46 protein-coding genes (2 of these 46 cut by a window edge) are annotated in these 57,671 nt (G+C 71.5%); 15 read left to right on the top strand and 31 right to left on the bottom strand.

The window, feature by feature from the left end; translation table 11 throughout:
• The 8 genes from J2Y69_RS09640 to J2Y69_RS09605 all read right to left on the bottom strand — a co-directional run.
• On the bottom strand, nucleotides 1–873 hold the 5' portion of the coding sequence (locus J2Y69_RS09640) for an ABC transporter permease (protein WP_310020023.1). Its footprint begins 594 nt before the window's first position; 873 of the gene's 1,467 nt are visible here — the first part of the coding sequence; its start codon is at nucleotides 871–873; its stop codon lies beyond the left edge, outside the window.
• Nucleotides 870–1,631: an ABC transporter ATP-binding protein gene (locus J2Y69_RS09635; protein ID WP_310020021.1), complete on the bottom strand. Its 762-nt coding sequence runs from the start codon at nucleotides 1,629–1,631 to the stop codon at nucleotides 870–872. Before J2Y69_RS09635 ends, J2Y69_RS09640 begins: the two co-directional genes overlap by 4 nt.
• Nucleotides 1,632–2,134: 503 nt before the next feature.
• On the bottom strand, nucleotides 2,135–2,773 hold the full coding sequence (locus J2Y69_RS09630) for a response regulator transcription factor (protein WP_310020019.1): 639 nt from the start codon (nucleotides 2,771–2,773) through the stop codon (nucleotides 2,135–2,137).
• Nucleotides 2,770–3,957 carry a sensor histidine kinase gene (locus J2Y69_RS09625; protein WP_310020018.1) on the bottom strand — a complete coding sequence of 396 codons (1,188 nt, stop codon included), beginning with the start codon at nucleotides 3,955–3,957 and terminating at the stop codon, nucleotides 2,770–2,772. Before J2Y69_RS09625 ends, J2Y69_RS09630 begins: the two co-directional genes overlap by 4 nt.
• Nucleotides 3,958–4,929: 972 nt before the next feature.
• A complete protein-coding gene (locus J2Y69_RS09620) occupies nucleotides 4,930–6,129 on the bottom strand; it encodes an AMP-binding protein (protein ID WP_396653073.1) in 1,200 nt (399 codons plus the stop codon).
• A 7-nt stretch (nucleotides 6,130–6,136) separates the two neighbouring features.
• Nucleotides 6,137–7,048 carry a 1,4-dihydroxy-2-naphthoyl-CoA synthase gene (locus tag J2Y69_RS09615; protein WP_310020014.1) on the bottom strand — a complete coding sequence of 304 codons (912 nt, stop codon included), beginning with the start codon at nucleotides 7,046–7,048 and terminating at the stop codon, nucleotides 6,137–6,139.
• Nucleotides 7,049–7,058: 10 nt separating this feature from the next.
• Entirely contained in the window at nucleotides 7,059–8,015 is a 957-nt protein-coding gene (locus J2Y69_RS09610; protein ID WP_310020012.1) for a hypothetical protein, read from the bottom strand.
• A 1-nt stretch (nucleotide 8,016) separates the two neighbouring features.
• Nucleotides 8,017–8,352 carry a PadR family transcriptional regulator gene (locus J2Y69_RS09605; RefSeq protein ID WP_310020010.1) on the bottom strand — a complete coding sequence of 112 codons (336 nt, stop codon included), beginning with the start codon at nucleotides 8,350–8,352 and terminating at the stop codon, nucleotides 8,017–8,019.
• Nucleotides 8,353–8,441: 89 nt separating this feature from the next.
• On the opposite strand from J2Y69_RS09605, the gene J2Y69_RS09600 reads away from it, so the two are divergent.
• On the top strand, nucleotides 8,442–9,428 hold the full coding sequence (locus J2Y69_RS09600) for an o-succinylbenzoate synthase (RefSeq protein WP_310020008.1): 987 nt from the start codon (nucleotides 8,442–8,444) through the stop codon (nucleotides 9,426–9,428).
• A gap of 62 nt (nucleotides 9,429–9,490) precedes the next feature.
• On the opposite strand, the gene J2Y69_RS09595 is transcribed toward J2Y69_RS09600, so the two are convergent.
• On the bottom strand, nucleotides 9,491–10,108 hold the full coding sequence (locus J2Y69_RS09595; protein ID WP_310020006.1) for a TetR/AcrR family transcriptional regulator: 618 nt from the start codon (nucleotides 10,106–10,108) through the stop codon (nucleotides 9,491–9,493).
• A gap of 170 nt (nucleotides 10,109–10,278) precedes the next feature.
• Between J2Y69_RS09595 and J2Y69_RS09590 the strand changes: the two genes are divergently transcribed.
• Nucleotides 10,279–13,302: an efflux RND transporter permease subunit gene (locus tag J2Y69_RS09590; RefSeq protein ID WP_310020004.1), complete on the top strand. Its 3,024-nt coding sequence runs from the start codon at nucleotides 10,279–10,281 to the stop codon at nucleotides 13,300–13,302.
• Nucleotides 13,299–15,275, top strand: coding sequence for a YhgE/Pip domain-containing protein (locus tag J2Y69_RS09585; RefSeq protein ID WP_310020002.1), 1,977 nt, complete (start codon nucleotides 13,299–13,301; stop codon nucleotides 15,273–15,275). The genes J2Y69_RS09590 and J2Y69_RS09585 overlap by 4 nt, the downstream gene beginning before the upstream one ends.
• A 462-nt stretch (nucleotides 15,276–15,737) precedes the next feature.
• On the opposite strand, the gene ccsB is transcribed toward J2Y69_RS09585, so the two are convergent.
• From ccsB to J2Y69_RS09560, 5 genes are all read right to left on the bottom strand, one after another.
• Nucleotides 15,738–16,757, bottom strand: a complete 1,020-nt coding sequence (gene ccsB, locus J2Y69_RS09580; RefSeq protein ID WP_310020000.1) for a c-type cytochrome biogenesis protein CcsB — start codon at nucleotides 16,755–16,757, stop codon at nucleotides 15,738–15,740.
• A 9-nt stretch (nucleotides 16,758–16,766) separates the two neighbouring features.
• Nucleotides 16,767–18,560, bottom strand: a complete 1,794-nt coding sequence (gene resB / locus J2Y69_RS09575) for a cytochrome c biogenesis protein ResB (RefSeq protein WP_396653072.1) — start codon at nucleotides 18,558–18,560, stop codon at nucleotides 16,767–16,769.
• Nucleotides 18,561–18,639: 79 nt separating this feature from the next.
• Nucleotides 18,640–19,413: a cytochrome c biogenesis CcdA family protein gene (locus J2Y69_RS09570; RefSeq protein WP_310019997.1), complete on the bottom strand. Its 774-nt coding sequence runs from the start codon at nucleotides 19,411–19,413 to the stop codon at nucleotides 18,640–18,642.
• Nucleotides 19,410–20,048 (bottom strand): TlpA family protein disulfide reductase, encoded by a 639-nt coding sequence (locus J2Y69_RS09565; protein ID WP_396653070.1) that lies wholly within the window; start codon nucleotides 20,046–20,048, stop codon nucleotides 19,410–19,412. Before J2Y69_RS09565 ends, J2Y69_RS09570 begins: the two co-directional genes overlap by 4 nt.
• 23 nt (nucleotides 20,049–20,071) lie before the next feature.
• Nucleotides 20,072–20,602, bottom strand: coding sequence for a MerR family transcriptional regulator (locus J2Y69_RS09560; protein ID WP_310019995.1), 531 nt, complete (start codon nucleotides 20,600–20,602; stop codon nucleotides 20,072–20,074).
• 62 nt (nucleotides 20,603–20,664) lie between these two features.
• On the opposite strand from J2Y69_RS09560, the gene J2Y69_RS09555 reads away from it, so the two are divergent.
• Nucleotides 20,665–21,573 carry an NAD(P)/FAD-dependent oxidoreductase gene (locus J2Y69_RS09555; protein ID WP_310019993.1) on the top strand — a complete coding sequence of 303 codons (909 nt, stop codon included), beginning with the start codon at nucleotides 20,665–20,667 and terminating at the stop codon, nucleotides 21,571–21,573.
• Nucleotides 21,574–21,742: 169 nt separating this feature from the next.
• Here the strand turns inward: J2Y69_RS09555 and J2Y69_RS09550 are convergent, their stop codons facing one another.
• Both J2Y69_RS09550 and J2Y69_RS09545 read right to left on the bottom strand, forming a co-directional pair.
• A complete protein-coding gene (locus J2Y69_RS09550) occupies nucleotides 21,743–22,366 on the bottom strand; it encodes a histidine phosphatase family protein (protein ID WP_310019991.1) in 624 nt (207 codons plus the stop codon).
• A 22-nt stretch (nucleotides 22,367–22,388) separates the two neighbouring features.
• A complete protein-coding gene (locus J2Y69_RS09545; RefSeq protein WP_310019988.1) occupies nucleotides 22,389–22,793 on the bottom strand; it encodes a DUF5684 domain-containing protein in 405 nt (134 codons plus the stop codon).
• Between the two features lie 191 nt (nucleotides 22,794–22,984).
• On the opposite strand from J2Y69_RS09545, the gene aspS reads away from it, so the two are divergent.
• On the top strand, nucleotides 22,985–24,775 hold the full coding sequence (gene aspS / locus J2Y69_RS09540; RefSeq protein ID WP_310019986.1) for an aspartate--tRNA ligase: 1,791 nt from the start codon (nucleotides 22,985–22,987) through the stop codon (nucleotides 24,773–24,775).
• Between the two features lie 118 nt (nucleotides 24,776–24,893).
• Here aspS and J2Y69_RS09535 read toward each other — a convergent pair whose 3' ends face one another.
• Nucleotides 24,894–25,409, bottom strand: coding sequence for a hypothetical protein (locus J2Y69_RS09535; protein WP_310019984.1), 516 nt, complete (start codon nucleotides 25,407–25,409; stop codon nucleotides 24,894–24,896).
• Between the two features lie 191 nt (nucleotides 25,410–25,600).
• On the opposite strand from J2Y69_RS09535, the gene J2Y69_RS09530 reads away from it, so the two are divergent.
• The 7 genes from J2Y69_RS09530 to J2Y69_RS09500 all read left to right on the top strand — a co-directional run bounded on the left by J2Y69_RS09530 (nucleotide 25,601) and on the right by J2Y69_RS09500 (nucleotide 32,805).
• Nucleotides 25,601–26,743 carry an ABC transporter substrate-binding protein gene (locus J2Y69_RS09530; RefSeq protein WP_310019982.1) on the top strand — a complete coding sequence of 381 codons (1,143 nt, stop codon included), beginning with the start codon at nucleotides 25,601–25,603 and terminating at the stop codon, nucleotides 26,741–26,743.
• A complete protein-coding gene (locus J2Y69_RS09525; protein ID WP_396653069.1) occupies nucleotides 26,740–27,660 on the top strand; it encodes an ABC transporter permease in 921 nt (306 codons plus the stop codon). Before J2Y69_RS09530 ends, J2Y69_RS09525 begins: the two co-directional genes overlap by 4 nt.
• Nucleotides 27,657–28,454 carry an ABC transporter permease gene (locus tag J2Y69_RS09520; protein WP_310019980.1) on the top strand — a complete coding sequence of 266 codons (798 nt, stop codon included), beginning with the start codon at nucleotides 27,657–27,659 and terminating at the stop codon, nucleotides 28,452–28,454. The genes J2Y69_RS09525 and J2Y69_RS09520 overlap by 4 nt, the downstream gene beginning before the upstream one ends.
• Complete coding sequence (locus tag J2Y69_RS09515) at nucleotides 28,451–29,545, top strand: ABC transporter ATP-binding protein (RefSeq protein WP_310019978.1); 1,095 nt, start codon at nucleotides 28,451–28,453, stop codon at nucleotides 29,543–29,545. Before J2Y69_RS09520 ends, J2Y69_RS09515 begins: the two co-directional genes overlap by 4 nt.
• A 193-nt stretch (nucleotides 29,546–29,738) precedes the next feature.
• Entirely contained in the window at nucleotides 29,739–30,419 is a 681-nt protein-coding gene (locus J2Y69_RS09510; RefSeq protein ID WP_310019976.1) for a YqaJ viral recombinase family protein, read from the top strand.
• A 249-nt stretch (nucleotides 30,420–30,668) separates the two neighbouring features.
• Nucleotides 30,669–32,348 (top strand): MDR family MFS transporter, encoded by a 1,680-nt coding sequence (locus J2Y69_RS09505; protein WP_310019975.1) that lies wholly within the window; start codon nucleotides 30,669–30,671, stop codon nucleotides 32,346–32,348.
• Nucleotides 32,341–32,805 (top strand): MarR family winged helix-turn-helix transcriptional regulator, encoded by a 465-nt coding sequence (locus J2Y69_RS09500; RefSeq protein ID WP_310019973.1) that lies wholly within the window; start codon nucleotides 32,341–32,343, stop codon nucleotides 32,803–32,805. Before J2Y69_RS09505 ends, J2Y69_RS09500 begins: the two co-directional genes overlap by 8 nt.
• 747 nt (nucleotides 32,806–33,552) lie before the next feature.
• On the opposite strand, the gene J2Y69_RS09495 is transcribed toward J2Y69_RS09500, so the two are convergent.
• From J2Y69_RS09495 to J2Y69_RS09480, 4 genes are all read right to left on the bottom strand, one after another.
• Nucleotides 33,553–34,728 (bottom strand): SseB family protein, encoded by a 1,176-nt coding sequence (locus J2Y69_RS09495; RefSeq protein ID WP_310019971.1) that lies wholly within the window; start codon nucleotides 34,726–34,728, stop codon nucleotides 33,553–33,555.
• A 74-nt stretch (nucleotides 34,729–34,802) separates the two neighbouring features.
• Nucleotides 34,803–37,241, bottom strand: a complete 2,439-nt coding sequence (locus J2Y69_RS09490) for an ATP-dependent helicase (RefSeq protein WP_310019969.1) — start codon at nucleotides 37,239–37,241, stop codon at nucleotides 34,803–34,805.
• Entirely contained in the window at nucleotides 37,238–40,315 is a 3,078-nt protein-coding gene (locus J2Y69_RS09485) for a hypothetical protein (RefSeq protein ID WP_310019967.1), read from the bottom strand. Before J2Y69_RS09485 ends, J2Y69_RS09490 begins: the two co-directional genes overlap by 4 nt.
• 270 nt (nucleotides 40,316–40,585) lie before the next feature.
• Complete coding sequence (locus tag J2Y69_RS09480) at nucleotides 40,586–41,608, bottom strand: glycerophosphodiester phosphodiesterase family protein (RefSeq protein ID WP_310019966.1); 1,023 nt, start codon at nucleotides 41,606–41,608, stop codon at nucleotides 40,586–40,588.
• Between the two features lie 87 nt (nucleotides 41,609–41,695).
• Here J2Y69_RS09480 and J2Y69_RS09475 point away from each other — a divergent pair, with 87 nt between their 5' ends.
• Both J2Y69_RS09475 and J2Y69_RS09470 read left to right on the top strand, forming a co-directional pair.
• The gene (locus tag J2Y69_RS09475; protein ID WP_310019964.1) at nucleotides 41,696–42,613 is read left to right on the top strand and encodes a Bax inhibitor-1/YccA family protein; all 918 of its coding nucleotides are present in this window, start codon (nucleotides 41,696–41,698) and stop codon (nucleotides 42,611–42,613) included.
• A 187-nt stretch (nucleotides 42,614–42,800) separates the two neighbouring features.
• Nucleotides 42,801–43,073 (top strand): GlsB/YeaQ/YmgE family stress response membrane protein, encoded by a 273-nt coding sequence (locus tag J2Y69_RS09470; RefSeq protein WP_310019962.1) that lies wholly within the window; start codon nucleotides 42,801–42,803, stop codon nucleotides 43,071–43,073.
• A gap of 47 nt (nucleotides 43,074–43,120) precedes the next feature.
• On the opposite strand, the gene J2Y69_RS09465 is transcribed toward J2Y69_RS09470, so the two are convergent.
• Together J2Y69_RS09465 and J2Y69_RS09460 are read right to left on the bottom strand one after the other, a co-directional pair.
• On the bottom strand, nucleotides 43,121–44,410 hold the full coding sequence (locus J2Y69_RS09465; RefSeq protein WP_310019959.1) for an RNA polymerase sigma factor: 1,290 nt from the start codon (nucleotides 44,408–44,410) through the stop codon (nucleotides 43,121–43,123).
• Nucleotide 44,411: 1 nt separating this feature from the next.
• Nucleotides 44,412–44,834, bottom strand: a complete 423-nt coding sequence (locus J2Y69_RS09460) for a YciI family protein (protein WP_310019957.1) — start codon at nucleotides 44,832–44,834, stop codon at nucleotides 44,412–44,414.
• Between the two features lie 243 nt (nucleotides 44,835–45,077).
• Here J2Y69_RS09460 and J2Y69_RS09455 point away from each other — a divergent pair, with 243 nt between their 5' ends.
• The gene (locus tag J2Y69_RS09455) at nucleotides 45,078–45,752 is read left to right on the top strand and encodes a DNA alkylation repair protein (RefSeq protein ID WP_310019956.1); all 675 of its coding nucleotides are present in this window, start codon (nucleotides 45,078–45,080) and stop codon (nucleotides 45,750–45,752) included.
• Between the two features lie 148 nt (nucleotides 45,753–45,900).
• Here J2Y69_RS09455 and guaA read toward each other — a convergent pair whose 3' ends face one another.
• From guaA to J2Y69_RS09415, 8 genes are all read right to left on the bottom strand, one after another.
• On the bottom strand, nucleotides 45,901–47,499 hold the full coding sequence (gene guaA / locus J2Y69_RS09450) for a glutamine-hydrolyzing GMP synthase (RefSeq protein WP_310019954.1): 1,599 nt from the start codon (nucleotides 47,497–47,499) through the stop codon (nucleotides 45,901–45,903).
• A complete protein-coding gene (locus tag J2Y69_RS09445) occupies nucleotides 47,496–48,005 on the bottom strand; it encodes a DUF3817 domain-containing protein (RefSeq protein WP_310019952.1) in 510 nt (169 codons plus the stop codon). The genes guaA and J2Y69_RS09445 overlap by 4 nt, the downstream gene beginning before the upstream one ends.
• Before the next feature lie 107 nt (nucleotides 48,006–48,112).
• Nucleotides 48,113–52,240 carry an ExeM/NucH family extracellular endonuclease gene (locus J2Y69_RS09440; RefSeq protein WP_310019950.1) on the bottom strand — a complete coding sequence of 1,376 codons (4,128 nt, stop codon included), beginning with the start codon at nucleotides 52,238–52,240 and terminating at the stop codon, nucleotides 48,113–48,115.
• Nucleotides 52,241–52,425: 185 nt separating this feature from the next.
• On the bottom strand, nucleotides 52,426–53,184 hold the full coding sequence (locus J2Y69_RS09435) for an SURF1 family protein (RefSeq protein ID WP_310020065.1): 759 nt from the start codon (nucleotides 53,182–53,184) through the stop codon (nucleotides 52,426–52,428).
• Nucleotides 53,185–53,248: 64 nt separating this feature from the next.
• The gene (locus J2Y69_RS09430) at nucleotides 53,249–54,364 is read right to left on the bottom strand and encodes a GuaB3 family IMP dehydrogenase-related protein (RefSeq protein WP_310020063.1); all 1,116 of its coding nucleotides are present in this window, start codon (nucleotides 54,362–54,364) and stop codon (nucleotides 53,249–53,251) included.
• 260 nt (nucleotides 54,365–54,624) lie between these two features.
• Nucleotides 54,625–56,313, bottom strand: coding sequence for an ABC-F family ATP-binding cassette domain-containing protein (locus tag J2Y69_RS09425; RefSeq protein ID WP_310019948.1), 1,689 nt, complete (start codon nucleotides 56,311–56,313; stop codon nucleotides 54,625–54,627).
• A gap of 434 nt (nucleotides 56,314–56,747) precedes the next feature.
• Complete coding sequence (locus J2Y69_RS09420; protein WP_310019946.1) at nucleotides 56,748–57,296, bottom strand: OsmC family protein; 549 nt, start codon at nucleotides 57,294–57,296, stop codon at nucleotides 56,748–56,750.
• A gap of 267 nt (nucleotides 57,297–57,563) precedes the next feature.
• On the bottom strand, nucleotides 57,564–57,671 hold the end of the coding sequence (locus J2Y69_RS09415; RefSeq protein WP_310019943.1) for a DUF2277 domain-containing protein. It continues 168 nt past the right edge of the window; only the last 108 of its 276 coding nucleotides appear in the window; the start codon falls outside the window, past its right edge — the gene reads right to left on this strand; the stop codon is at nucleotides 57,564–57,566.

Below are 57,671 nucleotides of genomic sequence, written 5' to 3'. Positions count from 1 at the left end.
CGCAGCGAGCCGGGCGGTGGGCCCGGAGCCGAACAGCCGCCCGACCAGGCGCAGCACCGGAGGCATCACGAGCGTCGCGCCGACGGAGAGGCCCGTGAAGGAGAGCACTCCGCCGAAGAACGCGATCACCACGCCGAGCGGCGTCACCAACCCGACACCGACGCCGGCGACCAGCAGCGCGACCCCGAGGATCAGCAGCACGAGCGCACCGACATTGCGGGCGGGACGGGTCGCGACCTCGTCATGGGTGCGGTCGGCCGACCCCCCGAGCGCCTGGAGGGGCGTCACGACGAGGACCCGACGCGACCCCGCCCAGGCGGCGATCCACGTGGTCAGCGCGACACCGAGCACCGGAAGGATGACCCCGGGCTGGAGCAGCGAGAAGTCCGTCGGCGGATGCGGCAGCACCTGCGCGCCGATGAGCGCGCCGATCGCCGACGCGCCGACGCCGACGCCGAGCCCGAGCACCGCGCCGAGCACGCCGACGATGAGGCCCTGTCCTGCGACCTCGGCCCGCTGCGAGCGCGCGGAGGCACCGATCAGACGCATCAGGGCGATGCGGCGAGTGCGCCCGGCGACAATGGTGGCGAAGGTGTTGGCGGTCACGATCGCGGCGACGTACATCGCGACAGCGGTGAGCAGGACCGAGAGGATCGAGACGACCACCGCGAGCGTCCCGCTGTTGCCGATGAGCGGGTCGGCCTGCAGCATGGCGCCGATGTAGACGGTCACCTCGACCAGGAACACGCCGAACGCGGCGGCGAGGGTCGCCACGAGGATGCTCGCACCCATGCCGCGATCGCGCAGCCAGCTCAGACGCGCAGGGGTCAGCGGCGTCTCCAGGAGCGTTCCCGAGACAGTCGCGGCGGTCATGCCGCCACCTCCGCGGCGAGCATGTACGCCGAGATCTCCTCGGCGCTCTGGCGCGGGTGGTCGGCGACGATCCTGCCGTCGCCGAGGAACAACACCCGGTCGGCGTGGCTCGCGGCAATCGCGTCATGCGTCACCATCGCGATCGACTGGCCGTGATCCCGGCTGGCGGCGGCGAGGAGCTGAAGCACCTCGCGACCGGTGGCCGAGTCCAGGTTGCCTGTCGGCTCGTCGGCGAAGACCAGGTCGGGGGCGGTGGCCAGCGCCCGCGCGATCGCGACGCGCTGCTGCTGTCCGCCCGAGAGCTGGTGCGGACGGTGGCGCAGGCGCTTGCCGAGCCCGAGCGTCTCGACCAGGCCATCGATCCGCGCGCGCTCGACCGCCGAGGGCCGGCGCCCGTCGAGCTCGAACGGGAGCAGGATGTTCCCGAGTGCATCGAGGGTGGGGACGAGGTTGAACGCCTGGAAGATGAAGCCGACGCGACGGCGGCGCAGGATCGTCAGATCGAGGTCGCTGAGCCCGGTGATCTCCGTGTCGCCGATCCACGCCAGCCCCTCGGAGGGTGTGTCGAGGCCGGCCATGATGTGCATGAGGGTGGACTTGCCGGACCCGGACGGGCCCATGATGGCGGTGAACTGTCCGCGGCGGATGCCGACGCTGACATCGTCGAGGGCACGGACCGCACCCTCACCCGCGCCGTAGTTCTTGGTCAGGTGCTGGACGCGGGCGGCGAGGCCCAGGTCGCTGGTCGTGATCTCCATGCCTTCGACGCTACGGAGCGGCTCGTCCCGCCGCGTCGGCCGTCGGATGCATCCCCGTACATCGCGAGGATGATCCGCGGTTGCCGTGCGGGGGCGGATCCTGGCGGGCGGGGTTGGGTGGGGCGAGGTTGGGGCGGGGCAGGTCGGGCCGGGCCGGGGTGTGCGGGCGCAGTTTGTGCCCCGGCGTGGCAGCTTCTGTGGGTTCAAGGGACGTCGAACCCGCACGAACTGCCACGGCGGGGCAGGACAGAGCGGGATGAGCCCTTCGACCCCTGACAGTCCTGTGGGCTCGGCTTACGCGCCACGGCGTGGCAGCTTCTGTGGGTTCAACGGGTGCCGAACCCACACGAACTGCCCCGGCGGGGCAGAAACGGCGGGGCAGAAACGGCGGGGCAGAAACGGCGGGGCAGAAACCGACGGACAGAACGGACCCACAGAAACCGACGGACAGAAACGGCCCGGAACAAGCCCCGGCCCCGGAACGACGCGGAGCCCGCCCGGGATCAGGTCAGGCCGTGCTCGAAGGCGAAGACGACCAGCTGCACGCGGTCGCGCAGACCCAGTTTGGTGAGGATCCGGCTGATGTGGGTCTTGACCGTCGCCTCGGAGAGGAACTCGCGAGCCGCGATCTCGGCGTTCGAGAGGCCCCTCGCCGCGAGCGCGAAGATCTCCCGCTCCCGTTCGGTCAGATCCTCGTAGGTCGGCGGCACGGGCGCCTTCTGCGGCGACGAGAAGTGGGCGAACAGCTCCCGGGTCGCGGAGGCCGCGATGACGCTGGACCCGGAATGGACGGTACGGATCGCGGCGAGGAGGAACTCCGGATCCGCGTCCTTGAGCAGGAACCCGCTCGCCCCCTGCCGGATGGCCTTCGCGGCCGCCTCATCGAGGTCGAAGGTGGTGAGCATCACGATGCGGGGCGGATCGGGCTCGCCGAGGATCTGCGCCGTGGCGGTGAGCCCGTCCATGACCGGCATGCGGATGTCCATCATCACCACGTCGGGCCGGGCGCTGCGCACCACCTCGATCGCCTCCGCGCCGTCGCCGGCCTCACCGACCACCTCGAGGTCGGGCTGGGAGGAGACGAGCATGCGGATGCCGGCACGGAACAGCGCCTGGTCGTCCACGAGCACCACCCGGATCATGCGGGACCTCCGATCGGGAGCGCGGCGTTCACGACGAACCGATCGCCCACCCGCTCGGCCGTCAGCGTACCGCCCACGAGCTGGGCGCGCTCGCGCATCCCCACGAGCCCATGCCCTCCGGGAGAGGAGACATGACCGGCGCCGATGTCGTTCGCAACGCCGATGTCCACACGATCGACCCACCAGGACAGGCGGACGTCGACGTCGCCTCCGCCATGCCTCAGGGCATTCGTGAGCGCCTCCTGCAGGATCCGGTAGACGGCGAGCTGGATGGCGGCGGGGGGCTCGCCCGGCGGCATCGGATCGACGGTCACGCGCGGCTCGACGCCCGCGGCCCGCACCTGCCCGTACAGGGTCTCCAGATCCGCCAGCGTGGGCTGCGGGCCCTGGCCCTGGCTGTGCCTGAGCTGCGTGAGCAGCAGCCGGACGTCCGACAGCGCGGCGCGGGCGGTCTGCCCGATCGTGGTGAGTGCGGCCGTCGCGGACGCGGGATCCGCCGCCGCCGCATACCTGGCGCCGTCGGACTGGGCGATCACGACCGCGAGGGAGTGCGCCACCACGTCGTGCATGTCGCGGGCGATCCGCACCCGCTCCTGCTCGGTCGTCGCCACGGCCTCGGCATGCACCTGCGCCTCCCTGGTGCGCCGGCCCTTCAGGATCGACCGCCAGAGGAGGCCTCCGCCCCAGCCGACCACGAGCGTCAGCCCCGCGAGCGAGGTAGTGATGACGAAGACCGTGGCGACGCGGATCCCGATCTGATCGTCCGCGATCAGCTGTCCATGGATGATCAGCGTGAAATACCCGCCGGCGACCACGCCGCCGAGCGCGGCCGACGCCCCGCCGAGCCACATCATGGTCCTCGTGCCCCAGGCCGCGGTCGCGAACAGCACGATCGGGATCGCGAGGTTGTAGCCCGACGGCCAGAACCCGACGGCCATCTGCATGGCTGCCGCCGTCCAGGCGACGATCAGCGCGAGCCGTGGAGAGATTCGACTGATCGCCGCAGCACCCCAGAACACCACGCCCACCACCACATAGAGGGCGACGGTCATGCTCGACGACGGGAGCCACCGGCTGATCTCCCCGGACGAGATGACGAGCGAGATCGGCGTGGTGACGAGAAGTCCGAGCGCCGCGCCGACGATGTCGAACACGAGCCAGACACGGGGAACGGAGCGGAACACCCCCTCACGCTACGCGAGCGCCCGGCGGCCGACATCCATCGCGCGATGTATCCGCGGGCGGGCCGGCGTGCGTGCCTCGTCCGGATCGGCCCCGGGGTCGGCGTCCGGTCGACATCACCGGACGCGTGGGGTCAGCAACGCGGGGCGCCTGGGGTCGGTACCGCGGGGCGCCTGGAGCCGGCACCGCGGGGGCCCGAGAGCCAGAGACCGCACCCACGCTGCGGATATCTGGGGGCGCTGCAGTTTCCTGCGCACGCTGCAGATCCCTGGGGGCACGCTGCAGCTTCCTGCGCACGCGCCGCAAATCTGCGCAGCGCACGCGGAAAACAGCAGCGCGGGGTCGAACTTGCCATCGCGGACGAGCGGGCCAGGTGGACGTGCAGGCCGGGCGGACCGGGCGGACCGGGCGGACCGGGCGGACGGGGCGGACGGGGCGGGGCGGGGCGGGTGGACCGAGCGGATAGACCGGCAAGCGTCGGACGACTCCGGCGGCATCACCTCACGCTGCCGTTTCCTGGGGCGCTGCCGTTTCCTGGGGCGCTGCCGATTCCTGGGGTGCGCTGCCGTTTCCTGGGGGCACGCTGCAGTTTCCTGCACACGCGCCGCAAACCTGCGCAGCGCACGCGGAAAACAGCAGCGCGGGCCAAACCTGCCACCTCAGGCGGGCCGGAGGAGCGGGCCGGAGGAGCAGGCCGGACGAGAGGGCCGGGCGGGCAGCGGACGACTCGGGAGATATCTCCTCGCGCTGCCGATTCCCGCTTGCGCTGCGAAAATCTGAGCCGCGCGAACAGGAAACAGCAGCGCGTCCGTCAGAACGAGAGCGCGGACCAGGAAATGACAGCGCGAGCAAGGAATGACAGCGCGAGCAAGAAACAACAGCGCGAGCAAGAAACAGCAGCGCGAGCGAGGAACGACAGCTCGAACGGGAAACGGCAGCGCGATCCCGGAAAGCGCGGGCGGGGACCGACCCGGTCAGCGGAGGAGGCGGCGGAGCGCCTCGCGGTCGGGCTTGGCCGAGGCCAGGAGCGGGAGGACGTCGACGAGGACCACCCGCGACGGACGGGCAGGGGCACCGACCTCGGCAGCCGCCGCCGCGCGGACCCGGGCGAGCAGGCCATCCACATCGGGAACGGGATCGCCCGACGCCTCCCCCACCGGCTCGCTCGCCGATCCGCCCACCGGCCCGCCCGACACGTCCGCCCGAGCGACGACGACGACCGGGGACTGCCCCCACCGCTCGTCGTCTCCGCCCAGGACGACGGCGTTCTCGAATCCGCGGACTCCGCGCACCGCACGCTCGACCCGGTCGAGCGACACGTTGACCCCGCCGGAGACGATCACATTGTCGGCGCGGCCGAGCACCCGTACGGTGCCTGCGCCCGCGGCGGCCTCGTCCACCGTGCCGAGGTCGCCCGTGCGGTACCAGAGCGCCCCGGCATCGTCCGGCACGAACCGGTCCGCCGTCTGCGCCGGATCGCCGAGGTAGCCCGCGGACAGGGTCGGCCCGCCGATCCAGAGCTCCCCCTCGACCGCACGCACCGCCACGCCGTCGAGCGGTACGCCGTCGTAGACGCAGCCGCCGCTGGTCTCGCTGGAGCCGTAGGTGCGCACGACACGCGCCCCCAGCGCGGTCGCCCGGTCCCGCAGGGGCGCCGGCAGCGCCTGGCCGCCGACGAGGATCGCGTCGAACCCGGCGAGCGCGGCACGGATCCGATCCTCCTTCTCGGCGGCGTCGACGAGCGTCGCCAGCTGCGCGGGGACGAGCGAGGTGAGCCGCACCCGGCCGTCGGGCATCCCGAGGGCGGCATCGGCGAAGGCTCCCGCGTCGAAGCGCCCGCCCAGCACGACCGGGTCGGTGCCGGCGAGGATCGAGCGCACCAGGACCTGGAGGCCGGCGACGTAGCCTGCGGGGAGCGCCAGCAGCCAGTTCCCCGCCCCGATCCGCGCGGCCGTCGCCGCGGCGCTCGCCCGCAGCGCATCGGCGCTCAGGACCACCCGCTTCGGCACGCCGGTGGAGCCCGACGTCGCGATGACGACGGCCGTCCCCTCCGGCACCCGGTCGGCCTCCCCCGGCGGGAAGCCCAGCGCGAGCGGCTCGAGGCCGTCGAGCGCGCCCTCGAGCGCCCGGCGCACCGCGCCGGGCTCCGAGGAGTCGACGGATCGCAGGCGGATCATCTGTTCAGAAGTGCCAGGGGTACGGCGACCAGTCCGGCTCGCGCTTCTCCAGGAACGCGTCGCGCCCCTCCACGGCCTCGTCCGTGCCGTAGGCGAGCCGCGTGGCCTCCCCCGCGAAGACCTGCTGCCCGACGAGCCCGTCGTCCACCGCGTTGAAGGCGAACTTCAGCATCCGGATCGCGGTGGGCGACTTGGTGAGGATCGTGCGGGCCATCGCGATCGCCTCCCGCTCCAGCTCCGCATGCGGCACGACCCGGTTCACGGCGCCTGCCTCGTAGGCGCGCTGCGCCGAGTACTCCTCGGCGAGGAAGAACACCTCCCGCGCGAACTTCTGCCCGGTCTGCCGCGCCATGTACGCCGAGCCGTAGCCGGCGTCGAAGGATCCGACGTCGGCATCGGTCTGCTTGAACCGGCCGTGCTCGGCCGAGGCGATCGTGAGGTCGCAGACGACGTGCAGCGAATGTCCGCCGCCGGCGGCCCAGCCGGGAACGACCGCGATCACCACCTTGGGCATGAAGCGGATGAGGCGCTGGACCTCCAGGATGTGCAGCCTGCCCGCACGGGCGGGGTCCCGGACCTCGCCCTCGGCCTCCGAGTACTTGTACCCGTCGCGGCCGCGGATGCGCTGATCCCCGCCGGAGCAGAACGCCCATCCGCCGTCCTTCGGGCTCGGTCCGTTGCCGGTGAGCAGGACGACGCCGATCCGGGGATCCTGCCGCGCGATGTCGAGCGCGCGGTGCAGCTCGTCCACGGTGTGCGGCCGGAAGGCGTTGCGCACCTCCGGCCGATCGAACGCGACCCGCGCGATCCGGCCGTCCGTGGAGACGTGCGCGGTGATGTCGGTGTAGGCGTCGGCACCCGGCGCGAGCGTCCACTCCTCGGGATCGAACAGGTCGGAGACAGCGGATTCGGTCACGTCGTCCAGCCTATTCCGTGCGCCCCCGGCGGAGCCTGCGGAACCCGTCCGACGCCGCGCCGAAGAGCACCCCCAGGAACATCACCGTGAGGACGACGTCGAGGATCGTCACCACCGTCCCCTCGGCCGCGCCGAACAGCGCCGTGAGGTCGGGATGCAGCAGACGGTGCTGCCAGATCAGGATCAGGGCGGCGACCGCCGTCACGGCGGCCAGCAGCACGTTGGCGACGACGAGGGGGACGGTCCACCGGCCCCGGACCAGCACGACGCCCGCAACGAGGACGGTGAGCGTGAGGACCGCCAGCAGACCGATGCCGTAGCCCGGCCACAGGTCGAAGGCGAACACGTGCACGGCCTGGGGTCCCCAGCCGAGGAAACGGTCCCAGAGCACGGTCCCGGCGAGGATCACGGCCATGACCGCGGTCGCCGCGAAGTCCGAGACGGCAGCGCCCCGGGACTCCAGCGTCGGAAGCTGATCCGGGCTCCACTCTGTGATGCCCTCCCCGCTGGACCCGGTGCGCTCCAGGATGACGAAGACGAGGGTCGTCCAGAACGCGATCTGCACCGCGCCCTGCAGGACGCCGGCGATGATCGCGCCGATCACGTCGCCCACGCCGCCGCCCTGGAGGAGCGTGGCGATCGAGACGCCGACCGCGATGCACGGGATGGCGACGATCAGGAGGAGACGCAGCAGCCGCAGCCATGGCGCGTAGTAGCGGGGGCCGATGAGCCACAGAGGGCGATCCGTGAGCGAGGCGGCATAGGCGATCGGGTCGCCCAGCGCGGCGACGACCGCACGCTCGGCGTCGTCCCTGCCCTCGCCCGCCTCCATGCGCGGCTCGACCTGGTCCGCGACGGCCGCCTCCACCTCGGCGCGGACGTCGTCCCTCGCGGACGCGGGGACGGATCGGGCGACGGCTGCGGCGTAACGGCTCGCGTAGCGGGCACCGGTCGTGGTGCGGGTCATGTCAATGCTCCGTTTCGGTGAGAGCGGCGGTCGCAGCAGCGATGGCGGCGACCTCGCGGATGAGGGTCTCGGCGAGCCGGAGGCCGGCCGGGGATGTGCGGTAGAACTTGCGCGGCCTCGCCTCGTCGGTGTTCCACTCGCTGTCCAGGAACCCCTGCTTCTCCAGCCTGCGGAGGAGGGGGTAGAGGGTGTTGGCGTCCGTCGGGAATCCGGCGGCCGCCAACTGCTCGAGCAGGCCGTACCCATAGCCCGGCTCCCGCAGGAGGCGGAGGCTTGCGAGCACGATCGTGCCGCGCCGGAGCTCCTGGAGATGGCCGTCGAACTCGTCCTGACTCATGTTCATCACTATATAGTGCGTCGCACAGTATCGTCAATGACACGGCGTTGTGCGATCAGTGGACAGGGGCGGGCGGGCATGATGGACGCATGATCCCGACGCTGGCAGAGCTGCTGGACACCGCACGCGTGGTCGCGCTCCCCCTGAACACCCGGTTCCGCGGCATCGACGTCCGCGAGGCGCTCCTCTTCGAGGGCCCGGCGGGATGGGCGGAGTTCTCGCCGTTCACCGAGTACCCGGATGCCGAGGCCGCGGTCTGGCTCGCCGCCGCGATCACGGACGCCTGGGAGGAGCGCCCCACGCCGCTGCGGGATCGCGTGCGCGTGAACGCGACCGTCCCGGCCGTCGCCGCCGATCGCGTGGCCGAGGTGCTCGCGCGCTTCGACGGCTGCCGGACGGCGAAGGTGAAGGTCGCAGAGTCCGGGCAGACGATCACGGAGGACGTGTCCAGGGTCCGCGCCGTGCGCGAGGCGCTGGGCCCGGAAGGGCGCATCAGGGTCGACGCGAACGGCGGATGGAGCGTCGACGAGGCCGAGCGGGCGATCCACGCACTCGCCGAGTTCGACCTGGAGTACGCCGAGCAGCCGTGCGCCACCGTCCCGGAGCTCGTCGAGCTCCGCGGGCGCATCCGCTACATGGGCATCCCGGTCGCCGCGGACGAGAGCGTGCGCAAGGCCGCGGACCCGCTCGCCGTGGCGCGTGCCGGCGCCGCGGACCTGCTGGTGGTCAAGGCGCAGCCGCTGGGCGGGATCCGACGGGCCCTGGCGATCGTCGCGGAGGCGGGGCTCCCCGCCGTCGTCTCCAGCGCCCTGGACACCGCGGTCGGGCTGTCCCAGGGCGCGGCGCTCGCCGCCGCCCTCCCCGAGCTGGACTACGACTGCGGGCTGGGCACCGCGTCCCTGTTCGCCGACGATGTCGCCGACGCCCGCCCGGACGGCGGGAGCGTCCCGATCGGACGCGTCGTCCCCGATCCCGACGCACTGGCGCGGCTCGAGGCCCCGTCCGACCGCAGGGCCTGGTGGCTGGATCGCCTGACGCGCTGCCACGCCGCCCTCACGGACGACCCCTCCGCCTGACGCGGGACGACTCACCCCACTCGGCCCCGGCGCGTAGGCGGGCCGACCAGCCGATCAGGCGGTCAGCCGATCAGCAGCTCGACCATCCGGCCGAGCTCCGTGCTCCCCGTCCGGCGGAGCTGTGCCGCATCCTGCCCGGCCATCGCACCGCGCACCGTCATGCCCTCCCAGACCATGAGGAGGGTGCGCGCGGCGAAGTCCGGCGTGACACGGAGCGTCATCGCCCCCGTCTCCACGACATCGGCGATGACGCGGGCGATCCCCTCGACCATCTGCTCCTCCTGGGCGAGATAGGCGCGACCGAACGCCTCGTCGCGGAGCGCCCTGATGCGGATCTCGCTGAGCAGCATCACCCCGAGCCGATCGTCGCTGCCCGCATCCATGACCTGCTGGACGAGGGCGGTGGCATCGCAGTGCTGCGCCAGGCCGCCGGACGCGGTCAGCTCGCCGATGCGGGCGCGGACGGCGTTCAGCCGCTCCGCGGTGACGGAGCCGGCCAGCATGAGGAAGAGCTCGTCCTTGGACTCGAAGTTCGAGTAGAACGCGCCCCGGGTGAAACCGGCCCGCTCGCACACCGCCTCCACCGTCGCGCCGTCCAGCCCCGCCTCGGCGAACACCTGGGTCGCCGCATCCAGCAGGCGCGCACGGGTGTTCTCCCTGCTCCGCGTCGCGGTCGTCATCTTCCACCTCCTGCCCGTGCGGCGTCCTCGCCGCCGGGCGAACCTCTGGAGCGAGCCGCCGATTCACACCCGGCGCACAGGCTCACACGATCTTCTCGTCCTACGATACACTCACGTATCGGATACATGACTGTATCGAACCCGCCTGCGAAACCTCTCGGAGGATCTCCGTGTCCACACTCCTGTCGTCGCTCGGACGCTGGTCGTTCCGTCACCCCTGGCGGGTCCTGTTCTCCTGGCTGCTCGTGCTCGGCATCGCCGGAGGCGGCGCGCTCGTGCTCGGCTCCGGCACCGACAACACCTTCTCGATCCCGGGGACCGAGTCCCAGGCGGGGCTCGAGCAGCTGGAGCGCACGTTCCCCCAGGTGAGCGGCACGAGCGCGCAGTTCATCGTCGTCGCGGCGAGCGGCGACAAGGTGACCGATCCGGACTACCGCACGGACATCGAGCACGCGGTCACGGAGCTGGGCGGCCTGAAGGGCGTCCTCGCCGCCACCTCCCCGTTCGACGAGAACATCACCGGGATGGTCAGCGACGACGACTCCGCCGCCATCGTACGGATGCAGTTCGACGGCCAGGCCTCCGACGTCTCCGAGGGCACCAAGGAGGATCTGCGCGGGATCGTGCAGGACCTCCAGGCCGAGCTCCCCGACGGCGCGCAGGCCGTCCTCGGGGGCGATCTGTTCGCGATGTCCATCCCTGCCGTCTCGCTGACCGAGGCGGTCGGGCTGATCATCGCGCTCCTCGTGCTGATCGTGACCTTCCGCTCCTTCGTCGTCGCCGGTCTCCCTCTCCTGACCGCGATCCTGGGCGTCGGCATCTCGATGGCCGCGATCTTCGCCGCCACCGCGTTCGCGACCGTGTCCTCCACGACGCCGCTGCTGGCCCTGATGCTGGGCCTGGCGGTGGGGATCGACTACGCCCTCTTCATCGTCGCCCGACATCAGGACCAGGTGCGCGAGGGGGTCGACCCCGAGGAGTCCGCGTCCCGTGCGACCGGAACGGCGGGCTCGGCGGTCGTCTTCGCCGGGATCACGGTGCTCATCGCCCTGATCGGCCTCGGCTTCGCCGGGATCCCGTTCCTCACCACGATGGGGATCGCCGCGTCCGTCGCCGTCCTCATCGCCGTGCTCATCGCCGTCACCCTGACCCCGGCGATGCTCGGATTCGTCAAGGGACGCGTGGCAGGACGGCCGCGCAAGGAGCGGAGGCCGCGCAAGGGGAAGACCGCGGCGAAGCCCCGGGTCGGCTTCGCCGCACGCTGGGTCGGCGGCGTGACCAGGCATCCGGTCCTGGTCGCCCTCGCGGTCGTGCTCGGCCTCGGCGTCGTCGCCGTCCCCGCGGGGAGCCTCGCCCTGGCCCTCCCCAACGCCGGCGTGCTGCCGAAGGGGTCCGAGGCCAGGGAGGGCTACGACCTCACGGCCGAACACTTCGGCCCCGGCTTCAACGGCCCCCTCATCCTGACCGGCACGATCGTGACCTCCACCGACCCGCTGGGCCTGATGAAGGACCTCGGCGACGCGGTCGAGAAGATCCCCGGCGTCGCCGAGGTCGCCCTCGCCACCCCGAACGAGACGGCGGACACCGGCATCGTCCAGGTGATCCCCGAGTCCGCCCCCGACGCGCCCGCCACCGCCGACCTCGTCCGCGAGCTCCGCGCGCACCATGACGAGTGGCTCGACGAGTTCGGCGTGGATGTGAAGGTGACCGGCTTCACCGCTGTCGCGATCGACATCTCCGACCAGCTCGGCGCCGCCCTCCTCCCCTTCGGCATCTTCGTGATCGGGCTGTCCCTGGTGCTGCTGACCATCGTCTTCCGCTCGATCTGGGTCCCCGTCACCGCCGCCCTCGGCTATCTGCTCTCGATCGTCGCCGCCTTCGGCGTGGTCTCCGCCGTCTTCGAGTGGGGATGGTTCGCCGATGCGCTGCACGTCGCCCGGACGGGACCGATCATCAGCTTCATGCCGATCGTGCTCATGGGCGTCCTCTTCGGCCTCGCCATGGACTACCAGGTGTTCCTCGTGTCCCGCATGCGCGAGGACTACGTGCACGACCCGGAGTCGAAGGACCCGAGGACGCGTCGCGCGGCGGCGGTCCGAGCCGTCCGCACCGGCTTCGTCGGCTCGTCCCGGGTGGTGACGGCGGCGGCGCTGATCATGTTCGCCGTGTTCGTCGCGTTCGTCCCCGAGGGGGACTCCTCGCTGAAGCCGATCGCGCTGGGCCTCGCCGCGGGCATCGTGATCGACGCGTTCCTCGTGCGGATGACGCTGATCCCCGCCCTCATGGCGATCCTGGGCGATCACGCCTGGCGGATCCCCGGCTGGCTGTCCCGGATCCTCCCGCACGTCGACATCGAGGGCGAGGCCGTCGAGCGGGAGCGCGCGCTGGAGTCCTGGCCCGGCGACGGCTCCGTCGTCGCCGCCGACGGTCTCGTCGTCGCGGCGGACGCCCCGATCCTGGAGGACGTCTCGCTGCGCGTCGCCCCGGGAGCCGCCCTCGTGCTGACCGGGTCCGACGCCGCGGTCCGGCGCGCCCTCGCGCTCACGCTCGCCGGGCGCATCCCCGCGGCCGCGGGCCGTGTCCGGATCGCCGGTCACCTCCTTCCGGGCCGCGCCGCCTGGGTGCGCGCGCACGTCGGCTGCATCTCGGTCGCTACGTCGTCCGATCCGCTCGGCGACCTGCGCGACGTCCTCCGCGGACGCACCTCGCTCGTGATCATCGACGGCCTCGACGCCCTCTCCCCCGCCGCCCGCGACCAGGCGGCGGCGATCCTCCGCGATGCCGCCGCGCGCATGGCCTCGGCCCGCGGCGGCAGGACCGCGAGCCCGCTCGCGGTCCTCGTGACCGCCGGATCCGCCGAGGACGCACGACGGACGCTCGCCGACGCCGGATGGGCCGCCGCACCCTCGCTCGACCTGTCCGGCCTGTCCGGTCTGTCTGGCCTGTCCGGCCTGTCCGGCCTGTCCGGCCACGCGCGCCCCGCGCAGGCGGGTGGCACCCTCGATCCCGATGGCTCCGCCGGTCCTGCCGGTCCCGCTGGCTCCGACGAGCCTGCTGGCGCCGGCTCCGGCTTCGCCGCGCTCGGGCTGCCCGATCCGGAGAGCGGCGGCGACCCCGGCCCGTCCGGTTCCTCCGACCCGACAGGTTCCTCCGACCCGTCCGACCCCTCCGACCGCGACGAGGTGACCGCATGACCACGCGCTTCTCCACCCTGATCGAGCGTGCGCGCTCGGGCCGGCCCGTGACGATCCTCACGATCCTCGGCGTCCTGCTGCTGCCCGCCGCCCTCGGCGGCGTCCTCGTGACGGCGCTGCAGAACCCCACCGAACGGCTCGACGAGATGACCGCGGCGATCGTCAACCTGGACGAGCCCGTGACGATCGACGGGCAGCTGGCCCCGCTCGGGCGTCAGCTCGCCGCTGGCCTCGTCGACGGGACCGGCGACGAGGACTCCAACCTGACCTGGGTGATCTCCAACGAGAAGGACGCCGCGGCGGGTCTCGCCGACGGCACCTATCAGACCGTCGTGACCATCCCGAAGGACTTCTCCTCCGCCGCGACGTCCAGCGGACGCGCGCTGCAAGACGACGGCGTCGCCGCGGAGAAGGCGGAGATCTCTGTGAGCACGGCCCCGGAGAGCCGGGTCGCCGATGGTCTGATCGCCAACCAGATCGCGTCGGTCGCCGCATCGACGATGGGCTCCACCCTGTCCGAGAAGACCATGGAGAACGTGCTGCTGGGCTTCACCACCATCGGGGACCAGATCGGCGAGGCCGCGACCGGTGCGGGCAAGCTGGCGACGGGCGCGAAGGACGCCGCGACCGGGGCCGCGAAGCTCCCCGACGGGGCGACGCAGATCGCCGACGGCGCGGGTCAGCTCTCGACCGGCGCCGGACAGCTCGCCGATGGCCTCGGCACCATCGCCGAGGGATCCCGCGGGGCGCAGTCCGGGGCGGACCAGCTCGCGGTCGGTCTGACCGGCGGCGCCGATGCGCTCCTCGCCCAGGGGATCGTGCCGGCGGAGCTCCTCGGGGCGGCGGACGGCGCAGCCGCCGCGACATCCGGCGTCGCGAGCGGGCTGGATCAGCTCGCCCCGGGGCTGAGCGCGCTCGCCGGCGCGTGCGCCGGCGAGGCGTCGGCGGAGTTCTGCGCGAAGCTCTCCGCGATGTCCGGACTCGCGAGCGGCCTCCCGGCCCCCGCCTCGGGCGCCGCACAGGCGGCGGCAGGGACCGCGGCGGGCGTCCACGGCGTCGCCTCCCAGGCGCCCGCCACGATCGCCGAGCAGATGCGCCAGGCCGGCGCCGCGGCCGGTCAGCTCGCCGCGGGCATCGGTCAGCTCACCGGCGGCATCGACCAGAGCGCCGAGGGCGCGCGCGGTCTGCAGACCGGTGCGAGCGGCCTCCAGACCGGAGCCGCGCAGCTCGCCGAAGGCGCGACCGCCCTCTCCACCGGGCTGACCTCGCTGTCCTCCGGCACAGCCGACCTCGCCTCGGGCCTCGACAAGGCCGCGACATCCCTGCCGACCTACTCCGACAGCAGGGCCTCCTCGCTCGCGTCCGTCGTGGCATCGCCGGTGAAGGCCGATGCGACGACCGACATGTTCGGCCCCACCGCGATCCCGCTGCTCTCGGCGGTGGTGCTGTGGTTCGGCGGCCTCGCCTCGTTCATCGTGATGCGCGCTGTGACGGCACGGACCCTGACCTCTCGCCGGGCGTCCGCCTCGCTGGCACTGCGGGCCTTCGCTCCGGCCGCCGCGATCGGCGCAGGGCAGGGCGTCCTCGTCGCGCTCATCGTGCAGATGGTCGCCGGATACGACGCCGCGCACTGGTGGGCCTTCGCCGGATTGTCCGTCCTCGCCGGCGTGGTCTTCGCGGCGGTGAACCAGGCGCTCGTCGCGGTCCTCGGCGGCACAGGACGCTGGATCGCGGCCATCGCCGGGGTCATGGCGGTCGCGGCCGGGATCATCTCGACCCTGCCCGGGTGGCTGGCGACAGTCGCCGGAGCGCTGCCGACCTCGCCCGCGGCCACCGCGCTGCTGGGCGAGGGAGGGACGGGCGCCGCCGTCGCCGGCCTCGTGACCTGGGGCGTCCTGTCGCTCGTCGCCACGACGCTCGCTGTGGCCCGCCGCCGCACCACGAGCGCCAAGACGGTCCTCGCCACGGCCTGACCCGGCAGCGCGCTGTCGTTTCTGCCCGCGCTGCTGTCTCCTGCCCACGCTGCCGTTTCCTGCTCACGCTGCTGTTTCTGCCCACGCTGCCGTTTCCGACATCGGCGCTGCACAATCCTGCTCCCGCTGCCGAAAACTGAGCAGCGCGAGCAGGATTCAACAGCGCCATGAGAGAACATGCCCCAGGCCCATTGGTCTTTGGGACCAGCCGGTCGGGGCCGGCAGACGCTCGCGCTGCTGTTTGTCGCTCGCGCTACTCAGATCTGAGGCGCGCAAGCAGGAAACAGCAGCGCGCGTGCAGAGTATTGCAGCGCGGGGAGGAAACAGCAGCGCGGGGAACCCGACGGTCCAGCCCACAGTGCCGGAACCCGACGGCCGGCCCGGAACCCGAAGGGTTCCCGCCTAAAGGGTCCCGACCCAAGGGCCCGGACCCGACGGCCGGCCCGAAGGGCCCGGCAGGGCCTAGCTCAAGCCGGAGTAGACGTGCAGGCCCTTGAAGAACATGTTCACGATGGTGAAGTTGAACAGGACCGCCGTGAAGCCCACGATCGACAGCCAGGCCGACCGGGACCCCCGCCAGCCGCGCGTCGCCCTGGCGTGGATGTATCCGGCGTAGAGCACCCAGATGATGAACGTCCAGGTCTCCTTGGTGTCGAAGCCCCAGTAGCGTCCCCACGCGTCCTGCGCCCAGATGGCACCCGCGATGAGGGTGAACGTCCAGAAGATGAAGCCGACCGTGGCGAACCGGTAGGCGAGTCCCTCCATGCGCTCGGCCGTGGGCAGCGTCGCGAGGAACCGCGGACCGGCCTTCGCGGACCCCGCGAGCACGAGCCGCTCCCGACGCATCTGCATGAGCTGAAGCACCGACAGGGCGAACGCGAGCGCGAGGAACGCCGTGCCGAGCGACGCCACGAACACGTGGATCACGAGCCACACGCTCTTGAGCGGGTCCGAGAGCGGGACGACCACCACGTAGAAGCCGATCGCCGCGCCGCCGAGCAGCATCACGATCAGGCCGAGGATGAAGGTGCCGAGGTACTTCAGGTCGAAGCGGATGTTGACCCCGAGGTACACCGCGACGATGAGGAGCGTGCCGGTCATCGCGAACTCGTACATGTTCGACCACGGCACCCGCTCGGCGGCGATCCCGCGCATCACGGTGCCGGCGAGGTGGAACAGGAAGCCGAGGGTCGCGAGGGCCGTTCCGATGCGCGCCATCACGAACTTCGGTGCGGCCGGCTGCGCATCGCCGGCAGCCGCGGATCCGACCCCGGCCCCGGCCCCGGCCCCAGCGCTCACGGAGCGCGCGGATCCGGCGACGGCGCCGACGAGCTCGCGCTCCTCGACACCCGTCCCGGCGAGCTTGCGATCGGACGCGATCTGGGAGCGCCGGGCGAGATCGAAGGCGTAGGCGATGAAGGCCGCGGCGTAGATCGCGACCGCGGTCCAGATCATCAGCACCGACAGGGAGTCGAGTTCCATGGGTCCAGCCTACTTTCGCGGTTTCGCGGTGTCATCGGGAGCCGCGGTGTCATCGGGAGCGTCAGAGGGTGCGGCATCCGTGGCGACGGTCCCGCGATCCGCGTCGAGCAGACGGGCGTGGGAGGCGACGAGGTCGTCCACGGCGGCGCCGAGCGTCGGGTCCTCGCCGCGGGCGAGGCCCGCGTACTCCAGCCGCACCGCATCGCCGTCGACCACGGCCTTGACCCACATGCGGCGACGCGGCACGAACAGCGCCAGTAGGAGCCCCAGCAGCGCCAGGACCGCGAAGACCAGCACCCACACGGCCGAGGCGTCATGATGCACCTGGAGCGAGACGTAGCGCTTGACGGACTGCTCGTAGCCCTTCGCGCCCTCCGGCGACTCGTTCTCGAACGTCACCGTGCCCATCCCGTTCGGGAGATCCGCCGTCTCGCCCGGCGCGAGCTGGATCGAGTCGACGCCGGTGTCGCCGCCGGTGAGCTGGGTCATGTCGGACGGGTCGAGCACGTAGACCGAACGCGGCGTGCCGTCGTCGATGCCGAGGTCGCCGCTGTAGACGTTGAGGGTGACGGTCGGGTTGATAAGCGCGGGATAGACCGAGGTGAGCGCCCCGCTCTCCAGCGGCGCGGCGGTCGGATAGAAGAACCCGACCATCCCGAGCTGCTCGGGAAGCCCGTCCGGGATCTTGACGACCCCGAGGGAGGTCATGGTGTTGTTGTTCTGCGGCAGGAACGGCACCGGATCGGTGAAGACGACGTCGCCCTCCGCGTTCCGCACCGTGATGGTGGGGGCGTAGCCGTTGCCGAGCAGGTAGATCTTGTCGCCCTCGACGTCGAGCGGGTGGTTGACCCGCACGGACTCCTCGCGCGGGTCGCCGCCGGGGGTGGAGACGGTCACGTTGGCCGAGAAGTCGCCCGCCTGCCCGGAGGCCGGCTCGCCATAGGGCTGGTAGGTGACGTCGAAGGAGTCGAGGGTCATCCGATACGGATCCAGCGCCCCGTCCGCCACGAAGCGTCCCCGGTTCATCGACGAGTAGTCCAGGAGCGTGTTGACGAACGTGGTCCCCTCGACCACCACGCGCTGGCCGGTGTAGGCGAAGCCCCCGCCCGCCCCCACCGTCACCAGGACGCCGAGCAGCGCCAGGTGGAACAGCAGGTTGCCGGTCTCGCGGGCGTAGCCGCGCTCCGCCGAGACGGAGAAGCCGCGCTTGTCGTCGTAGCGCTCGACCCGATAGCGCAGCGCGCGGAGCTGCTTCTCGGCGATGTCGATCGTGGTCTTCGCGGCAGCGGCCGCATCCGTCCCGGCGACGGTCCTGGTCGCCTCGCGGTGATCGTCGAGGCGCTGGAGCCGGATCGGCGTCCGCGGCGGACGAGAACGCAGCGCCTTGGCGTGGTGCTTGATGCGCGGGATGACGCATCCGATCAGCGACAGGAACAGCAGCAGGTAGACCGCCGAGAACCAGGCCGACAGATAGACGTCGAACAGCTGCATGGCGTCGAGGATCGGGAACAGGTCCGGGTTGTCGGACTTCCACTGCGTGACGCCGTTGGGGTCGGCCATCCGCTGCGGGAAGATCGAGCCGGGGATCGCGGCGATCGCGAGGATCAGCAGCAGCACCAGGGCCGTCCGCATCGAGGTCAGCTGCCGCCAGCCCCAGCGCAGCCACCCGACGACACCGAGCGCGGGAGAGGCGATGCCCTCGACGCCGTCGACGTGGTCGGACGGCCGCAGCGGATCGGAGGACGCCTCGCCCTTCGCTCGCGCGCTCTTCGCCCGCTCACGCTCCGCCTTCGACCCGTCCACCTTGGACGCGCCCGTCTTCGACGCGCCCGTCTTCGTCGTTCCCGCCGTGGATGCGTCCGGGTCGGACGTGCCCAGGGGGTCAGAGGGGGAGTTCGACACTGCTCATCACCGCCCCCAGTCGCGACATGACGTCGGTCCAGACTCCGGTGATCATGAGGACGCCGAGCACGATCAGCAGCACCCCTCCGATGATGTTGACCGTACGCACGTGGCGGCGCAGGAAGCCGATGGATCGCGTCGCCCAGCCGAAGCCCAGCGCCGCGAGGAGGAACGGGATGCCGAGACCCAGCGAGTAGGCGAGGCCAAGGAGCCCGGCGCGCCACGGATCGCCGAGGTTCCAGGAGACGGCGGTGATCGCCGTCAGCGTCGGGCCCATGCACGGGGTCCAGCCGAGGCCGAGGGCGACGCCGAGGAGCGGGGCCCCGATGATCCCTGCCCGGCCGGAGAGGTTCACGCGGACGGTGCGCTGGGCGAAGCCGAACAGCCCGACGAACACGAGGCCCATGACGACGATGAGCGCGCCGAGGATCCGCGTGATGAGGTCGCCCCAGCGGGCGAAGAACATGCCTGCGGCTCCGCCGATCACCGTGAGGGTGATGAAGACCGCGCTGAACCCCGCGATGAAGAGCAGCACGCCCAGGACGAGGCGACGGCGCGGCGGCGCGGCGACGGCGGTCCCTCCCGAGCCGGCGGAGCCACTGGAACCGCCGGAGACCGCTCCGCCGAGGAATCCGAGGTAGCCGGGGACGAGCGGCAGCACGCACGGCGAGAGGAAGGACAGCAGCCCCGCGAGCACCGCCACCGGAAGGGCGAGCCACAGGGCGCCGAAGCCGACGAGGGAGTCGACGTTCACGCCTTCTCCGCGAGGGCGTCCTTGATGAGCGTCGACAGGATCGACGCCTCTTCGAGCTGGCCGATGATCCGCGCGGCGACACGCCCCTGCTTGTCGAGGACGAGCGTGGTGGGCGTGGCCTGGATCGTCGTCGCCTCGGCGAAGGCGAGCTTCGCCTCACCGGTGTTGACGTCGATGAGGCTGGGGTAGGTCACCCCGTACTTCTCCGCGAAGGCGCGCGAGGTGTCGGCCTGGTCGTACGTGTTGACGCCGACGAACGAGACGCCCTTGCCCTCGTACTCCTGCCAGACGGACTCGAGGTCCTTGGCCTCGACCCGGCACGGCCCGCAGGCGGCGTACCAGAAGTTGACGACCACGACGTCGCCGGCCACATCGCCGTAGCGGAACGAGTCCCCGCTGTCCAGGACGCCGCCGAACGTGACGGGCTCTCCCCGATCGGCGGGAGCGATCTCCTCGACCCGGAGTCCCGCGGATCCGATGTAGCCCTTGTTGTCGCCGGAGAGGTACTGCTGGGCGACGGGGTCGGGCGCGCAGGCGGACAGACCCACGGCGAGCGCGACGCCGGCCACGGCCGCGGCGGCACGGTTGATGCGGGGTCGGCCGACGCTGCGATTCGGGCGCAGGGAGGGTGACACGCTGGGAATCCTACGTCTGATCCCTATGCATCCGGTGAGGAGAAGGGCGACGGGCGGACGGCGGGACCGGCGGCGCGGGCGGCGGGAGCGCTGACGCGGGCGGTGGAATCGGCGGCGGAATCGGCGGCGGAATCGGCGGGATCCCGGCCGGGGAAACGGGCCAGGACGTCGTCGACGCCCGCCCGGAACCGCGGGCAGGTGGCGATGTCGTGGGACCGGCAGCGGAGGGAGTGCTCGACCATCTCGCGCGAGCGGCGCATCTCGGCCATGCGGCGGTCGAGGTCTTCGAGGTGGGAATGCAGGACGACGTGCCGGCCGGCGTTCCCGCCGTCGAGCAGCAGCGAGATCTGCTCCAGGCTCATGCCCGCCGCCTTGCTCCGCAGGATCACGGCGATCCGGACCACCTCGTCCTCGCCGTAGCGACGCCTGCCCGCCGTGTCGCGCTCGGGCGCGAGCAGGCCCACCGTCTCCCAGTGCCTCAGCACGTTGGTGGGCAGCTCGAACCGCGCGGCGACCTCGCCGACGGACCAGGGTCGGGGATCACTTGACTTCATGTTGACATGAACTCACAGACTGGTCCCCGAAGCAAGGGAACACCCCGGGAAAGGACCTCGACATGTACGACGCGATCATCATCGGCGGCGGGCCGGCCGGGCTGCAGGCCGCACTGACCCTCGGCCGCATGCACCGCACCGCCCTCCTCCTCGACAGCGGCGAGTACCGCAACGGCACCGTGGAGCACATGCACCACGTCATCGCCAACGACGGCACACCCCCTGCGGTCTTCCGCGAGACGGCCAGGGCCCAGCTCGCGGAGTACGGCACGGTCGAGGTCCGCTCGGGCGCCGCGGAGGACGTGGTCCCCGTCGCGGACGGGTTCGAGGTGACCCTGGCCGACGGGGGCACCGTCTCCGCGCGACGGCTGATCCTCGCGACGGGCGTCGCCGACGACCTGCCGGACGTCCCCGGCCTCGACCGGCTCTGGGGCCTCCGGGCCTTCTCCTGCCCGTTCTGCGACGGTCACGAGTACCACGGCCGGACGGTCGGCATGCTGGGGGCGGGCCCCCGTGCCGAGCACCTCGCGAGCCTGCTCGGGCCGATCGTCGGCGAGCTCGTCGCGTTCCCCCTCGATGCGCCGCCGAGCGCGGAGGAGCGGGAGGCGCTCGAATCCCGCGGCGTGCGGGTGCATCCGGATCCGGTCCAGTCGGTCGCCGCTCGGGGGGACGGCGTCGCGGTGACCGCCGGCGGCACGCCGATCGCCGTCGACGGGCTCTTCGTGACGGCCGGGAGCTTCCGGCAGCGGGCGCCGTTCGCCGAGCGGCTGGGGCTCCGCATGCTCCCCTCGGGCGGGATCGAGATCGACGAGTTCGGCCGCACCTCGCTCCCCGGCGTGTCCGCCGCCGGGGACATCGCCCACCGCGCGACCCTGCCCGGGGTCATCGCCTCGGTCGTGATGGCCTCCGCCGCCGGCCAGATGGCCGCGGTCGGCATCGTGCAGGAGCTCTCCACGCTCGTCGACCCCTGAGCCGCCCCGCTCCGCCTCTCGGCTCCCGTCGCGAAAACGGCGCTACCCCTCGGCTCCCGTCGCGAAATCTGCCGCATCTCCGCCGTCTTCGCGGCCGATTTCGCGACGGGAACGAAGGATGAAGCCGCGCCGAGGCCGCGGGCCGGGCCAGGACGGGCGCGGACGGGGGCTACACCGCGCCGAGGTCGACGCCGGCCGCGGCGGGCTCGGCGTAGTCGACCTCCCGCCAGGATCCGCCGTCCCGCGCGAAGGAGGTCACGCTCGACAGCGCGCAGCGCCGGGTGCGCGGATCATGCTTCAGCGGGAGCCCCGCCACCGCCAGATGGGTGATCCAGATCGGCGCCTGATGCGAGACCAGGACGACGTCCCCGCCGTCCGCGCGTTCCCACGCCTCGTCCATCGCCGCCCGCATGCGCGCCGCGATCGACGCGTACGGCTCGCCCCAGCTCGGGACGGACGGACGGCGCAGGTGCCACCAGTTCACCGGGTTCAGCAGCGCCCGGCGCATGCGCCTGCCCTCGAACACGTTCGCCGGCTCGATGATGCGCGGCTCGATCACGGGCGTCAGCGCGAACGACGCGGCGAACGGCGCCGCGGACTCCCTGGTCCGCTCCAGCGGCGAGCACCGGATCTCCGAGATCGGCCGGCCGAGACCCACGACGTGGTCGGCCGCGGCCTGGGCCATCCGCCGGCCGGCCTCGCTCAGGTGATAGTCGGGGAGCCGCCCGTACAGCACGCGGCCGGGGTTGTGGACCTCGCCGTGTCGGACGAGGTGGAGACGGTCGGCAGGCATGCCGCCAGTCTATGAACCGCGATCAGCCCCTGCGGTACTGCGCCCGCCCGAGCCCGATGATGAAATATCCGATGAACGGGATCAGCCAGAGCAGGAAGAACGAGAACACGCCGCCCTTGCCGAACCTGCCGCCCAGCTTCACCGCCACCACGATCGCGAAGACGATGTTCACCAGGGGGATGAGGTAGAGGAGCGCGAGCCATCCGGACATGCCGGCGATCTTCACGAGGAAGATCGCGTTCACGATCGGGATCACCGCGAGGATCCCCGGGTAGCCCGCCTTCGTGAAGACCCGCCACATCGCGATGACGATGAGGACGTAGTACGCGAGCACCCACAGCGACACGGTCCCGGAGAAGAGGCCGGAGTAGACCTCGGAGATCAGGCCGTCGCCGCCGTCGGCGAAGGGAACGATCGTGGACAGCATGGGGGCCTCCCGAGGAGCCGTGACGGGCCGCGGCGGGGGTGCGCGGACTCTCCGATCCTAGCGAGACGCTCCCGAGACGCTTCCGAGCACGACGAGGCGCCGCCTGAGGCCGCAAGCGCGCCGGTGGGACCGCAGACGCGCGCCGGTAGGATGGCCGGGTTCACCTTTTCCCCGATCAGAAGGAATCCTCCGTGCTTCGCACCCACACGGCAGGCTCGCTGCGAGCCGAGCACATCGGTCAGACCGTCACCCTCACGGGCTGGGTCGATCGTCGTCGTGATCACGGAGGAGTCGCCTTCATCGATCTGCGTGACGCGTCCGGCATCGCCCAGGTCGTGATCCGCGACGAGGAGATCGCCCACCCGTTGCGCAGCGAGTTCGTCCTGAAGGTGACCGGCGAGGTCTCCCGCCGCCCCGCCGGGAACGAGAACGCCAACCTCCCCACCGGCGACGTCGAGGTCATCGCCGCCGAGGTGGAGGTGCTGAACGAGTCGGCTCCGCTGCCGTTCCAGGTCTCCTCCGGCCTCGCCGAGACCGACCCCGTGGGCGAGGACGTGCGGTTCCGCCACCGCTACCTCGACCTGCGTCGTCCCTCCTCCGCTGCGGCGCTCCAGCTGCGGTCGAAGGTCTACAAGGCGGTCCGCGACGTCCTGCACGAGCGGGAGTTCGTCGAGGTCGAGACGCCGACGCTGACCCGCTCGACCCCGGAGGGCGCCCGCGACTTCGTCGTCCCCGCGCGTCTGCATCCCGGCAGCTGGTACGCCCTGCCGCAGAGCCCGCAGCTGTTCAAGCAGCTGCTCATGGTCGGGGGCGTGGAGAAGTACTTCCAGATCGCGCGCTGCTACCGCGACGAGGACTTCCGCGCCGACCGGCAGCCGGAGTTCACGCAGCTCGACATCGAGATGAGCTTCGTGGACCAGGAGGACGTCATCGAGATGATGGAGCACGTCATCCGCGCGATGTGGTCGACCATCGGCGTCGACGTGCCGACACCGCTCCCGCGGATGACCTACGCGGACGCGATGGCCCGATACGGATCGGACAAGCCCGACCTCCGCTTCGGCCTCGAGCTCGTGGAGGCGACCGACTACTTCGCCGAGACCCCGTTCCGCGTCTTCCAGGCCGAGTACGTCGGCGCGGTCGTCATGCCCGGCGGCGCCGGTCAGCCCCGCAAGACCCTGGACGCGTGGCAGGACTGGGCCAAGCAGCGCGGCGCCCGGGGCCTCGCCTACGTCCTGTTCAACGAGGACGGGACGCTCGGCGGCCCCGTGGCGAAGAACCTGTCCGAGGCCGAGCAGGCGGGCCTCGCCGCGCTCGTCGGCGCCGCGCCCGGCGATTGCGCGTTCTTCGCCGCCGGATCCGCGAAGGACGCCCGCGCACTGCTCGGCGCCGCCCGCGTGGAGATCGGCCGCCGGCTCGACCTCCTCGACCCCGACGTGTTCGCCTTCACCTGGGTCCTGGACGCCCCGATGTTCGAGCCGGCCGCAGACGCCGTGGCCTCCGGGGACGTGGCGCTGGGCGCCGGGACCTGGACGGCGGTGCACCATGCGTTCACCGGCCCGAAGCCCGAGTTCCAGGACACCTTCGACACCGACCCTGGCTCTGCCCTGGCCTACGCGTACGACATCGTCTGCAACGGCTCCGAGCTCGGCGGCGGGTCGATCCGCATCCATCGCGAGGACGTCCAGAAGCGCGTGTTCAACGTCATGGGCATCACCGACGAGCAGGCGGACTCGCAGTTCGGCTTCCTCCTGGACGCGTTCAAGTTCGGCGCGCCCCCGCACGGCGGCATCGCGCTCGGCATGGACCGGGTCCTCCAGCACCTGACCAAGACCGACTCGATCCGCGAGGTGATCGCGTTCCCGAAGACCGGCAACGGCTTCGACCCGCTCACCTCGGCGCCGGCCCCGATCACCGCGGAGCAGCGCGCGGAGGCGGGCGTCGACGTCGATCCGGACGCCGAGGAGTCCGCGAAGGCCTGACCCGGCCGCCCGGCCCTCTCCCCTGACCGCAGCGGGCGACGAGCCCGCGAGACGGCAACTGCGTCTCGAGACAGCGTTATCTTCGCGCTGTCTCGGGACGCAGTTGCCGTTTCACGGCTCAGCGGTCCTCGACACCCTCCGGCTCAGACGGGTCCGCGTCCTCCGCGTCGGACGGGTCAACGTCCTCCGCGTCGGACAGGTCCTCCACCGAGACCGGGGTGGAGCCGGCGAACAGCACGCCGATGCCGAAGTCCTCGCCCATCGCGAGACCGCACTCGGCGAAGCGGATCATCCAGGTGCCGTCCTGCCACACGATCGCCTCCGGGGCGTCGAACGGCGGCTCGGGCGCGGAGAGCCGTGTCCGCTCCTCCGCGGAGAGGCCCCATCCTGGTGCCGCGAGCTCTGCGACGAGGAACCGGGCGGCGGACGCGGCGAGCGCGTCGAAGTCCGCCACGACCCCGCGGCCGGCGTCGAGGGCCTCCCGGGACGGGACAGCCGGGGGCTCCGCGATGATGCTCACGCTCCGCCCCTCGTCGCCGGAGACCTCCCCGGTCCAGCAGGCGATGTCGTCGGGCGCGTCCATCCGATGCAGCAGCACCCCGTCGAGCTCGATCGGATCCGGAAGATTCGTCATGCCCCGATTCAAGCAGGCGGACGCCGCCGGAGTCGTGCGACGCGGCTCGATGGGCGGATGCCCGCGGCGACGAGGGCGTCCACTCCCGCGTCACCGCCCGTTCATCCGTCCCCTCCGGTCCGGTAACCCCCGCCGCATAGGGTCCTCACGACCCGACACCGGCCTCAGCCGGATCACCGAGAGGAACCCCCATGGCACGCTTTCCCCGCCGCGCGCGTCTCATCGCCGGCCTCACCCTGGCGACGACCGCCGCGCTCGCGCTGAGCGCTTGCGCCGGCGGCACCGCCCCCGGCGCCTCGGGCGCCCCGACCAGCGGCAACGCGGCGACGGCCACGTCCGTCAGCGACTTCGGATCCTTCGCCGACCTCGAGGCGGCCGCCAAGGCCGAGGGCGCGCTCAACGTGATCGCCCTCCCCCGCGACTGGGCCAACTACGGCGAGATCCTCGACGCGTTCGCGAAGAAGTACCCCGAGATCACCATCGAGGAGCAGTCGCCCGACGTCTCCAGCGCCGAGGAGATCCAGGCCGCGAAGACCAACAAGGGCCTGGACACCGCCCCCGACGTGTTCGACCTCGGCCTCACCGTCGCCCTGCAGAACACCGACCAGTTCGCCCCCTACAAGGTCCAGACCTGGGACGACATCCCCGCCGAGCTGAAGGAGCCGGAGGGCAAGTTCACCGGCGACTACGGCGGGTACATGTCGATCGGGTACGACTCCTCGAAGTACCCGGCGCCGACATCCCTCGACGACCTGAAGAAGGCCGACTACAAGGGCGCGGTCGCGCTCAACGGCGACCCGACGCAGGCGGGCGCGGCGTTCGCGTCCGTCGGTCTCGCCACCGTGCAGTCCGGCGGCACCCTCGACGACTACCAGAAGGGCATCGACTTCTTCTCCGAGCTGCAGAAGGCGGGCAACCTGCTCAAGGTCGACGTCACCACCGCGACCGTCGCGAGCGGCGAGACCCCGGTCGTCTTCGACTGGGACTACCTGAACGCGGCCCACGTCAAGGACAACAAGAACTGGAAGGTCGTCGTCTTCGACGGCACCGGCTACGCCGCGTACTACAACCAGGCCGTCAATGTGAACGCCCCGCACCCGGCCGCAGCGCGCCTCTGGCAGGAGTTCCTCTACAGCGACGAGGTGCAGAACCTCTGGCTGAAGGGCGGGGCACGCCCCGCCCGCATGGAGGCGATGACCAAGGCGGGCACGATCGACAAGGCCGGAGCGTCCGCGCTCCCCGCGGCGCCGGCCGACACCGTCGTCCCCTCCGAGGCGCAGAGCAAGAAGGCGGGCACGCTCCTCGGCGAGAAGTGGGCCGCGGCCGTCCAGTGACCGCCCCCTCCTCCGCGGTCCCGACCGCAGCCCGCGCCGGATCGGGGCATCGTGCCCCGGCCCGGCGCGGGTCGTCCCTGATCGCGGCCGTGGGTCTCGTCCCGTTCGCCGCCTATCTGATCGTCTTCCTCGCGGTCCCCACGGTCCTCGCCGTCGGGACCGGGTTCTTCACCAAGGACGGCTCGTTCACTGGGAGCAACATCTCGGCGCTGCTGGACCCGGTCGTCATCACGACGTTCCTGAACTCGGCGGCGCTGTCGTTGCTGACCGCCGTGGTCGGGGCCGTCGTCGGCGCCCTCGTCTGCTACGCGATGCTCGGACTGCGCGCGGACGGCGCGGTCCGCACGATCGTGGACGCCGCATCCGGGGTCCTCGCCCAGTTCGGCGGGGTCATGCTCGCCTTCGTGTTCATCGCCACGATCGGGATCCAGGGGGTCGTGACCCAGCTGCTGAAAGGCACGTTCGGGATCGACATCTTCGCGAACGGCTCCTGGATCTACGAGCTGCCCGGGCTCATCCTGCCGTACCTCTACTTCCAGATCCCGCTCATGGTCATCACCTTCATGCCCGCGCTCTCCGCGCTGAGGCCGCAGTGGGCCGAGGCGAACCTGACCCTCGGCGGGACGCGCACGAGCTTCTGGCTGCGGATCGGCGTGCCCGTGCTCGCCCCCTCCTTCCTCGCGAGCCTGCTGCTCCTGTTCGCGAACGCGTTCTCCTCGTACGCCACGGCCGCCGCCCTCGCCAGCCAGGGCTCCCAGATCGTCCCGCTGCAGATCCGCACCGCGCTCACGAGCGAGACCGTGCTCGGGCGCGAGAACCTCGCCGGGGCCCTGGCGCTGGGCATGATCGTCGTGGTGGGGATCGTCATGTGGCTGTACTCCCTGATCCAGCGCCGCGCGGCGCGGTGGCAGTCGTGAACCGCCTCGCCCCGTCCGCCGCGACCCGGTGGATCATCGGGATCCTCGTCGGCGTCTTCTTCGCGATCCCGCTCCTCGCGACGCTCCTGTACACCTTCCGCGACGGGGACGGCGGTCTCACCCCCGTGCACTGGGCGGCCCTCGGCGACCCGGCGCAGGCGAGCGTGTTCCGCCCGATCTGGGCGGCCCTCGGCAACTCGCTGATCCTCGCCGCGGTCACGGTCGTGATCGTCCTGGTGCTGCTGGCGCCGACGATGATCCTGGTGAACCTGCGCTTCCCCCGGCTCCGCCCGCTCTTCGAGTTCCTCGCGCTCCTGCCGATCTCGATCCCCGCGATCGTGCTGGTCGTCGGCCTCGCGCCGATCTACCTCCAGATCGGGCGCGCTCTCGGGACCGGCGCCTGGACGCTGGCGTTCGCCTACGGGGTCACCGTGCTGCCGTTCGCGTACCGGTCGATCCAGGGGTCGATCGACGCCGTCGACATGCGCACCCTCGCCGAGGCCGCCCGGTCTCTCGGGGCGAGCTGGCCCTCCGTCGTCCTGCGCGTCCTCGCGCCGAACCTGCGCTCGGGGCTGCTGGCCGCCTCGCTCATCTCCATCGCGGTCGTCCTCGGCGAGTTCACGATCGCGTCCCTCCTCAACCGGCAGGTGCTGCAGACCGCCCTCGTCGTCGTGCAGAAGCAGGACGCGTACGCGCCGGCCATCTTCACGCTGATGGCCCTGACCTTCTGCTTCCTCCTGCTCCTGATCATCGGACGCGCCGCCCGCGGACGCTCCGGAAAGGCCGAATCATGAACGCCGACCGCGCCCTCCCCCGCACCTCGGACAACGCGCTCCTCGCGGAGGCGGGCACCGGCACCCGCGTGCAGTTCGAGGGGATCGTCAAGAGCTACGGCAGGACCCCGGTGCTGCACGGGATCGACCTGGACGTCGCCCCCGGCGAGTTCGTCTCGCTGCTCGGCCCGTCCGGCTGCGGCAAGACGACGCTGCTGCGGGTTCTGGCGGGGCTCGAGGACGCCGACTCCGGGGCGGTGCTGCTCGGAGGGCAGGACGTCTCGCGCACTCCGGTGAACAAGCGCGACATCGGGATGGTCTTCCAGTCCTACTCGTTGTTCCCGCACCTGCGGGTCGTGGAGAACACGGCGTTCGGCCTGCGCCGTCGCCGCGTCCCCTCCGCCGATGCGAAGCGGCGGGCGCTGGACGCTCTGGCCCTGGTCGGGCTCGATGCCCACGCCGAGAAGTATCCGCATCAGCTCTCCGGAGGCCAGCAGCAGCGGGTCGCCCTCGCCAGGGCCCTCGTGACCGAGCCGCGCGTCCTGCTCCTCGACGAGCCGCTCTCCGCGCTCGACGCGAAGGTCCGCGTGCAGCTCAGGGACGAGATCCGCCGGATCCAGCTGCGCCTGGGCATCACGACGGTCTTCGTGACGCACGACCAGGAGGAGGCGCTGAGCGTCTCGGACCGCATCGCGGTGATGGATGCCGGACGGATCGATCAGATCGGCACCCCGGAGGAGCTGTACCTGCGCCCCGCGACGCCCCACGTGGCGACGTTCGTCGGCCTGTCCAGCGTCGTCCGGGGGGTCGCGACGGGATCCGTCGTCCGGGTGTGGGACACGGATCTGCCGTTGCAGACGCCGGCCGACGGGATCGTGGACGTCCTCATCCGACCGGAGAACGTCCGGCTCCTCGCCGAGGGCGCGATCAGCGGGACGGTCGAGGAGAGCACGTTCCTCGGGAGCATGCGCCGGACGCTCGTGCGCACCGAGGGCGGCGAGCTCGTCCGGGTGCAGCATCCGGCGGGGATCCGGCCCTCGTTCGGGGACCGGGTCGGTCTCGGCCTCGACCCCGAGCCCGTGGCCGTCCGCCCGGCGCCCCCGACCTCCTGACCGCCGCCACTCCGTTTGCGACCGGCTCGCGCTGCTGTTTCCTGGCCCAGCCTCGCTTCGCGCTGCTCTTTCCTGCTCCCGCTCCTGAAGTTCCCGCAGCGCGGGCAGGAAAGAGCAGCGCGGAGCAAGGCATGACAGGGCGGGAGCGGCGTGGGACACGGGGGCTGTCCGCGGCCGGGGTTAGCCTCGAGGGGTGACCCCGGAACTCGAAGCGCGCATCGTGGCGGACTCCCGCGACCGCGTCGCCTGGCTCCGCGCGAGGGCACGGGGCATCACCGCGACCGATGTCGCCGGACTCACGAGCGAGAGGTCGATCGCCCGCGCCGCCGACGCCAAGCTCGGGGCGGGCCCCCGGTTCGCCGGCAACGCGTACACGGATCACGGACGCCGACGCGAGCCCGAGATCGCCGCGTGGGTCGCCGCCACCCATGGCATCCTGCCCTCCTCCGCCCTGTTCCGCGCGACCGCGGAGCCCCGCCACCTCGCGACCCCCGACGGCATCGCACAGAACGCCGAGGGGCGGATCACGCTCGCCGAGATCAAGACCACCAACAAGTCGTGGCGGGGCATCCCGCGGACCTACCTGCGTCAGGTCTGGTGGCAGCAGCACGTGCTCGGCGCCGAGCGGACCCTGTTCGTATGGGAGGAGCACGAGGACTTCTCCCCCGTGCACGACGAGCCGCACTGCGTGTGGATCGATCGGGACGAGCGAGAGATCGACCACCTCGTAGCACTCGCCACGAACCTCATCGACGAGCTCTACCGGCGAACGACCGGCCGGACCGTTCCCGAACGCTCGGCGCCTCCGGCCGAGAGCCGTCGCGACGCGCTCCGCGAGCGGGACATGTTCCGCGCGCTCGCGCTCGCCGACTGAGCGACGCCTCCGGCCGAACGACACGACGTCCCCGGGGCGGGCCGCCCGCCGGTGGTCAGCCGTTGACGACCGTGCAGGTCGCGGCGCCGATAGCCCGCCCCGCTCCTCCGCTCGATCCCTCGGATGAGCCTGCCCCGCGCCGACGGTGACCTTCCGGCCCACCGCGCGCGGTCGGCTCCACTTGGTTGATATTCATCAACCACTCGCATAAAGTGGACTTCTCTCAACCACTTTCTTCTCTGGAGTTCGATGACTGCGCCCGCGCCCGCCCCCTCCGCCATGTCGCACCGCCAGGTACTGGAGGCCCTCTCCGGCCTCCTGCTGGGGATGTTCGTGTCGATGATCGCCGCGACGGTGGTCTCGACCTCGCTCCCCGTGATCGTCCACGACCTCGGCGGCGACCAGACCGCGTTCACCTGGGTCGTCACCTCGACCCTCCTCACGACCGCGATCTCCACACCGATCTGGGGCAAGCTCGCCGACCTGTTCAACCGCAAGCTGCTCATCCAGCTCGCTCTGGTCATCTTCGTGGCCGCCACCGCCGCCGCCGGGTTCTCGCAGGACGCCGGAATGCTCATCACCTTCCGCGCCGTGCAGGGACTCGGCGCGGGCGGTCTCGCGGCCCTCAGCCAGATCATCATGGCCGACATCATCAGCCCGCGTGAGCGCGGCCGGTACATGGGCCTCTTCGGCGCCGTGATGGCCGTCGCGACCGTCGGCGGGCCGCTCCTCGGCGGGTTCCTCACCGATGTCGCCGGATGGCGCTGGAACTTCTACGTCTCGATCCCCTTCGCGATCGCGGCCCTCCTGATCATCCAGATGACCCTGAGGATCCCGCAGAAGACGCGGAAGGCCCGGATCGACTACCTCGGGATCGTGCTGCTGTCCACCGCCGTCTCGCTGCTGCTGGTCTGGGTCACCAGCGCCGGCAAGGACTACGACTGGTGGAGCATCCAGACGATCCTGATGGTCGGCGGGTCGCTGCTCGCCGCGGTCCTGTTCATCGTCGTCGAGCTCCGCGTGTCCGAGCCGCTGGTGCCGCTGCGCATGTTCCGCGACCGCACCTTCACGCTCTCCGTCGTCGCATCGATCTCGATCGGCGTCGCGATGTTCGGCACCTCGGTCTTCCTCAGCCAGTACATGCAGATGGCCCGCGGCGCGACGCCGACCCAGGCCGGCCTCATGACCCTGCCGATGATCGCCGGGCTCCTCGGCTCCTCGATCGTCGTCGGGCAGCTGATCACGCGCTACGGACGGTGGAAGTCGTACATCGTCACCGGTGCCGTGCTGATGATCGTCGGCTCGGCGCTGCTGTCCACGCTGCACTACGACACGAACTTCGTGCTGGTCTCGGTGTACATGTTCCTGCTCGGCGCCGGTGTCGGCATGTCGATGCAGAACCTCGTCCTAATCGTGCAGAACACCGCACGTCCGGAGGATCTCGGCGCCGCGAGCTCCGGGGTGACCTTCTTCCGGAGCCTCGGCGGAACGGTCGGCGTGTCCGTCATGGGCTCGGCGCTCGCCGCCACCGTGACCGGGCTCTTCACCGACCGCAAGACCGAGCTCGCCACCGCGATCGCGAGCCTCGGCGAGAAGGGCGCGGAGGTCGGGAAGCAGCTCTCCTCCGGAGCACTCCCCGAGGTCCACAACCTCCCTGAGGCCGTCCGGGTGATCGTGGAGGACATCTACGCCCAGGGCATCGCCTCCTCCTTCCTCATCGCCGTGCCGCTCGCCGTCATCAGCCTCGTCGCGGTGCTGTTCCTCCCGAACAAGCCGCTGACCCGGATGACCAGGAGCGAGCGGATGCAGGCGTCCGAGGCGGATCTTGCGACCGTGAGCGCCCCGCAGGGCATGGACGCGATCCCCGCGACCGGTCCCATCCCGACCTCGACCCGGCGCGCGGTGCGCGAGAATCGACAGGATGGCTGAGATCCCGGACGAGCGCACGACGGCGCTCCACGCGCTGGAGGCGGAGTTCGGCGAGCTCTTCTCGAGGGTCCGCCGACTCTACGTCTCCAGCGCGGAGCGCGTCGCTCCCGGCCTGTCCCCCGGTGCGTTCAAGCTCTTCTCCCTCATCGCCCGCCGCGGCCAGGCGACCGCCTCGGAGCTCGCCGAGCGGATGATGTCGGACAAGTCCCTCGTCAGCCGTCTCGTGCGGGAGCTGGAGGAGCACGGACTGATCCGGCGGACGCCCGACCCCCAGGACGGGCGCTCAAGCCTCCTGTCGGCGACCGAGAGCGGCCTGGAACGCCTGACCGAGGCTCGCCAGCACGACGACGAGCGCCTCATCCGAGCCCTCGATGCCTGGGACATCCGGGAGATCCAGGACCTCACTCGGCTGCTCCACGCCCTCTCGCAGGGCGCGGCCCCCGAGCGCAGCCCCTAGGGTAGGCCCGGTCCGTCCTGCCCGGCCCGCCCCGGCCCGGCTTCGGCCCCGGCCTGTCCTGCCCGGCCCGCCCCGTCCGTCGCGGCTTCAGCCCCGGCCCGGCTTCGGCCCCGGCCTGTCCGGTCCGTCGCGACTTCGGCCCCGGCCTGTCCTGCCCCGGTCGGTCCGTCCAGTCCCGGGCACGCCCGACTCCGTCCGTCCCAAAGACGGCGCTCAACTCCCGCTCCCGTCGCGAAATGTGCCGCATTCCCCGGCGCCGAGCGGCACAATTCGCGACCGGAGCGCAGAAGACCACCGCAACGGGGCAGCCCCGACAAGGCGGACGGTCTTGTCCGGGCCGCGCCGGGCCGCGCCAGGCGAACTAAGCGGCCTACCGCGCCGCACAGGCTCGCCCGATTCCATCCCATCCCAAAGACGGCGCTCAACTCCCGCTCCCGCCCCGAAGACGGTCCCCAACCCCCGCTCCGGTCGCAAAATGTGCCGCAATCCCCGGCGCCGAGCGGCACATTTCGCGACCGGAGCGCAGAAGAATCAACGTCGGCTGAGGGAGCAGAGCGACGAGCCGGACCAGGCCGAGCCTTGGCGGACCGGAGCCTGGTCGAACCGCGGCGCGGCGGACCGCGCACCCGGCGCGAAGTCGGGCGGACCGCGCCCGTGCCGTGTACCCGGCGCGAGGTCGGGCGGGGCGAGGCCGAGCGGTGGGCGGGTGGGCGGGCCCGGCGGAGCCGGGCGAGTCTCCCGGGCGGGCTACTCGGCGGCGAGGGCCAGCACGGGGGCGAGGGCCTCGCGGCGGACGGCGATCGTGGGACCGGCCGGATCGACGAGAACGCCCGCGAGCTCGGGATGCCCGGCGAGGACCTTGCCGATCTGCTCCCCGGAGAACGGCAGCGGCTGCTCGCCACGACCGAGGGCGATCACCTCGAGCGGGTGGGAGAACAGCTGGAGGAACCGCGTCCCATCAGCCATCTGCGCCTCGGCGACACCCATCTGGCCGTCCTCCCCCTCGGGGGCGCGGACGGCGACCCAGAGACGGGCGGTGACGAGCGCCTCGCCCACCTTCGCCTCGGAGTCGGCTGAACGTTCCGCGGCGAGCAGCGCCTTCACGGCGAAGGAGGGATCGGCCTGCTCGAGCGCCTGGACCAGCACCGCGGTCGGGAACACGACCCGATGCGGCGCGGAGGCGTTGTCGATGATGAGTCCGGCGAACGGTCCCTCCGCGACCTGCTGGAAGACCGCCTGCACGGGCTGCACGACCGCGGACGTGGGCGGGGCATCGGACTCCAGCTGCACCGAGTCCCGCACCGCCCCCGCAGAGCTGAAGGCGAGCATGTAGGAGTTCTCGCCGTCGTTGACCACACCGACCGCGAGAGGCTTGCCCTCCTTGAGCTGCTCCCCGGCGTCGCCCTGGACACGGAGGAACAGATGTCCCTGGAGCGCCTGGCGCAGCACGCCCAGCAGCTCCGTGTGCGACGCGCCCTCCTCGATCTGCGAGAGCGCCTCGCGAAGCAGCACGTTGTCGGTCATCCCCGGGATGCTCTCGGTCTGCGCCGGCGGATCCGCGGGGGCGAGCGGGAGGGTCGGCCGGGACGGAGCAGTCGGGACCGCGTTCGGCGACGGCTCGGAGGCTGGAGCCGTCGGAGACTCCTCCGCTCGCGCCTGCGCGTCCTCATCCGCACCCTGCCCGGGCGCCGCGACGTCGGGACCAGCCGGGGCGCCGAGCCCGCGGAACGCCTGCACCGAGATGTCGACGTTGACGGCCGGAACCTCCGCGACCGGAACCTCCGCGACCGCAGCGTCCACAGCCGCAGCGTCCACAGCCGAGGCGTCCGCGGAAGGAGCCTGCGCGTCGACCTCGTCTCCCGCTCCTCGCGAAGGCGTGCTGACGGCGTCGTCCTGCTTCTTACGGCGCGAGAAAAGACCCATTCCGCCAGCCTAGCCGCCGCATCCGACCGGGTCCGGTCCGACGGCGGAACGGCCGGGGAAGCCGTCCGCCCGGGCTACAGCTTCTCGATCGGCGCGATCTTGATGAGCAGCTTCTTGGCGCCGGCGGAGTCGAACCGTACGTGCGCGACCCGCTTGGCCCCGTCTCCCGTGACCTGCTCCACCCGCCCCTCGCCGAAGTCGTCGTGGCGGATCCGGTCGCCGGCCGCGAGCTCGAGCTCGCCGTTGTCGCGGACCCTGCCGGTGACCCGGTTGGGGAACTTGTCCATGGCCGTCGAGAGCGGCTTCAGCCCTTCCCGGCGAGGCAGCTCACGAGGACCGAAGCGGTCTCCGGTCCCCCCGGATCCGCCGGCCCCTCCGGGGCGTCGGGCGTTGAGGGCCCGTGACTGCATGCCGCCGCGGGAGTTGACGTCGCCGGGCGACTGTTTCCAATCGATCAGGTCTGCGGGGATCTCCTGGAGGAACCGGCTCGGCATCGCGACCGTGACCTCGCCGAACTGCGCACGGGTCATCGCGAGCGAGAGGTGGAGGCGCTTGCGGGCGCGGGTGATGCCGACGTAGAACAGCCGACGTTCCTCCTGCGGCCCGCCGGGCTCGCCTGCCGAGATCCGGTGCGGGATGAGGTCCTCCTCGACGCCGGTGACGAACACCGCGTCGAACTCCAGACCCTTGGCCGTGTGCATGGTCATCAGGGAGACGGAGCCGGAGGCGTCGTCGAGGTCATCCGCGTCCGACACCAGCGCCACCTCGGTGAGGAAGTCGGTGATCGTGCCGTCCGGGTTGTTCCGCGCGAACTCCCTGGTGACCGCGATGAGCTCGTCGAGGTTCTCCAGCCGCGCCTCGTCCTGCGGATCGCGGCTCGCCCGCAGCGCGTCCATGTAGCCGCTCTTGGAGAGGAGGACCGTCAGCCCCTCGGCGACCGAGGTGGGAGCCGGCACCTCGCCCGAGGCCGGGCTCATGATCGCCGCGGCCTCGGCGAGCACGGCGTCCAGATGCGCGATCGACGCCTGGAGCTTCGGGCCGAGGCCGAGCTGCGCGGAATGGGCGAGCGCATCGCGGAAGCTCATCCCCTGCTCCTCCGCGAAGCGGGCGATGGTCGTCTCGGTGACGTCGCCGATCCCGCGGCGGGGCTTGTTGAGGATGCGGCGCACGGACATGTCGTCCGCAGGGTTGGCCACCGAGACGAGGTAGGCCAGGGCGTCCTTGATCTCGGCGCGCTCGTAGAACTTGGTGCCGCCCATGATCTTGTAGGGCAGCGCCGAGCGGATGAAGATCTCCTCCAGCGCGCGCGACTGCGAGTTGGTGCGGTAGAAGACGGCCATCTCGGAGTACGGCATCCCCGCGCGGTGCAGGGCATCGATCTCGTCCGCGACGAACTGCGCCTCATCGTGCTGCGAGTAGCCGGTGAAGCCCGTGATCAGGTCGCCTGCGCCGCGATCGCTCCAGAGCTTCTTGTCCTTGCGGTCGAAGTTGTTGCCGATCACGGCGTTCGCGGCCGAGAGGATGTTCTGCGTCGACCGGTAGTTCTGCTCCAGGAGCACGACCTTGGCCCCGGGGAAGTCGCGCTCGAACTCGCTGATGTTGCGGATGTCGGCGCCGCGGAAGGCGTAGATCGACTGATCGGAGTCGCCGACGACCGTAAGCGACGCACCGGGTTCTGTCGGGGCCTCCTCCGGCTCGAAGATCATCATGCCGTTCGCGGCATACGGGTCCGGCGCCTCGCCCTGGACCGGGCGGGTGAGCTCGTGGATCAGCGCGTACTGGGCGTGGTTCGTGTCCTGGTACTCGTCGACGAGGACGTGCCGGAAACGGCGACGGTAGACGTCGGCGACCTGCGGGAACGCCCGGAAGAGGAACACCGTCTGCCCGATGAGATCGTCGAAGTCGAAGGCGTTGGCCTTCTGGAGGGAGCGCTGGTAGTCGGCGAACACCTCGGTGAAGACGCGCTCGGCGGGGTCTGCCATGTTCGCCTGCCGCGCGTAGGACTCCGCGTCCTGCAGCTCGTTCTTGAGCTTGGATATCCGCGACTGCACCGCCGCCGGGGTGAACCCGAAGGCGTCGGCCTCGTGATCCTTGACCAGTCTCTTGATGAGCGCCCTGGAGTCGCCGGAGTCGTAGATCGTGAAGTTCTTCGTGAAGCCGAACTGCTCGGCCTCGCGACGGAGGATCCGCACGCAGGCCGAGTGGAACGTGGAGATCCACATGCCGCGCGCGGCATCCCCCACGAGGCCGGCGACACGTTCGCGCATCTCGCCCGCGGCCTTGTTCGTGAAGGTGATCGCCAGGATCTGGCTCGGCCACGCCTCGCGCTGCCGCAGGAGCAAGGCGATGCGCCGGGTGAGCACGCTGGTCTTGCCGGATCCTGCACCGGCCACGATCAGCAGCGCGCTGCCGCGGTAGGTGACGGCTTCGAGCTGCGGGGGGTTCAGGCCTGCGAGCAGGTCGTCGGAGGGCGCGGGAGTGCCGGCGGGGACGATGAGAGGGGCTTCGGTCATTGCCTTCCGAGTCTAGGCCGGACCGCCGACATGACGATCCCGGCGACGGCGATCACGACCCCGGCGGCGGCCACGACCACGGCGGTCTCCGCGGGGATGTCGAGGTACACCGTGATCCCGAGGATGCGCGAGAGCCCCCACGGGAGCAGCCCCATCTCGTCGTTCCAGGCGGTGAGCGCGGACTCCAGCCCGACGACGGCGACCACGGCGGCCGGCAGCGCGAGCCCGATGCCCACCCCCGTGAGCACCAGCCCCGCCGCGCGACGCCTCCCCCAGGTCGCCACCAGCGCCCATGCCGCGGCGACGAACGCCCAGAGGAACAGCGCGACGGCCACGGCGATGTACAGGCCGCGCCGCGCCGGATCGGTCCAGAACGCGAACCAATAGCCTCCTGGGCCCGTGGCCGACAGGGCGGCGAGCGCGAGGACGCAGCGCAGCACGACCACCCCGCCGATCGCGGCGAGGAACGCCCACGATCCCCGCCCGCGCAGGAGGAGCAGGACCACCGCGCAGAACACGGCCCAGGCGCCGAGGGTCGCCAACGGGTGGATGAGCGAGAGCCCGGAGGTCTGCACGATGCGGGTGAGCACGAGCAGCAGGCCGGGGACGAGGACCAGCAGGACCCGTGCCGCGCGGCCGAGACCCCGCGCGGACTCCTCGGCGCGCCACGGACGCGTCGATGCGCGCCAGCCGGCCACCGCGGCGTCGACGAGCGCACGACCACGCCCGCCCGACCCCCTCCCGCCAGACCTGCCGAACCTGCCGAACATTCCGAACCTGCCGAACATGCCGAACGTCCCGAGCAGCAGCCAGACGATCGCGACGATGAGGAGCCCCCTGGCGATCGAGGCCATCGCCGCATCCCGGTCTCCGCGCTGCACGCCGAGCTCCGCCGCCGTGAGGTTCAGCGCGGGATGGGCCACGTCCCCCTCGTAGGCAGCGACATGCGCCCGCGCCTTCTCCATGAACGCCTCACGGGCGAACCGCCACCGGTCGAAGGCCTCGACGGACCCGGTGTCGTGCCATTCCGCCTGACGGAGCACCATCGCACGGTAGTCCGCGAGGAGCGCGAGGACGTCGGCCTCGTAGTCGAGCGCGGAGAGGAACGCCTCCCGCTGGCCCTGGTCCCGCCAGGTCGCGGCGTCCGTGTCGCGGATCTCCGTGCGCATGCGCTCGACCGCCTCCACGGCCGTCCTGCCTCCCGCGATCGCCTCGTCCAAGCGGTCGCGGGACACGGCATAGATGACGTCGAGCACGGCCGAGTCGCCGGTGAGGATGTCCCACTCGAAGATCCACATCATCGGCGGCGGCTCGAGACCGATCGCGGCCACCCGCCTCTCGGCGAAGGGCGCGATGTACAGCCCCTCCTCGATGGCCGTCCGCGCCTGACCCATCGCCTCGACGATCGCACGCACGGTGCCGGGATCGTCGCTGAACCACTCCCTCACCCAGCCCTCGGTGATCCGTGCGGGATCGGCCTCCGGATCGCGGGCGAGGCCGACGGCCTGTCGTGAGTTCAGATCCGCGAAGGCCCAGAACCCCGCCTTCCCGTAGAGGATCATCGGCCCCGCGCGCCAGGGCCCGCCGTCCTGCGTCCAGCCCCAGATGCCCTCGATCCGCGGGTTGCCGGCCAGCAGCCGCTGCAGCGCCCACTGGTACTGGGCGCCGAGGTCGTCGGGGAAGGCCCCGCTGCCCTCGAACTCGCGACGGCTCTGGAACTCCACGATCCGGCGCTGCTCGCCCTGCAGCAGGGTGTCGTTCAGCGGCAGCCAGCTGTAGAAGTCGCCGAGCGTGTACTTGGTCGAGACGATGAGCGACGGCGAGTCGATCCCGTCGAGCACCGCGCGGTACGAGTCCGGCTCGGTGTGCATGTCCCCGACCTCGCCGACGCCGACGCTCCAGCTCCGGAAGATCACCTCCCGCCCGCTCCGCTCGGCCTGTCCGGTGAACGCCTCCAGCATCGTGCGGACGGCGGTCGGCGTCGTGACCGCCAGCGCGGAGTAGTAGTCCCAGCCCTCGACGTCGTAGACCCGGCCGGCCTCCCCGATCCGGATGAGCACCCCGTCCAACGAGGGCGCTGCGGCGTAGAGCTCGTCGAGCCCCGCGGCGTAGACGCTCCAGAGATCGGGGCTCTCGGTGTCCAGCCCGCCGAAGCGATCCCGGAGGAACGACTCCAACGGCGTGGTGAGGGTGAGCATGTCGGTGCGGAGGAACACCCTCACGCCCAGCTCGTCGGCGCGCTCCCAGAAGGGGGTGAAGGCCGCTCGCAGCGCGAGGGCCTTGTCCACGTGCACGTCCTCGTCGGGATAGACCGGCCCTCCTGGGACGTCCGCCAGGGTGAGGAACTCCACGAGACCGGGGAACGCGAGGGCGTTGTACCCGTCGGCGACGATCCGGCGGAGGTAGACGTCGTAGTCCTCGTATGCCGCGGCGAGCGCGGTCTCGTCGATGTACGGCGCCTCGGGGAGGAAGACGCCGGCGAAGGCCTTCGACGCGTGCGAGTAGTCGGTGCCGGGCAGCCACTCGGCGGGGTCCGGGGCGACCCCAACCGCGCCCAGGTCCGCCATCCGCAGGGCGAGCCGTGGCGCGACCCTCTCGCCGATCCTCGCGGCGACATCGCGTCCCTGCCGGATCGCGGAGGCGAGATCGTAGACGCCGAGCGCGGCCCCCGCCGGCCCCCCGGCGACGATCCGCAGCTGCTCCCGGCTTCCCGCCAGCGTGTACGACTGATCATCCGGGTCGTCGCCCGCCTCGATGCGGAGAACCGAGGACCCCACCGTGGCACGGCCCGCGACGGCGGCGCCGAGCGCGTCCGCGGCCGCCTGGAGACGCGCCCCCTCGGCCCCCTCGACTGTGATCTGCGGCGGAGCGACGGCCGGGGCGACGTCGGCGACCCCGGCACCCTTCTCGGTCTCTGCCGCCGCGCCGCCCATGGGCGACGAAGGCTCGCTCCGGATCCCCAGCGCATCCCCCACCCCGACGGCGGTGACGGCCCCCAGCGCGAGCAGGATCGCGACGACGACGATCGCGAGGATCCCCCGTCCGTTGCGCTCCCGGCGCGCCGTCGCTGCCATGCCCGCACTCTAGCGGTCTCCCCCGCCCTCTCCCCGCCCTCTCCCGGCCCGGCTTCTCCGTCCCCGTCCTCGCGCCTCCCGCCACCCCGTTCCCGTCGCGAAATCTGCCGTTCCGGAGCGCCGAACGCGGCAGATTTCGCGACGGGAACGGAAGTGGCGACGGCGTGGCCGGGCGGGACGGCGGGGCACGCCGGGCCGGGACGGGCGGGACGGGACGGGATGGTCGGGACGGGACGGGATGGTCGGGACGGCCGGTCGGGACCGGGCCGGTCAAGGGCGGACGGTCGCGCCGGCCGGACGGGAGCGGAACGCCGCGACGCCGAGATCCGGATGGTCCACGAAGACCCCGTCCACGCCGGTCGCCGCGATCCGCGCCCATTCCTCGGCGAAGTCGCCGAACGCACCGTCGCCTCCCGCCCGTCGATGGGGGCCATCGAGGAACGCGTTCTCCGGGCGGCAGGTCCAGGTCAGGACGCTCAGCCCCTCCGCGTGCGCCTCGGCGGGCAGGCCCGGCCGATCGAGGAGGATCCGCTTGTCCACGCTGATCCCGTCCACGCGACCTGCGAGCCGGGCAAGGCCGCCGGGCGAGATCTGCTCCGCATAGGTCTCCACGGGCGCATCCTCGTCCGCACCCTTAAGGGACACCAGGTCGAACGGCGCGCCCGCCGCCTCGATCAGATAGATCAGCTCGGCGGCAAGACCCCGGTCCCGGATCCGGTCCAGGACCCCGGCCTCGAACGACTCGATCCAGAGCGGCAGCACACCATCCGCCCATCCGGACGCCCGCAGCTCGCGCTCGACGAGGTCGCCGACGTCGAACCCGAGGGCGGCGAAGGAGGTGGCGTGCTTGATCTCCACCACCACCCCGATCGCCCGCGACCGCTCCGCCGAGGCTCGCCGCACGAGGTCCAGCACGTCGGACAGCCGCAGGATCGGCTCGACACCGTCGAAGGCCGCACTTCCCGGCCGCAGCAGGGGAAGGCGCTCCCGGCACCGCAGGTCCGACAGCTCCGCCCAGGTGAAGTCCTCCGCGAACCAGCCGGTCAGCTCCTCGCCGTCCACGCTCCCACGGCGTCGGCGGTCGGCGAACTCGGGATGGTCGGCGACGTCGGTGGTGCCGGAGATCTCGTTCTCATGGCGGACGACGAGCACGCCGTCCCTGGTGGGGACCACGTCCGGCTCGACCGCGTCGACGCCCATCCCGATGGCGAGCTCATAGGACGCGCGCGTATGCTCCGGACGATAGCCGGGCGCACCCCGATGGCCGATGACGAGCGGGATCTGGCGGGTCACGCTCTCAGCGTAGAACACCCACCGGGCGTGCCGTCCCGGTATCGTAGAAGGAAGCGTCGACCTAACCCCCGGGAGTGAGGCCACTCAATGAGCAACTTCGCGTTCAACAACCCTGCCTTCAAGGAACAGGATCCGCGCAATGTCGCGACCTATCCAGGCAACCCGCAGGCGGGTGCCCAGGCGGCGTCCGCCACGCACGCCGGCATGAACGCCGCGGTCAACGCGCAGCTCGAGGGCATGTACGCATCCCCCTCGGCCGGCGCGATCGAGACCGACCGGATGACGACCGAGGACACGGTCTGGAAGACCGCCGGCCTCTTCGCCATCCTCCTCGTCACCGCCGTCGTCGGCTGGGTCTGGACGCTGGGCGGCGTGGCCGTCCCGGTGGCCGACCCCTACAACCGCCCCGCGGTCAACATGTTGCCGTGGATCATCGGCGCGCTCGTCGGCTTCGTCCTGGTGCTGGTCATCTCCTTCACCTCGCGCAAGAAGGTACGCCCCGCGCTGATCTGGGCCTACGCCGCGTTCGAGGGCCTCTTCATCGGCGGCATCTCGGCGTTCTTCGAGGTCCAGTGGCCCGGCATCGTCATGCAGGCGACGCTCGCCACCCTCGCGGTCGTCGGCGTGACGCTGGCCCTCTTCGCGAGCGGCAAGGTGCGCGCCTCCAAGAAGGCCACCAAGGTCTTCATGATCGCGATGCTCGGCTACGCCGCCTTCTCGCTCCTGAACGTCATCCTGATGCTGACCGGTGTGGTCCAGGACGGCTTCGGCCTGCACAGCCAGATCAAGATCATGGGCATCCCGCTGGGTCTGATCATCGGCGTGCTCGTGGTCATCATGGCCGCCTACTCGCTCGTGCTGGACTTCGACCAGGTGCAGCAGGGCGTCCGCAACGGCGCACCGCGCGTCTACGGCTGGCTGGGCGCCTTCGGCATCATGGTCACGGTCGTGTGGCTGTACGTCGAGATCCTGCGCATCATCGCCATCGCCCGCGGCAACAACTGACGCACGCTCCTCGAAGGGCCGCTCTCCACGGAGGGCGGCCCTTCGTCGTGCACGGCTCCTACGAGCTCTCGCGGCCCCCTGCATGCCCGAGGCGGGCGCACACCCCCTTGTCCCCGCCGCGTGAACGGCGCACCCTGGAGAGAGAGGCGACGCCCCATCGTCGCCCGTGACGGGAACGGAGCCACCCATGGGATTTCTCGCATTCCTCGTGCTCGGCCTGATCGCCGGCGCGATCGCCAAACTCATCCTCCCCGGCAAGCAGGGCGGCGGCTGGTTCGTCACACTGCTGCTGGGCGTCGTCGGCGCGATGCTCGGCGGCTGGATCGGTGGCCTCCTCTTCAACGTCGGCCTCAACGAGTTCTGGAGTCTGTCGACCTGGCTCCTCGCGATCGGCGGTGCGATCATCGTGCTGCTGATCTACGGGCTGATCGCCGGACGCTCCCGCTCCCGGGCCGAGTGACCCGAGGCCGATGACCGTCCGCCGTCCGCGGCGGACGGTCATCGTGCTCAGCCGCGCGCCTTCTCCTCGAGCACCGCCCGCTCCCGGTCGTTCCCGGCGAGCGCGGCGGCCATGGCGAACTCCGACCGCGCCTCCTCCTCACGTCCGAGCCGACGCAGCAGCTCGCCTCGGGTCGCCGGGAGGAGGTGATAGCCGCGCAGGGCGCCGGAGGCGGCGAGCCCGTCCACGATCCGCAGCGCGGAGGCGGGCCCCGTCGCCATCGCGACGGCGGCGGCACGGTTGAGCTCGACGACCGGTGACGGTGCGATCCGCCCCAGCGCCTCATAGAGCAGGACGATCCGCTCCCAGTCCGTCTCCTCGACCGACGGCGCCACCGCGTGGCATTCGGCGATGGCGGCCTGCAGGGCATAGGAGCCCCTGCCGCGGCCGAAGGCATCGGCACGGGCCAGCGCCGCCCGCCCCCGTCGGATGCGATCCCGGTCCCAGCGGCTCCGGTCCTGATCCGCGAGGAGCACCGGGTCTCCGGCGGCATCGACCCTGGCCGGGAAACGAGCGGCGGTCAGCTCCATCAGCGCGATGAGCGCGAACGCGTCGGGCTCCCTCGGGACCAGCTCCGCCAGCACCCTGGCGAGCCGGATGGCCTCGCGGCCGAGGTCGGGGCGCAGCCAGTCCGCCCCTCCGCTCGCGGTGTGGGCCTCGTTGAAGATCAGATAGAGGACGCCCAGGACGGCCCCCAGGCGCTTGGGGAACTCCTCCCTCCCCGGCACCTCGAAGGGCGCCTTGGCCGCTGCGAGCGTCTTCTTCGCCCGGACGATCCGCTGCTGCACGGTTGCCACGGGGACGAGGAAGGCCCTCGCCACCTCCTCGCTCGAAAGCCCGCCGACGACCCGCAGCGTGAGGGCCACCCGCGCCTCGCGGGAGAGCACGGGGTGGCAGGCGATGAACACGAGCCGGAGCACGTCGTCATCGATCGCATCGGGGTCCCAGGGCATCGCGTCCGCGGACTCCGCCTGCTCCTGCTCCCGGTCGTGCGCGATCGTCGCGATCCGCTCGTCGTAGCGTTCACGCCGGCGCCAGTCGTCGATGGCCCGTCTCTTCGCGACCGCCGTGAGCCAGGCCGCGGGATTGCGGGGAACCCCGTCGCTCGGCCACCGCTCCAGCGCCTCGGCGAGCGCCTCCTGCGCGAGATCCTCGGCATGGCCGAAGTCTCCGGTGTACCGGGTCAGGGTCGCGACGATCCGTGCGGACTCGATGCGCCAGACGGCGGCGACGGACCGCTCCACCCCGGACCTCTCGGCCCCGGAGCGGTCCGTCGCCGACTCGTCCCCGGAGGTCATCTCAACGGCCGGCGCGCTCGGCGTCCTCGCGCCACCCGGCCTCCTTCTGGATCCACTCGTTGTCGGCCGGGAAGTCCTCCATCTCGGTCACACGGCGCACCTCCAGGAAGGCGCCGGGTCCGAGCGGTGCGCGCGAGGCCCACTCCGCCGCCTCTTCACGGGAGGACGTCTCGATGATCCAGAAGCCGTTGAAGAGCTCCTTCGTCTCGCCGTACGGGCCGTCCGTGATCAGCGGCTGCTCGGCGGAGAAGTCCACGACGAAACCCTCGGCGGCGTCGGTCAGTCCTTCCCCGGCCAGCAGGACTCCGGCCTTGATCATGGACTCGTTGTACTTCCCCATCGCCTCGATGACCTGCTCGAACGGGATGTCCTTGAACGCCTCGACGCCCTGGTCGTTCGCACGCATGATGAGCATGTACTTCATGATGATCTCTCCTTGATCTCGGGATCGCCTTTCGACCCTCTCACTGAAGACGTCGAACGGGAAGCAGCCGGATCGACACATCCGCCGAAATTTCTTCTGAGGCCCCTCCCGGCGACTCGGCGCCCGGCGACTCGATGTCCGGTAACTCGACGTCCGGTAACTCGACGTCCGGCAACTCAGGGTCGACGCCGCCGGGCGCGGGCGACGGCGCTGCCGCGGGCGCGTCGGCTCTATACTCCCGCTGTGACATCCTCCGACGCGCTCGTGATCGAGATCCGCGCCGCGCTCCGCCAGGCGGCGGACCCGGCGCTCGCCCCCGGTCAGCAGGCCTACATGAAGTCCACGATGCCGTTCCTGGGCGTCCGGGTGCCCGCCGCCCGGGCGACGACGCGTCGCCTCGCGCGCGGAGTGAAGGATGCCGGGGTCCTCCGCGCGGCCGCGCTGACCCTGTGGCGCGAGGCCGGCTTCCGCGAAGAGCGATACGCCGCGACCGAGCTGATGGGCCTCCGGCCGGTGCGCGGACGGCTGGACGCCATCGAGGTGCACGAGGAGATGATCAGGACGGGCGCCTGGTGGGATCACTCGGACGAGGTCGCGCATCGGCTCGCCGAGACCCTGGACGCGCATCCGATCGAGACGACCGCGCTCCTTCGCCGATGGCTGGCCGATGAGGACTTCTGGATCCGGCGCGTCGCGATCATCGCCCAGCTCGGACGGAAGGACAGGACCGACCTTGCCCTGCTCGTCGAGGCGATCGAGACGAACATCGACGACCGCGAGTTCTTCATCCGCAAGGCGATCGGCTGGGCGTTGCGCGAGGTCGCCAAGACCGACCCGGACTGGGTCCGCGCGTTCGTGGAGGCCCATCCCGCGCTCTCCCCGCTCTCCCGCCGCGAGGCCCTCAAGCATCTGTCCTGAGCCCCGCCCGCCCGGCCCCGCTCCCGAGGCCCGCCCGCGAGCCCCCTTCTCCCCGCGAAACTGCAACTGCGCCCCGAGACTGCGGAAAAATCGCGCTGTCTCGAGACGCAGTTGCAGTCTCGCGGCTAAGGGAGGAGCGACGCGGGGGTCACTCCCACTCGATGGTCCCCGGCGGCTTGGAGGTCACGTCGAGCACGACGCGGTTGACGTCGCGCACCTCGTTCGTGATGCGGTTGGAGATCTTCGACAGGACGTCGTAGGGCAGGCGGGTCCAGTCCGCGGTCATCGCGTCCTCGCTGGAGACCGGGCGCAGCACGATCGGATGGCCGTAGGTGCGACCGTCGCCCTGGACGCCCACCGAGCGGACGTCGGCGAGGAGGACCACCGGGCACTGCCAGATCTCCTGGTCCAGGCCCGCCTTGGTCAGCTCCTCCCGCGCGATGGCGTCGGCCTCGCGGAGGATCTCCAGGCGGTCCCGATTCACCTCGCCGATGATGCGGATGCCGAGACCGGGGCCGGGGAAGGGCTGGCGTCCGACGATCGCCTCGGGGAGCCCGAGCTCCCGGCCGATCGCGCGAACCTCGTCCTTGAACAGGGTGCGCAGCGGCTCGATGAGGGCGAAGTCGAGGTCGTCGGGGAGCCCGCCGACGTTGTGGTGCGACTTGATGTTGGCCGTGCCCGTCCCTCCGCCGGACTCCACCACGTCGGGGTACAGGGTGCCCTGCACGAGGAACTTGATCGGAGCGCCCTCGGCCTTGGCCTCGTCGACGAGCTCGCGCTGGACCTTCTCGAACGCGCGGATGAACTCGCGTCCGATGATCTTGCGCTTCTCCTCGGGATCGGTCACGCCGGAGAGATGGCCGAGGAAGGTGTCCGCCGCATCGACCGTGATCAGACGAACGCCGGTCGATGCCACGTAGTCCTGCTCGACCTGCTCGCGCTCCCCCTTGCGGAGAAGGCCGTGATCGACGAACACAGCGGTGAGCTGGTCGCCGATCGCCCGGTGGACGAGGGCGGTGGAGACCGCGGAGTCGACACCCCCGGAGAGCGCGGAGATCACCCGGGCATCCCCCACCTGCTCGCGGATGCGCTCGACCTGCTCGGCGATCACGTTGTCGCTGTTCCAGTCGGCGGGCAGGCCCGCCCCCTTGTGCAGGAAGTTCTCGATCACCTGCTGCCCGTGATCGGAGTGCTTGACCTCCGGATGCCACTGGACACCGTAGAGATGACGCTCCTCGTTCGCGAAGGCGGCGACCGGCGTGGCCGAGGTCGAGGCGAGCACCGCGAACCCCTCGGGGGCACGGGAGACCTGGTCCCCATGGCTCATCCAGACGTTCTGCGCGATCGGCTGGCCGCCAAGGAGCGTTCCGCCCTCGCCCTCCAGGGTGGCGTCGGTCGCGCCGTACTCGCGCAGGCCGGTGTTGGCGACCTCGCCGCCGAGCGCACGCGCCATCACCTGGAATCCGTAGCAGATGCCGAGCGTCGGGACGTCCAGGTCGAAGACCCCGGCGTCGAGCTGCGGCGCGCCCTCCTCGTACACCGACGACGGTCCGCCGGAGAGGATCAGCGCCACCGGGTTCTTCGCGGCGATCTCCGCCGCGGTCGCCGTGTGCGGCACGATCTCGCTGTAGACGCCGGCCTCGCGGACTCGGCGGGCGATCAGCTGCGCGTACTGCGCGCCGAAGTCGACGACGAGGGCGGGACGCTGGGCCGTCGTGTTCGCGTCGGCGGGAGTGTTCTCGGTCACCGGGAGCCTTCCGTGGCGGGAGTGGAGTCGGAATCGGCGTCCGACGGGTACGGGTTCGCGGAGGCGGCCTCAGCCTCTTCGCGCCGGGCGAGGGAGGCCTTCACCTCACGGGCGACGATCGCCTCCATGAAGAAGGAGAGCAGCGGCACGACACCGCCGAGGGCGAGCAGGAGGAAGCGCAGGAACGGCCAGCGCATCAGGCTCCACACGCGGAAGCAGGCGAAGAGGTACACCACGTAGAACCAGCCGTGGGCGATGAGGATCAGCAGCGAGAGGTTCGCTCCGTCGCCGGTGGACTCCAACCCCTTCGGCCCTTCCACCACCGGGGCGAGCCACAACGGCCCGCCGGATCCTCCCGCGAAGAGCTCGAGGTGGATCGGCGTGTACTTGAGCACCATCTCGGCGACCAGCAGGAGCAGCATGACCCCGGTGATGATCGACGCGACCTGGTAGAGCTTCAGTGCACCGCGGATCGCCGGAAAGCTGGCGACTTTCGGTTCGGGCATGTCCCCTAGTCTAGCCGCGCCGCAGCAGGGCTCCCACGGCGCGGACGGCGACGCCCGCCGCCACCCCGAAGGGCGACGGCGGGCGTCTGCAGGGTGTGCTCCGCGTCCTACTCGACCCGCGCGCGCCGGCGGGCGGCGACGAGGCCGAGGCCGACGATCAGCAGGAGCGCGGCGAGCAGGGCGTACGGCCCCGCCTCCGCGCCGGTGACGGCCAGGCCGCCCCCGCCGTGGCCGTTGCCACCCCCGTTTCCGTTCCCGTTCCCATTGCCATTCCCGTTCCCATTGCCATTGCCATTGCCGTTGTCCGCGCCCTTGGCGACGGTGATCGGGATCTCGACCGTGGTCCCCGAGCCGTCGACCGATGCGGTCAGCACCTGGGGGCCGGTGAGGCCGGCCGGGACCGTGAACACGAGCGTGGCGCGTCCCGCCTCGTCGACGGCGTCGATGACGGTCGGGTCGACCGCCCCGGTGGCGACGGACTTGCCGTCGAGCGACAGCGTCACATCGCCCGGCGCCGGCTCACCCGCGCTGAACGCCAGCGAGGAGAGCGAGACGGTGACCTGCTCGCCGGCCTTGTACCCCTCGGGACCGGCGGCGGCGCTGAGCGTGACGCCCACCGCGCGCTGCGCGAGATCGGGGGTCGCGACCTTGTTCTGCGCGAACCAGTCCACCGTCGACTGCAGATCCGACCGCCCGGTGTCCTTCTTATCGGTGCCCTCGGCGAAGGTGAAGAAGCTGTCGCCGCCGGCCGCGAGGAAGGAGTTCGCCGCGACCGTGTACGAGGCCGCGGGGTCGAGCGGCGCACCGTTGAGCGTGATGCTCGTGATGTGCGCCCCGGCCTCCGCCGTCGGGTCGTACGTGTAGGACAGCCCCTCGGAGAGGCCGAGCTTCAGGAACGGACGCGCCGACCCTGCCGGCTGCCACTGCTCCTCGAGCACGCTCTTGAGCTGCGCGCCGGTGAGCTTCAGCGTGACCAGCGTGTTGGCGAACGGCTGGACGGTCGCCGCCTCCCGATAGGTCACGTTGCCGTCCGGGTCGCCCTCGCCGCCGGAGGCGTACGAGAGGTTGGCCCTGATGCCGCCGGGGTTCATCAGCGCGAGATCGGCACCGGTCGCCCACTGGTGGACGTCGGCGACGAAGTTCCCGATCGTGGACTCGCCACCGCGGTTCTCGGTCTTCCCGTCGCTCTGGCGGGCGCGGTTGAAGTCGGCCGTGATGGAACCGACCGGCGTGGCGCCGAGCTCGTCGGCCTTCTTCTTCGCGTCGTCGACGATCCCCTGCACCGCAGGGTCCGCCGGGTAGAGCGGCTTCTTGTCCTTCGTGAGCGGCTTGATCTCGTTGCCGATGGAGAGGATCTCCTTCGTGCTCGGGTCGACCTTGATGTCCATGAGGCCGACGTTCTCGCCGTACTGGCCCGCCGAGACGACGGGGCGTCCGTCGATCACGTGGTTGTAGGCCAGGTGCGTGTGCGCGGAGACGATCGCGTTGACCTCGGGCGTCACGCCGTAGACGATCTCGCCGAGGCGGGAGTCCGGGGTGATGCTGGAGACGTCGACGGTCGTCGCGCCCTCGTGGACGAGGAGGATGATCACGTCCGCCTCGCCGTTGGCCGGGTCGCCGTCCTTGAGGCCTGCGGCCACGGCGTTGACGGAGTCCACGATGCTGCGGACCTCGAGGCCCTTCATGCCGTCCGGCGACACCAGCGTGTCGAGGTCCTCGGTCACCGCGCCGATGAAGCCGACCTTGACGCCCTCGACGTCCTTAACCCAGGACGGGGCGAGAGCGGGCTCACCGGTCTCGGTGAGGAAGACGTTCGCGCTGAGGTACTCCCAGTCGGCCCGGTCCTGCACGCGGTCGCGGAGGTCGGCCCAGCCCTGGTCGAACTCGTGGTTGCCGGCGGCGCTGACCTCCAGCCCCGCGGCGTTCAGCGCGTCGATCGTCGGGTTGTCGTCCTGGATGAACGAGGTGAACGTCGAGGCGCCGATGAGGTCGCCCGCCGCCGCGAAGATCGTGTTGGGGTTCTCCGCGCGGAACTGCTGGACGGCTCCGGCGAGCACCGCGGCCCCCGCCGACGCGTTGTCCGCCTCGATGCGACCGTGGAAGTCGTTGATCGTCACGACGTTGATGTCCACCGGCGTCGCGGCCGTGGAGAGGCCGACGAGGATGGGGTCGTGATCGCTCGACCGGAACGGGGTCCCGGCCTCGGTGGCGGGGTACGCGTAGCCGCGGTCGCCCCACTCCGGCGAGTTGATGCCCCAGACGCCGGTGCCCGTGATCGACGACGCCAGCGAGGGCGAGGCGATCACATGGTCGAGGGAGCCGAGCTCCCCGTCGAACGAGTAGGTGTACTGCCCCGGGGCCTTGGCGGGCACGAGGTCGGTCCAGCCCGCCTGGGCGAAGACGTCGATCGGGTCCTCCTGGCCGTACGCGTTGAAGTCGCCGATGAGCAGCAGGTCATCGCTGCCCGACCGGGTCTTCAGGTCCTCGGTGAAGGCGAGGAGCGACTGCGCCTGGGCGACGCGGTCGGCGTTGAAGAAGCCCTGGCCGTCGGCCGGCTCCGGCCCCGCGCCCTTCGGCGGGGACTTGGACTTCAGGTGGTTCGCGACCACCGTGACGACCTTGCCGCCGACCTCGAACGTCTGCGCGATGGGCTCGCGGGCGTTGCCCCACACCGTCTCATCGATGACCGTGGCGCTCTCGCCCTTCGGCGTCACCGCGCCCTTCTTGTAGATGATGGCGCTGCTGATGGCGTCCGTGATCGCGGGGTTGGCGAGCGCTGCGGGCGTGCGGACGTAGTCCCACACGTCCGATCCTGCGGCCTCGTTGAGGCCGGCGACCAGATCGGCCAGCGCCGAGTCCAGCGGCTTGCCGAGCTTCGGCCCGTTCTCGATCTCCATGAGCGCGACGATCTCGGCGTCGAGGCCGTTGATCGCCGAGACGATCTTGGACTTCTGGATCGCGAACTGCTCCGCCGTGGCGGCGCCCCGCGCATCGGGGTTCTCGCTGGTCAGCGTCGTGAAGTAGTTGTAGACGTTGAACGACGCCACCTGCACGTCGCCGCCGACCTGGGGCGCCGTGTCCTGACGCGGGTTGGTCGCGGTGAACGTCGGCTTGTGCGATGCGGCGCTGCTGTCGTCGATCGGCACGACCGGCTGCAGACGCCAGTCGTCGAAGCCGTACTGCAGGATGCTGCCCTCGGTCGGGAACACGACCGTGTCGCCGTTGCGGACGACCGTGTCCTCGGTGAAGTAGGGCTGCTCGCCCGGGTGGTTCTTGTTGGTGACCTGGAGCGACCAGCCGTCGTCGAGCAGGATCCGGTTCGCCCGGTTCGCGGCAGCGATGGCCGCCGCGGCGTCGCCGGGACGCGTGGTCTCCGTGCTCTTGACGTTGAGGTCCTCACCGGCGTTCAGCCAGAGGGTGCCGAAGTTGTAGAGCTGGTGGCTGGAGGCGAGGCGGTAGCTGCCGGACGGCGCGACGAGCATGTTCTCGTACTGCTCGCGGTCGGCGCCGACGACCGTGTCGGGGAGCGGCGTGACCGCGGGGACACCGACCCCGGGGGTGACGACGGCCACGTCCGCGACGGCGGAGGGGTTGATCTGCGTCTGTCCGAAGTACTCGCTGACCGCGCCGGTCACCGAGACGAGGTCGCCGATCGCGAGCGACGGCGCGAGCGCGTTGAGGTAGACGAAGACGCCGTCCGAGGCGCCCGGGGTCTTCGTGTCGCCGCCGATGCCCTGCGTCTGGATGACGATGCCCTTGTATCCGCCGGTCCGGTAGTCGGCGGTGACGACGCCCTGGACGGTGACGGTCTGGCCGGCCAGCGGCGAGGCGTCGGCCGTGCCCTGGACCTCGGCGATCGTGTGCGTGGGAGCGGCGACAGCCGCGAGCGCTGCGTCCTGCGGAGCGGCGGAGACCTGCGGCGCCGCGGGAGCAGCAGGAGCCGAAGGCTCAGGAGCAGTGCCCTCAGGGGCAGTGCTGTCAGGAGCAGTGGTCTCCGGGGTCACCGTCTCCGTGGGGGCCGGTGCCTGCTCCGGCGCGGACGGCGCGGGGCTCGGGGACTCCGAGACGAGGGTGGTCTGCTCGGAGCCGGAGTCCGCCGCGAAGGCGGGAACGGCGCCGAGGGCGCTCGCCGCGAGGGCGACGGATGTGGCCAGGGCGAGAGCGCCGATGCGCCCCCTCCCCCGGGAACGGGATGACGACGACTCGGTGCGGTCGTCGTCAGGGGCGGACATCATCAGGCTGTCTCCTCGGTGACGGTCGGCGGCGCGCTCTCGTGAACGGCCGCGCACGTCCCTCCGCGCACCACCGGACACGGGTGCTCCGACGGCGAGAGACGTACGCCTGCGACCTTAGGAGAAGCCGGGGACATTCCTCAAGGGTGTTCGCCGGTTCGTCACCTTCCTGTCACGAGGCGGACGGATCAGGCGTCGCCCGTGCGCTCCTCGAACTCCTCGACCTCGCGCTCCCACGCATCGCGGGCGAGCCGGTACCAGAGGTAGAACGCGAAGCCTGCGAAGACGGCCCACTCCGCCGCGTAGAACACGTTGAGCCAGTTGACCGGGGACTGCTCGATCGGAGCGGGGGAATCGATCCTCGCGAGACCGCCGGACGGCTCGGCCGCGGTGAGGTACGGGCGGTAGACCGCGAGCTCCTCGACGCCGTGCCAGCGTCCGAGCAGCATCGCCGGGGACATCCGGTCCATCCGGTCGGGCTCCCCGCGGGGCGGGGCCTTGCCGCCCTCGTCCGGGATCAGCCGGCCGCTGAGCTCGACGACGCCCCCTGCCTCGCGGTCGAGCCGCTCGACGGCCTCGGCCGCCGTCTTCTCGTCGGGGGCCCAGCCCACGGCGACCGCGAGCGAGGTCGGCTCCGGGGCGTTCGCGATCCGCAGCTGCCCGGTGACCCAGTACCCCTGGACGCCGTCGTTGAAGCGCGAGGCGACCACGAGGAAGTCACCGGGGACCCACTCCCCCGTCGTCCGCACGCGCTGGCCGACCGACGGTGCGGGCAGATACGCCCCCGGCTTCACGACCTCGTCGAGGGGCAGCACCTCCTCGGTCGCCCCCGGCGGGGTCGGATCGCTCTCGACCGCTCGCCCGAGCTGCCACTGCCCCAGCCAGGCGAAGACCGCGGCGACCACCAGGCACAGGACGAGCATCCCGATCCACCGGCCGCGGAGCATCACCTCGCGGAGGGTCGGCGGGAACTCCTGCGTCGCCGGCGGGATGGGGGTGGTCACGGCAGGGTCAGCGCTCGTACGGTGCCAGCACGACCTCGACGCGCTGGAACTCCTTCAGGTCGGAGTAGCCCGTCGTGGCCATCGACTTGCGAAGGGCACCGATGAGGTTCGCCGTGCCATCGGCCACCGGCGCCGGCCCGTAGAGGATCTCGTCCAGCGCGGCGACGCCCTCGACCGCCACGCGGCGTCCGCGCGGGAGCTTGGCGTGGTGCGCCTCCGGCCCCCAGTGGAAGCCCTTGCCCGGCGCATCGGTGGCACGGGCGAGCGCGACGCCGAGCATCACGGCGTCCGCGCCCATCGCGAGCGCCTTGACGATGTCGCCGGACGTCCCGACGCCGCCGTCCGCGATGACGTGGACGTAGCGGCCGCCGGACTCGTCGAGGTAGTCGCGGCGGGCGGCGGCGACGTCCGAGACCGCCGTCGCCATCGGCGCGTGAATGCCCAGCGTCGCGCGCGTGGTGGACGCCGCGCCGCCGCCGAAGCCGACGAGGACGCCCGCGGCGCCGGTGCGCATGAGGTGGAGGGACGCGGTGTAGGTGGCCGCGCCGCCGACGATCACGGGGACGTCGAGGTCGTAGATGAACTTCTTGAGATTCAGCGGCTCGGCCACGCTCGAGACGTGCTCGGCGGAGACCGTGGTGCCGCGGATGACGAACAGGTCGACGCCCGCCTCGACCACCGTGCCGTACAGCTCCTGGGTCCGCTGCGGGGTGAGCGAGCCCGCCACCGTGACCCCGCCCTCGCGGATCTCGGCGAGACGCTGCTTGATCAGCTCGGGCTTGATCGGCTCGGCGTACAGCTCCTGCATCCGCACCGTGGCCTGGGCGTCGTCGAGGCCGGCGATCTCGTCGAGCAGCACCTGCGCGTCGTCGTACCGGGTCCACAGGCCTTCGAGGTCGAGCACGCCGAGACCGCCGAGGCGACCGAGGGCGATCGCCGTCTGCGGGCTGATCACCGAGTCCATCGGCGCGCCCAGCACCGGGATCTCGAACGGGAACGCGTCGATCGTCCACGCCGTGGACACGTCCTCGGGATTGCGGGTCCGCCGCGAGGGCACCACCGCGATGTCGTCGAACGTGTACGCGCGGCGGGCGCGCTTGCCCCGGCCCAGATCGATGTCCATGCTCACGCCTCCACCCTACCCGGGATGCCTTTCGGCCCCCTCGGAACCATCCTCCGCGGAGCCCTGACCGCCCCCGCGCGGGACGGATGGCGCCCCGATGGCGCCCATGCGCGGGACGGATGGCGGGAGAATCCCCGGATGGCGGGCAGACCGCCCGGATCCGGCCCGCCATCCGGGGTCATGCCCGCCATCCGGACCAGAGGCCCGCCCGCGACACCCGACTCACCGTGCCGGTCACCCCGCCCGCCTCGCCCTGCCCGTCACCGCGCCCGGGCGACGCGGCGCTCGTCCCAGACCGGCTCATCGGCCTCGTACACCGCGCCGTCCGCGCCGAAGACGAGGAACCGGTCGAAGGAGCGCGCGAACCAGCGGTCGTGGGTGACGGCGACGACCGTCCCCTCGAACCGCGCGATCGCGTCCTCCAGCGCCTCCGCCGATTCGAGATCGAGGTTGTCCGTCGGCTCGTCGAGGAGCAGCAGGGTCGCGCCGGAGAGCTCCAGCAGCAGCACCTGGAAGCGCGCCTGCTGGCCGCCGGAGAGCTGGTCGAAGCCCTGCTGCGCCTGCCGCACGAGGCCGTAGCGGTCCAGCGCCGAGCTCGCCGCGTCGCGCGGCATCCCGGCACGCCGCTCGTCACCGCGGTGGAGGATCTCCAGCAGCGTGCGCCCGACGAACTCCGGATGCGCGTGCGTCTGCGCGAACAGGCCCGGCACCACCCGGGCGCCGAGCACGGCCGTCCCGGAGTGGGCGACCGGGCCGAGCCGCTCGCCGGCAGAGGTGAGGTGCCCGTGGGTCGGATCCGGATCGCTGCCGCCCCGCGCGAGGAGTCTCAGGAAGTGCGACTTGCCCGAGCCGTTGGAACCGAGCACCGCCACGCGGTCCCCGAACCAGATCTCCGCGTCGAACGGCCGCATGAGACCGGTCAGCTCCAGGCCCGTGCTCACCACGGCGCGCTTTCCCGTGCGCGCCCCGCGCAGCCGCATGTCGAACTCCTGCGACGGCGGGCGCTCCTCGGGAGGGCCCGCCTCCTCGAACTTGCGCAGACGCGTCTGCGCGGCCTGGTAGCGCGAGGCGAAGCCGTCGTTGGCCGACGCCTTGACCTTCAGGGTCGCCACCAGGGTCCTGAGCTTCTCGTGCTGCTCGTCCCAGCGCCGGCGGAGCTCGTCGAGGCGGTCCATCCGATCGATCCTCGCCTGATGGTAGGTGGCGAAGCCGCCGCCGTGCACCCATGCGGTCGCCCCGGCGCCGCCCGGCTCCAGCGTCACGATGCGGTCCGCGGCCCGTGCCAGCAGCTCGCGATCGTGCGAGACCAGCAGCACGGTCTTGGGGGACTCCCGCAGCTGCTCCTCCAGCCATCGCTTGCCGGGGACATCGAGGTAGTTGTCCGGCTCGTCGAGGAGGAGCACGTCGTCCGGCCCGCGCAGCAGCGCCTCCAGCGCCAGGCGCTTCTGCTCGCCGCCGGACAGGGTGCCGAGGTCACGGAACCGCGCGCGCTCGTACGGGATGCCGAGCGCCGCCACGGTGCACTGGTCCCAGACCGTCTCGTGCTCGTACCCGCCGGCGTCGGCATACTCGGCGATCGCCGTGGCGTAGCGCATCTGGGTGTCGTGCTCGTCGTTCTCGATGAGCGCGTTCTCGGCGGATTCGAGCGCCTCCGCCGCGGCCCTGATCCGCGCCGGCGCGACCCGGATCAGCAGGTCCTGCACGGTCGTCCCCGCCTCGCCGTGCCCGATGAACTGGTCCATCACGCCGAGGGACCCGTCGATGGTGACCACGCCGGCGTCGGGCGCGATCTCACCGCGGATGATCCGCAGCATCGTCGACTTCCCCGCGCCGTTCGGCCCGATGAGCGCGCTCGTCGATCCCGCGCCGACCCGGAACGCCGCCTCGTCGAGCAGTGGCCTCCCGTCGGGCAGGGTGAGCGAGACGCCTGTCACGTCGATGTATCCCACGGCGGAGCCGTCCTTCCGCCCGCCGTCGTCCTGCAGGGTCGCGAGCCTTACAGACTATCGGCTCCCGCACGCCCCGCCGTCCCCCGCCCACGTCCCGCGTCCCTCCTCACCCGCCGCCCTGCGCCGCGTCTGGTCGCCTTGCACCGCGTCCTGCGCCGCATCGCGTCCCACCCGTCGCCTTGTGCCCGCGTCCCGTCGCCCTGCGTCCCATCCGTCGCCTCGCGCCGCGTCGCCTTATGCCCGCGTCCTGTGTCCGTCCCGCCCTTGCGCCGCATACCTTTCCGTTCCCGTCGCGAAATCTGCCGCATCGGGCCGAAAAAGACGGCAGATTTCGCGACGGGAACGGACCAGCGGGCCGGGAACAGCGGGACGGGACCAACGAGACGGGACCAGCACGGCGGGGTCAGCAGGGCAGGAAGGGGGCGGAGACCGGCTCAGGCGAGGGCGCCGGAGGTCGGCACCGGGTTCACGAAGAGGTCGAGCACGGGGCAGTGCTCCTCGACGACGGTGCGGAGCTTCTCGTAGTCCTCCGCAGTATCGGGGCCGGTGACCTCCACGCGCACCCGAACATCGTGGAATCCGGCACGACCGGACTCGTCGATCCCGAAGAGCTTGCGCACGTCGAGATCGCCCTCGGCCGTGATCCGGATGTCGTCGATCGTGAGCCCCAGTGCCTGCGCGTAGAGCCGGAAGACCACGACCTGACAGGAGACGAGGGCGCCGAGCGCATACTCGACGGGGCTCGCCGCCGCATCGTCGCCGGCGAGTCCCGCCGGCTCGTCGACGAGGAAGCGGTGCTTGCCCGCGCGGATCTCGGTCCCGACGGACCCGATCCCCCGCCCGGTGACCTTGTAGGTGAGCGCGGCGTTCGAGGGGTCGGCGTCGATGCGTTCGGCCCAGGCGGCGCCGGCGTCGGTGAGGCGACGGGCGCGCTCTTCGGCGGCGATCTCGGGGATGGCGGTGGAGTCCTGGAGAAGGGTCATGGCGCGACCGTAGCGGGAGCCGGCGGCACCGCGCCGGCTCCGCGTCATACGGCGCAATCCCGGGTCATCCGCCGTCATAGGACGTCTCGGATCCGCAACTCCCTCGCGCCGGGCCGGACATGGATGCACGACCCGGACACGGACGCACGACCGATCCGGCCGATCGGCCGTGCAGACGCACCACGATCGTGCATCCGGCATGGGACGACGCGGACGCAGAACGCCGGACGATCCCGGAACAGAGAGGTCAGGGAGGGTCAGGGACGGTCAGGCGGCGTAGCGGCCGGAGGCGATCGCCTTGGCGCGCTTCTTCTTCGCCTCCTCCTCACGGTTCTTCGGCGGCGTCGTCGCGACGAGCTCCTCGAGCAGATGCTG

Source organism: Microbacterium resistens (assembly GCF_031456305.1).
Taxonomy (GTDB): domain Bacteria; phylum Actinomycetota; class Actinomycetes; order Actinomycetales; family Microbacteriaceae; genus Microbacterium; species Microbacterium resistens_A.
Note: the sequence above shows the minus strand (reverse complement) of the source record. Positions and strands in the feature narration are given on the sequence as shown.

What these genes read in the sequence shown, in the direction of transcription:
- J2Y69_RS09465 (WP_310019959.1), bottom strand. Translation starts at nt 44,410, where the DNA reads ATGACCTCCGGGGACGAGTCGGCGACGGACCGCTCCGGGGCCGAGAGG.
- J2Y69_RS09505 (WP_310019975.1), top strand. Translation starts at nt 30,669, where the DNA reads ATGACTGCGCCCGCGCCCGCCCCCTCCGCCATGTCGCACCGCCAGGTA.
- J2Y69_RS09470 (WP_310019962.1), top strand. Translation starts at nt 42,801, where the DNA reads ATGGGATTTCTCGCATTCCTCGTGCTCGGCCTGATCGCCGGCGCGATC.
- ccsB (WP_310020000.1), bottom strand. Translation starts at nt 16,757, where the DNA reads ATGGAACTCGACTCCCTGTCGGTGCTGATGATCTGGACCGCGGTCGCG.
- J2Y69_RS09475 (WP_310019964.1), top strand. Translation starts at nt 41,696, where the DNA reads ATGAGCAACTTCGCGTTCAACAACCCTGCCTTCAAGGAACAGGATCCG.
- J2Y69_RS09495 (WP_310019971.1), bottom strand. Translation starts at nt 34,728, where the DNA reads ATGGGTCTTTTCTCGCGCCGTAAGAAGCAGGACGACGCCGTCAGCACG.
- J2Y69_RS09550 (WP_310019991.1), bottom strand. Translation starts at nt 22,366, where the DNA reads ATGCCTGCCGACCGTCTCCACCTCGTCCGACACGGCGAGGTCCACAAC.
- J2Y69_RS09610 (WP_310020012.1), bottom strand. Translation starts at nt 8,015, where the DNA reads ATGACCCGCACCACGACCGGTGCCCGCTACGCGAGCCGTTACGCCGCA.
- J2Y69_RS09440 (WP_310019950.1), bottom strand. Translation starts at nt 52,240, where the DNA reads ATGATGTCCGCCCCTGACGACGACCGCACCGAGTCGTCGTCATCCCGT.
- J2Y69_RS09490 (WP_310019969.1), bottom strand. Translation starts at nt 37,241, where the DNA reads ATGACCGAAGCCCCTCTCATCGTCCCCGCCGGCACTCCCGCGCCCTCC.
- J2Y69_RS09635 (WP_310020021.1), bottom strand. Translation starts at nt 1,631, where the DNA reads ATGGAGATCACGACCAGCGACCTGGGCCTCGCCGCCCGCGTCCAGCAC.
- J2Y69_RS09605 (WP_310020010.1), bottom strand. Translation starts at nt 8,352, where the DNA reads ATGAGTCAGGACGAGTTCGACGGCCATCTCCAGGAGCTCCGGCGCGGC.
- J2Y69_RS09560 (WP_310019995.1), bottom strand. Translation starts at nt 20,602, where the DNA reads ATGAAGTCAAGTGATCCCCGACCCTGGTCCGTCGGCGAGGTCGCCGCG.
- J2Y69_RS09435 (WP_310020065.1), bottom strand. Translation starts at nt 53,184, where the DNA reads ATGCTCCGCGGCCGGTGGATCGGGATGCTCGTCCTGTGCCTGGTGGTC.
- J2Y69_RS09445 (WP_310019952.1), bottom strand. Translation starts at nt 48,005, where the DNA reads ATGCCCGAACCGAAAGTCGCCAGCTTTCCGGCGATCCGCGGTGCACTG.
- J2Y69_RS09600 (WP_310020008.1), top strand. Translation starts at nt 8,442, where the DNA reads ATGATCCCGACGCTGGCAGAGCTGCTGGACACCGCACGCGTGGTCGCG.
- J2Y69_RS09485 (WP_310019967.1), bottom strand. Translation starts at nt 40,315, where the DNA reads ATGGCAGCGACGGCGCGCCGGGAGCGCAACGGACGGGGGATCCTCGCG.
- J2Y69_RS09555 (WP_310019993.1), top strand. Translation starts at nt 20,665, where the DNA reads ATGTACGACGCGATCATCATCGGCGGCGGGCCGGCCGGGCTGCAGGCC.
- J2Y69_RS09515 (WP_310019978.1), top strand. Translation starts at nt 28,451, where the DNA reads ATGAACGCCGACCGCGCCCTCCCCCGCACCTCGGACAACGCGCTCCTC.
- J2Y69_RS09595 (WP_310020006.1), bottom strand. Translation starts at nt 10,108, where the DNA reads ATGACGACCGCGACGCGGAGCAGGGAGAACACCCGTGCGCGCCTGCTG.
- J2Y69_RS09430 (WP_310020063.1), bottom strand. Translation starts at nt 54,364, where the DNA reads ATGGACATCGATCTGGGCCGGGGCAAGCGCGCCCGCCGCGCGTACACG.
- J2Y69_RS09585 (WP_310020002.1), top strand. Translation starts at nt 13,299, where the DNA reads ATGACCACGCGCTTCTCCACCCTGATCGAGCGTGCGCGCTCGGGCCGG.
- J2Y69_RS09545 (WP_310019988.1), bottom strand. Translation starts at nt 22,793, where the DNA reads ATGCTGTCCACGATCGTTCCCTTCGCCGACGGCGGCGACGGCCTGATC.
- J2Y69_RS09530 (WP_310019982.1), top strand. Translation starts at nt 25,601, where the DNA reads ATGGCACGCTTTCCCCGCCGCGCGCGTCTCATCGCCGGCCTCACCCTG.
- J2Y69_RS09500 (WP_310019973.1), top strand. Translation starts at nt 32,341, where the DNA reads ATGGCTGAGATCCCGGACGAGCGCACGACGGCGCTCCACGCGCTGGAG.
- J2Y69_RS09630 (WP_310020019.1), bottom strand. Translation starts at nt 2,773, where the DNA reads ATGATCCGGGTGGTGCTCGTGGACGACCAGGCGCTGTTCCGTGCCGGC.
- J2Y69_RS09535 (WP_310019984.1), bottom strand. Translation starts at nt 25,409, where the DNA reads ATGACGAATCTTCCGGATCCGATCGAGCTCGACGGGGTGCTGCTGCAT.
- J2Y69_RS09420 (WP_310019946.1), bottom strand. Translation starts at nt 57,296, where the DNA reads ATGACCCTTCTCCAGGACTCCACCGCCATCCCCGAGATCGCCGCCGAA.
- J2Y69_RS09460 (WP_310019957.1), bottom strand. Translation starts at nt 44,834, where the DNA reads ATGAAGTACATGCTCATCATGCGTGCGAACGACCAGGGCGTCGAGGCG.